Consider the following 57,671-nt stretch of genomic DNA (forward strand, 5'->3'; position numbering starts at 1 on the left):
GGTCTCCCTTAAAAGGAGGTGATCCAGCCACACCTTCCGGTACGGCTACCTTGTTACGACTTCACCCCAGTCATCAGCCCCACCTTCGGCGTCTCCTTCCACCAGGGTTAGGATAACGACTTCGGGCGTGGCCAACTCCCATGGTGTGACGGGCGGTGTGTACAAGGCCCGGGAACGTATTCACCGCAGTATGCTGACCTGCGATTACTAGCGATTCCTCCTTCACGCAGGCGAGTTGCAGCCTGCGATCTGAACTTTGCCTTAGTTTCTGGGATTCGCTTGCCGTCGCCGGCTTGCTGCCCTTTGTCTAAAGCATTGTAGTACGTGTGTCGCCCATGGCGTAAGGGGCATGCTGACTTGACGTCATCCCCACCTTCCTCCGGTTTGTCACCGGCAGTCTCTTTAGAGTGCCTAACTTAATATTGGCAACTAAAAACGAGGGTTGCGCTCGTTGCGGGACTTAACCCAACATCTCACGACACGAGCTGACGACAGCCATGCACCACCTGTGTTCCGGTTCCCTTAGGCACCCTCTAGTTTCCCAGAGGTTCCGGACATGTCAAGCCCTGGTAAGGTTCTTCGCGTTGCATCGAATTAAACCACATACTCCACCGCTTGTGCGGGCCCCCGTCAATTCCTTTGAGTTTCACACTTGCGTGCGTACTCCCCAGGCGGGATACTTAACGCGTTAGCTGCGGCACGGCAAGGGTCGATACTTGCCACACCTAGTATCCATCGTTTACGGCTAGGACTACTGGGGTATCTAATCCCATTCGCTCCCCTAGCTTTCGTCCCTCAGTGTCAGTGCTGGTCCAGCAGAGCGCTTTCGCCACTGGTGTTCTTCCCGATCTCTACGCATTTCACCGCTACACCGGGAATTCCCTCTACCCCTACCGCACTCTAGTGACTCAGTTTCCACTGCCTGTCAGTAGTTAAGCTACTGCCTTTGACAATCGACTTGAACTACCACCTGCGGACGCTTTACGCCCAATGATTCCGGATAACGCTTGCATCCTCCGTATTACCGCGGCTGCTGGCACGGAGTTAGCCGATGCTGATTCCTCAGGTACCTTCATTGCTTATTCCCTGATAAAAGAGGTTTACAACCCTAGAGCCTTCCTCCCTCACGCGGTCTTGCTCCGTCAGGCTTTCGCCCATTGCGGAAAATTCCCCACTGCTGCCTCCCGTAGGAGTCTGGGCCGTGTCTCAGTCCCAGTGTGGCTGATCGTCCTCTCAGACCAGCTACCGATCGTCGCCTTGGTAGGCTTTTACCCCACCAACTAGCTAATCGGCCGCGAGCTCATCTTCTGGCAATTAATCTTTTACCCTAAGGCTTATCCGGTATTAGCAGCGGTTTCCCTCTGTTGTCCCGAACCTGAAGCTAGATTCTCACGTGTTACTCACCCGTCCGCCACTAGGGTATTTCTACCCCCGTTCGACTTGCATGTGTTAAGCAGACCGCCAGCGTTCATCCTGAGCCAGGATCAAACTCTCCATTAAAAATTAATTTTGAGTTTGTAGCTCCCAAAACTTTTAAGTTTTGGATTCTTATTATTCTTTGATTTTGTTTTGAGGTTACCCCCAAAAATCATCAATTTCTTCAATAAAATTGGATGGCTTTTTGGCTTTCAAACTATTGGCTTTTCTTGGTTCTTTGCGCCTTCTTTTGTTTTTTCCGACGCTCTTTTAATCTAACAGGTTTCCAGTGAATCGTCAAGGGGAAAACCAAATTTCTTTTTTTTGATTTTGCACCTTTTTACTATTGCTTATGGTTTACCTGTTAAAAAAGCCAATGGCTTAAAAGCTATTCACCTTTGCTTTCAAACTATTGGTCTAGTCTAGGTTCAGCGTGTCAAAACCTAATTTTTCCACGCTTCTAATCTAATAGGTTTAGAGCGGCGATCGCTTTCGGTAAACCCGTACTTTCCTTGACGGAGATCTTCCCTATTGGCGATCGCTAAAGCCCTGACCATAATATGCAACCAACAGTTTAACAGCTAGTGCTTGTCTGGCTTTCAAACTATTTTATTGTCATGGTTCGCTGCGCTCTTAGAACCCAGGAGCGACTCCCGTTTTTTGACGCTTTCCAAGCATAACAGATTTATTCGGTTTTTGTGTACGACTTGGAAAAATTTTTTTGACGCGAGCAGCCTAGTGTGTATGTTTTGCTCTGGGAGCCGGTTTCAGCCTCATTGCAGTACAAAAGTTCTGGCGTGAGGCCAGGTAATAACTCAAGTTGCTAGCGATCGCAAGCATAAGCAGAAGGGGGAAAATAACGTTGGGACTTGGGTTTTAACTTCTCTTGCCTGCTTCTGCTCTCGCTTAAATTGGGTTGGGCAGCCAAGACTGTCGCCAGGGGGTATATAAGTAGTTTGCGAAAAACTTTGTTCTTTTAAATACTTTAATTACTTAAGTTGTTGACGGGGCAGCTGGCCTGGGAGATCTGATTGACCAACATCTCGTAAATCCATCAATACGGTCACTTTCTCTAGTTTTTTACTGAAAGTTACCACGTTTATTTTGGCTTTTATGCTCAAAAAGGCATAGGTATAAAATTTTTCTTAATGACCGATCGTTTGCATCCTGAGAACTTTAGCTCCTGGATGATCTGTTTGGGTATGAGCTACCCGACAAGAGCGAGCAGAAGTCAGTCTGCTGCGCTGGCATTTGTCTTGTTTGCGCTTGTCAGCTCTTTTCGAGTAGCTACCACAGGACTTACGCAAGAAGAGAAAAGAAACCCGGTTTCAAAGTCGTTCGCGCTAGCTAGGGTATGCATATCTTTGGTTCCCTTTCCCAAGGATTTTTCGTAGAAACCGGATTTCTTTGGGTAAGTCCTGTAGCAACTTGAGTTAGTAGAAGGTTCCACAAGTGGCAATTTTGGCTTGATGCGGGTTCTCCCCTTTGGGAGAGTGGCGGGGTAGGGGGACTGTTTGGCGCGCCTTTATTTCTGCAAAATAGGGTAGAACGCCTCGGGACGGAAGAAGACGCTTTGATAGTAGATGAAGAACGATTGCGGCGAATTTTACGAGATTTATTGGGGCGTGCGGGAGAGAAAATTTACTTATGTCATAGCGAGATGGCGACTAATGGAAAAGAGCAAACTGGGCCATTATTGGTTTTAATAAATGCTGCTATTCGAGGGACAGCGAAAGAGGAAAATGCTCTATTGACTTAAGGTTTAATCCAGGAGCATAAATGTGATGATTGCTATATAGATCCAAGCCGTCGGGATGCCAATAAACAGTCCTGCGATCGCCCAACCTCTTTGATGGGCTTTAAACTGTTCAATACTGCGCCACTTTCTACTTTTCCAAGCCCATTCGTTGCCTTTTGCACCAAGTACAAATCCCATAATCCAACCTACATAGGGCATCAAACATAAAAGTCCAATCCACACTTTATTAGTAAAAGGCCACAACCAAGGCATTAAAAAGGCTCCCCAATTCCACCCTTTAATTTCATCGGGGATGGCTATCGATTCATCAAATAAATTACCGCCACCAGAATTATTTAGCGTTACCGATCGGTTTAACGGCTGGATAACGGTTAAATTGTTGATATTTTTGCCAGTATGAAGCGCTGACAAAGCTTGTTTAGCAGTGCTAAAACGTCGTTTTAGGGATGGTTCTGCGAGGGTCCCAATCCACTTTACCAAACCGGGGCTGGCGTTAGTGCGATCGCGAAATTCAATCTTTAAATCTTCCTGGGGTAAATCTGCTGGTGCAATCCCCGTTAATAAATGAATTAAAGTTGCTCCCAGTGCATATAAATCCGATGCTGGAACAGATCGACCGCCAAATTGTTCCATCGGTGCATAACCATAAGTTCCTACCACGGTAAACGTTACACCTTCTTTCACCGCGCGATCTTGCACCGCCCCAAAATCAACTAAATAAATTCGGTTATCTTCACCCCAAATTAAATTACCTGGCTTGATATCGCGATGCAACAGGGGTGGATTAAGCTCGTGCAAATAAATTAGGATAGTCAGAACCTCTTTAGCAATTTTGCGGACATCCTGTTCGCTGAAATGTTTACCTTCAGCCAGCAATTCTTTCAGCGAATGTCCAGGTATATATTCTTGCACTAACCCAAACCAAAGCGTGCTGTCATCAACCGAGAAGTAATCCCGATATTTAGGAATTCGCTCGTGATTAAGTTGTTTAAGAACCTGTGATTCTCGTTCAAATAGTTTGAGGTCATCCCATTGAACTTCTCCACCAAAGGCTAGCAGTTTTACGATTACTTTCTCCCGGGTTTCAGTTTGTAAATCTTCAGCTAGCCAGGTTTGCCGTCCGGCATTTTGGCCTAATTTTTGTTTGAGTTGATAGCGTCCCTGTAAGACTTTTTCTTGTTGTAGCATCTTTGGCTAATTCCTTTAGTATTTTGAAATTTCTTTTGTGCCATTACCGCATTTTAACTCACCATTTTGATATATGGGAGCGGCTGGGGGGATTGTACTGGAAAAATTAGTTTCACAAATAATTGTTTGCGTTATCATCTGATCTCGATCGTAAGCCACTAAAAAGACTCCTCCAACATAGCTTTTGATATCGCCCCGCTTGGCTATCCCATAGTTAAATACAGCTTTCTTATTGCCGCGAAATGAATATTTATAGTTTGTTGTCTCATTTTTAATCCCTATTCCCAATTTATCCCATCCCTTTTGATTGTCTAGAGTGACAAACTTTTCATATTCTACATAGTGAGCTTGCTGAGCTTTGTTCATACCTGAAACATATTGTTTCGCTTCAGTTTGCCTTGCTTTATTGCTACTATTGAACAATCCAGGTAAAGTTATCAAAGGTAAAATAACAACCAAACCGCTCAAAACAGTTCCGGACAAAGATAAAAATATCAGCCTTAGATAGTTAACAGACTCTCCAGCAGGTTGATAAATTTCCTCAGAAGAATGCGTTGGTGCTTGCAGTTCACGCAGTGCTTCTTTTGTCGATATAAAGCGCTTTTCTGTAGCAGGTTCTGTTAACTGTTCGATCCAGTTAGCGAAACCAGGATTGATATTTACCTTATTTCTAAATTCTAACCGCATCTGATGCTGAGGTAGGTCGGCGGGTGCAATACCTGTTAACAAATGAATCAAAGTTGCACCCAGTGCATACAAATCTGACACTGGTACGGTTTTTCCCCATAATTGTTCTGGCGGTGCATAACCGCTAGTTCCTACTACAGTAAAGGTAACTCCCTCTGCTTTTGCTCTGTCTTGAACTGCGCCAAAATCTACTAAATAAACTTGCCCATCTTCTCCCATAATTAAATTACTTGGTTTGATGTCGCGGTGCAGTACTGGCGGACTTAATTCGTGCAAATAAATCAGAATTTTTAGGACTTGGGTGGCAATTTGTTTAGCTTCATCTTCGGTAAAACGCTTACCCGCATCTAGCATCTGCCGCAAGGATGAACCGGGGATATAATCTTGCACTAAAGCAAACCAAGTTAATCCCGAAGCTTCTCTATCGTCAATAGAGAAATAATCGCGATATTGAGTAATTTTTGCATGTTTTAAATGTTTCAGCACTTGAGCTTCTCGCTCAAACAACTTTAATTCTTCCCACTGCATTTGAGGGCTAAAAGGCAGCAATTTTACAATAACCTTTTTTCTCGGTTCTGTTTCTAAATCTTCTGCAATCCAGGTTTGACGACCCGAATTTCTTCCTAGTTGTTCTTGGAGTTGATAGCGTCCTTGTAACAGTTGTTGTGCTTGCATAGGTTTGATTTTAGTTTATGATGACTTCAACCAATCTCGAAGTTGCTGACATAACCAATAGCATTCAAATTCATTTAAGGGGTGTCCTAATGAATAATGAGCTTTTTTAGTATAAATAGTCACTCCTCGCTCGGAAATTAGTTTAATATTTTTTATTTTTGAAGTTTCCCCCCGTTGGCGCATATAGCACCATCCTAACAATTTTTTCTCAATAATAAAACTATCTCTATCTATAAAGATATAAGATTTACCGGCAGCAAAGCGTGGCAGCTTTAAGCTAACAGTAAGTTTAATAAATTCCTGACTTAGAGCCTTTGATAATCTAACTCCAAGCACTAGGGGCAAGAGTAACATAAATAATAAAACTAATGCAATGATGCCTAATGGAGAAAAAAATCCATAAAACGCCAATATAGCGCCAAGAAATAGGAAAAGTATCAAAAAAACTAAAGATAATTGACTGACTATAGCTGCGCCGCCTAAAAGTAATTTACCTGCTAAGGCGATTAGATCGATAAAAAACTTTATTCCTCGTCCTGGTATTTCAATTTTTAACTGGGTTGGAGATTTCCAAACTTTGAGCTTGCTACCTGCTGGCGGACGAATTTTTTGCAGCGTGGCATTAAGGTAACGATTGGCTTTAAGATCTTCTAATGCTTGACTTGCGTTGCTGTATCTTTGCTCTAAATCGGGTGTTGTCAGTGCTTCAATCCAACGCACAAAATTAGGATTGATACTCACCTTTTCTTTAAATTGGATTCGTAAATTATTTTGCGGTAATTCAGACGGTGAAATGCCAGTTAATAAATGAATTAGTGTAGCACCCAGCGCATAAAGGTCGGATGCAGGAACTGCTTTTCCCCAAAATTGTTCTAATGGGGCATAACCAGTAGTTCCTACTACTGTAAAGGTAACTCCTTCGGCAGCAGCTTGGTTTTGAACTGCCCCAAAATCTACTAAATAAACTTGTCCATCTTCTTCTCCCAAAATTAGATTGCTGGGTTTGATATCGCGGTGTAAAACAGGCGGACTCAACTCGTGGAGGTAAATTAAAATATTCAAAATATCTGTAGCAATTTGACGCACTTGTGCTTCGCTAAACCGTTCGCCTTCGTCTATCAGTTGTTGCAAGGATGAACCGGGGATGTAATCTTGTACTAAAGCAAACCAACACAACCCGCTACCTGTCTGTTTATCGAGGGAAAAATAATCGCGATAGCGGGGAATTCTGGGATGGTTGAGGTTTTTGAGGACTTGCGCTTCGCGCTCGAATAATTTAAAATCTTCCCATTGCATTTGAGGGCTAAATGCTAGCAATTTGACGATTACAGACTCGGCGGGTGATGCCTTGATGTCCGCTGCTAACCATGTTTGACGTCCAGCGTTTCGCCCCAATTGTTGTTGGAGTTGATAGCGTTCTTGTAAAACTTGTAACCCTTGCAACATTTTTCGATTGGGTAATGGGTAATTGGTAATGGGTAATTGGTTAACCTATCATCTATTTATAAGTATTTCTGGGTTGGTGGCACTTATGCAGTTTGTATGTTGGGGTGAACAAGGTGCAACCCAACCTACGCCTGTTTCTAATTTAGCTACAAGTTTGGCAGAACCGCCATAGCTTATAGATCTACCCTGGAGGGGATTTCAAATTTTGCTGTTGGGGTCAGGGTAAATAAGGGGTCTTTAGAGGTAGGACTGTGGATGCTATTTTAGAGCGAGCGCGCCAATTGAAACAAAACTTAATCGAATTCGTACTTGACGCGGAGGACGAGTTAGCAGTAGCACTTGAAACTTATTTTGCCACGCGATCGCGCTCCAAAGATAGTCGCTATGACGCCGCTTTCGAGAAAAACTTGCTGTTGGATATGTTCTTGACTGAAGGAAAAGTTGGGGATAAGACACCGTTGGATTTATTTTTGGAGAGTCAGGCGGAGTTAGGAGAGATCGATCGCAATCTCATCCAAAACTGGCAACGCAGTTTTATCGGCTTATTTGCCGTTACCCAAATTTTACCAGATGGCTTTGAATTAAGGAACTGGCTTACGGACAAACATTATATCGTCAAGCCCAACGACCCCAAAACTTTACAGGAAATGGCTAATTTTAAGTTGGGGGAAATTTTACTCACCCGCATTGCCCCCGTTACAGATAATTATTGGATGTTTTCCGGGCCTTGCCAACCAATGGGTAATTTAGGCAAGCCAAAATTAGCCGTAGCTATTGGTAATTTTAAGGATAACTACAAGCGGTATCTCTACAGCGATGCTCCAGATTTACTAGAGGAAGCATGGCATTCTGTAGAGCGATATCACCAGGATTTTGTTGAATTTTTCGGCAGCGATCAAGTTACCATGCTTGGTTATCAGCTTAACAAGAAATTCGCCGAATTTCAAGAATTAACGACTAAAAACCGATTGGCAGCAGCAGGCATCGATGATTCTAAATCATTGGAAGAAATAGCAGAAGAAGCAGGAATTTCACAAGAGGAAATTAAAGCCGCAGCCAAAGAAGCAGGTGCAGATGCAAAAGAAATTTCCCAAATGTTTGATGGTCAGGGAAAAACTAAAATGGTGATGCCTAAAGTTGAATTACCTGAAAACCTGAAAAAAGCCGAACAGGTGACTGTACTAACTCATCCTCGCTGGGGACAAATGTTGCTGCCAACTTATACTAAATTCAAAGAAATGCTGGAAGCAGAAGATTGGCAGAGAGTTAATAATGCAGAAAAGCTGGTTCGCAAATATCTAGAAGATCCGGCAATTAATGCTTTTGTCTGGCATCGGTTAGTAGAACAGTATCCAACCGAGTTGGAAAAGGTATTGCAAGGGGTATTAAACCGACCGAACTTTAATATAGAAAGCGATTTAGATGCGCTGCTTCAGGAATATAATAAACCGCTAGAACCGGAGTTGCCCGAAATTGCCAGCGTGCCTATGCATTTGCACAACTTGTTTGAGGAAGCTGTGGCAGAGGTGAATAAATCTAAGTCTAAGGGTAAGGGGCAAAAAAAGGCAGGAAAGGGGTTTAAATAAATTGAACCGCAGAGGCGCAGAGGACGCAGAGAAGAGAAGAGAGAGATTAAGGAAGTAACCTTTGGATAATTAAGGCAAAATCGGCGATAATTTTAGGGGAATTGTCATGGGTAAGTAGGGGAACGTGGACGAAGATGCAAGGAACGGTCAGGGAGCGATCGCGCAAATGCTTTAAAACATAATAATAAAGTCCTTCGCAAACAAATTTACCAGCGTTGTGGCTAATTTTGGTTGCAGATAAACCAGAAACTAATTGTTCAAGATTGACGGATGTTTGAATCGAAGAACCTGCAAAGGTGGCATTTGATTCGATAGTTAGTTGCCTGCGTTTTTCTGCCATTCCACAGCAGATAATACCATCCGGTTGTAATTCGTGAATGTGGTGAAGGAGGCGATGACTGGCTAAACTAACGTCAACGGGTAGACGCCTTAAGAAAGTTAAAGAATGAGGTAGGGGATTGGATTTGGCAATTTCTATTAATAAATCATCGGAAGAATTAGATTTGTGATGGGGCAACCAGGTGTCGAATGAGGTGAGGAGGATTTTTGTTGTCATGGAATTTAGGATAAAATTGAATTGCACCAATTGGGGGTGGAAAGAAAAGAATGCCAGTTATCGCCGTCGTAGACTACGACATGGGAAATTTGCACTCGGCCTGCAAAGGGTTGGAGAATGCAGGTGCAACTCCTAAAATAACCGATTCTGCCGCTGAAATTGAACGGGCAGATGCGGTAGTATTGCCTGGGGTGGGATCGTTCGATCCGGCAGTGCAGCACTTGCGATCGCGCGATCTAGAACAACCGATTAAAGATGCGATCGCATCCGGGAAACCTTTCTTAGGCATCTGTCTGGGTTTACAAATTCTATTTGAAAGTAGCGAAGAAGGTAAAGAACCCGGATTGGGAATTATTCCCGGTAAAGTGCGGCGGTTTAAATCTGAACCCGGACTTACAATTCCCCACATGGGTTGGAACCAGTTAGAATTTACCCAACCAAATGTGCCTCTGTGGCAAAATTTAGAGGCTTCGCCTTGGGTTTATTTTGTTCATTCATATTATGTCGATCCAATTAATGCGGCGGTGCGGGCGGGGACTGTGACGCATGGAAGTCAGACGGTGACAGCTGCAATCGCACGCGATAATCTAATGGCAGTTCAATTTCACCCCGAAAAATCTTCCACCGCCGGATTGCAAATTTTGTCTAATTTTGTCGCATTGGTGAAAGCGCCAGCACTGACTTAAATTTGGTAATTGGTAATTGGTAATGGGTAATTGAAAGACTTTATTACCAACGCGACTTAAGCAGCAATGCTGGTGGTGCGTTACACTGCGTTAACGCACCCTACGTTTAGAATCTTGGCGTAAGTTTTGACCAATTACCCATTACCAATTACCCATTACCTATGAGCATTAGAATCTACGGAAACCGCGAGTTAAAAACATTACCAGGTCAAGCTACCCGACCTACTCTTGCACGGGTGCGGGAAGCGTTATTTAACATTTGGCAAGGCTCAATTGAAGGGTGTCGCTGGTTAGATTTGTGCGCCGGTAGCGGTTCAATGGGTGCAGAAGCTTTGTGTCGCGGTGCTATTTATGTTGTGGGGATAGAACAATCTAGTAAAGCTTGTGGGATTATTCAACAAAACTGGCAAAAAGTAGCTAAACCAGAACAAAGTTTTAAATTATTGCGCGGTGATGTTATTCAAAAGTTGAAAAGTTTAGCGGGTGAACAATTCGATCGGATTTATTTCGATCCGCCTTATGCTAGTGAATTATATCAGCCGGTGTTGGAAGCGATCGCACAATATCAACTCCTTTCTCCCACAGGTGAAATCGCCGTAGAACACGACCCCGATCGCAGTTTTCCTGAGACTATTTTATCATTAGAAATTTGTCGGCACAAAATTTACGGAAACACTGCTGTAACTTTCTACAGCAATAATCTTAATTGAACAAACCTTTTAAAATAAAAAGATTATTGTGGGGTAGCCTTCCCGCCTGCCTTTATACCAAATCCGGGTTCTAAACCCCTTTATTTTGTAGCCCGCGAAGGCGGGCTTTGTTTGTGTAGCCGCGAATGCGCGTCGTTCGGCATAAAAGGGGCGATCGCAGCGGATTTGCTATTAAACCTTTTCCTATAGGTCTATTATAATAGCATCACAATCGCCCTCACCGAAAGGACAGAAAAATGACAGCAGCAAGTCAACTTCAAATGAACCCTATTCCCGAACAAAAATTTGTCTTTCCCATCCGCTTAAGCTGGGAACAATTTAAGACTCTAGAAGAATTATTTGACTATACACGTAGTATTCGATTAGTTTATTTAGACGGACAAGTAGAAATTGTTACAGTTTCGACAAACCGCGAAACTTTCAAATCTTTAATTGCATGTCTTTTGATGATGTTTTTTATAGAAAAAGATATTAGCTTTACCCCTACTGGAAGTGCTACCCTACAAGCTGAAGAAAGAGGCAGCAGTAAAGAACCGGATCTATCTTACCGTTTTGGGGAAGAACGCAGACAACGCAACAGACCCGATCTAGTTATTGAAATCGTGTTTACCAGCGGTACTGTCAAAAAATTAGAGTATTATCGCCGATTTGATGTACCAGAAGTTTGGTTTTGGGAGGATGGAGTTTTTACAGTTTACCGCCTGCAAGAAGCAGGATACGAACAAGTCACAGCTTCTCAAATTTTGCCTGAATTAGACTTAGGTTTGCTGGCGCAATGCTTGCAAATGGCAGAAGAAAAAGAAGCCATGAAATACTTTCGCAATGCAATTCAGAATGCGTAAATAATCTGCGTTAAAGCACTTTAGTCAGTTTTAACTGACTTTAGCTTTAAGCCAGAAATTTATTTCTGTCCTTGGCTGCAAGATGTGAGGTTTCCCTCTTACCGTCGTGGCGAACAAGTGTTAGTTACACCCCAGGGAACGCCATCGTCAGGCACTGTCCAGGTGGTTGAATTAGAAGTACAGCGGATCACGGCTCTTGACCCTCTTTGGACTCGCAGTAGATCCCCCCGATAAAGCGGTTGACTTGTATTGACCCGGTTATATTTTTGCTCTCCTTCTTTCTTGAGTTCAACTCTACCTCTGACCTCAATTAGCTGGGCGACTAACATTCTTTCTGCTAACAAACTGCCGCAATTTAGAATTGCCAAACTCAGCGTTAAAACGATTGGCATATAAATGATACGTTTCATTTCTGCTCTCCTTTAGCTGCGATGCGTTGACGTGCCATACTAATCCAGTAACCTTCATCTGGATCTATTAGACTGCCATATTGCAGACACTGTTCCCACGCTGCGCTTGCGCGAAGAGGATTGTTCTGTTTCTCCAATACTTGCGCCAACAGGCAATAAGCAGGAGCTTTTTCAGTTGCCAACTTTTGCGCTTTTTCGAGTTGCATCTTCGCTTCGCTATAGTTCTTTTGATTCAGTAATGCCCAGCCTAAATATGTGAGTATATTGTATTGTCTTAGCTTATATTCCTCTGGCGTCAAACCGACCAGAGGCATTTTTGAATCCGCCCACCAATCAGCAACGCCTACACGCGCCCAACGAACCGCTTCGGCATAATTTTTTTCCTTAATGTAAGCGCGAACGAGTTTATCAAGGGCAGTGCAGAGTTTTTTCTGATTGCCTTTAGCTTGCTCCTGACATTTAGCCAGCCACTCACCGGCTTCGGTGTAATCTTTCTGCCCAATTGACACGCTAACTAAGTCGTTGTAGGCTGCGGTAATACCGCCTTTTGCGGCAATTTTGTAGTGAGTTTTGGCCTCGTTTAAATCTCGCAGTTCTTCATGAATTTTCCCTAACTGGTAGTGCGCTTTCGTACTATCTGGGTTGAGTTTAAGTGCGCGATTATAGTTTTCTTCAGCCATCGTGATTTGACCGGCATCATAAGCTTTATTGCCAATATTTACGTAGTAGCGATCGCTCAGAATCGGTAGTAAAGACCAAAATCCCATCAAAAACACCAAAAGTAACGCCGATCCTAAGCAAACAATTTCGTCCCACCAAGCTTTTTCTAATTTGAAGCTGGTGAGGATATATTCCAGACCTTCCTGCCCAGTTTTTGTCAAAGCACCACCGCCTGCTAGCAGGGTTAAAACGCTGGGGATAATGACAGCAAAAACTCCCGCTGTATCGGGTTCACCACTTAAAAATCGCGTGGAAATATCAATCAGAAGGCTGAGAGACGCTGTGAGGAATATCAGCGAAAAAAACCGCCACAACCAATCGAATTGATCGCGCCAAGGTTTCGGCGTAATTGGGTCAAGCAACCACCACCATTCTTTTTCTGGAGGATTAAAAATTGCTTGCCATTCTGCCAATCTGGTAACGCGGTTAATATACCTAGCTTGTTCTTTTAAACGGTTATCTAATTCTTTGACTGCTTTAACTAGGCGTCCTGAATGGTGCTGAGTTTTGTCGCTCATTGCCACTTGAACGGCGTCGCGCGCAATCAAAACGTCGAGAACGTGTTCGACAGATAAATCTTCAGCTGCTGCTTCTAGGGAGGCGATCGCTTTTTCGTACCGCTCGACAGCACGCTCTAATACAGAGTCAGGCAAGGTTTGAGCCATAATGCTATTGCGCTGTGAGTTGTAACATAACTCACTACTAAGCTATACAGCTGATACAACCCATTTTCCGTAATCTTGCGGATTGACATTTTCAGATCGGTTCTTACCGAAAGAAACCGAGTTTCTTAGATCGTTGGCAGCGGGGAGCGATCGCAATTACAGCGGATTGCAAGCCAGTGAGGTACACCTTCGACAGCAGTGTGTCGAAGGTGTACCTCATACGGCTGCAATCCGCGATAACTATTGCAGCACAACGTACTTCACTAAAATGCTCATCACCTCACCGACCTTTGAAGTTGGTAACAAAGGACTCCACGCTCCAACCTCTGCATAACCCAGAGCGTACAATCTTCAATTTCCTCAATCAAATTTTCCCAATCTACATTGGCATAATCCTGACTCCGAAGTTTTTCTATGGTGGTTTCTATCCATTGCATATAATCTGTTTCGTATAGCATTTGAAGCTCTGCTTTTAGGGGAGGCATGGCAGTTTCCATAGAGTATCACCGAAGATGTCTTTACGTTGATTTTAGTTTGTGCCAGCGCTTCCCGCCCACTTGCACTTAGATCCCGTTTGGTTGCATCCGTAGCGTCAGGCGAGGCGGTGACCATAGTAAATTACTAAGCTTTTTGACCGCTGACAAAAAAAGTCATATTCTCATACCAAACACCCCGTGCGGTTGCTCTTGCTTCAACTTCTTTAGGATACTCGGCTTTCAATTTCTCCATTTGTTCAGATGTCAACTCCCATAGGGGATTCTCCCGTGGATGAAACCACAGCCCATTCCATTGTCCCAATTCCTCAACGTCCCGATAGAAGCCAAGTTGTTTAGTTTGTACTTGAACATTCTGAAAACCCACTTCTTGCAGTAAATTACAGCATTTTTCAGGTGTTCCTGTAGGCTCGTTAATATTTAGTAATTGAATGCCATACTTGGCACACACTTTGACGAGCAGAGGTGCTTCACAAGATCGTTCTGAACAGCAAGAGAAAGCCACAATTCCTCCCGGTTTAAGCCAACGATACCAGTTGCGTAAACTAGCAGGTATATCTCTGAAGTAAACGATTGCGGTTGCACATAAAATCGCATCAAAGCTTTCCACGTCGAAGCTTAAATACTCTACATCCGCCTCAATTAGTTCGATATTTTGTAAACCTATTTCTTCAATCTTCTGTCGTGCTTGATTGAGCATCCCTGAAGAAAAATCGGCTGCAATAACTTTGCCTTCAGACCCAACAATTTGTGCAGCAGCAATAGCAATAATACCCGTACCAGTCGCCAGATCTAAAACTTTCTGCCCCTGTTTTAATCCAACTAAATCTAGCAGGGGCAGGGTACGCCGAATAGTGTAATCGTTGTCGTAGTTTGTTCGGCTATTGAAGAAATCTACGACTGTTTTTTTGTACTGATTTTCGTATTCGGCGTTTTGCATTGCATCCAATTTATAGCGTTAAAAACGGTAAAACAGCTTCTGCTACAGCATCGGCATGTTCTTCATGCAGTCCCAAAGATCCAGAAATGCGGTGCGTTTGAACCCCTGGTAATGCTGCTAATGCTTCCATTTCTCCTTTAGATTTTGGCGGCGCTTGTTCGGCAATAATTACCATTGTGGGCGCTGGTAAAGGTTGAAATTGAGCCAGAAAATCCGATTGATTTAGAAAAGGATCTAAACCACCTGTAACAAATGCGACGGGTGCAAATCTCGCCCCGGATTTCTGGGTAATTTCCCATTTTTGCCCGATAAAGTCGGGAGTCAGTTTAGTTTCATCGGTGTAGACGTGGCGGCGATACATCCAGCGCAAAAAAGAAGGGGCGGTGTTGAGTTTGTAGAGGAATTGTCCCAGAATCGGCGATCGCACAGCCTCCCTCACCATACTAAACGTCTCTGGTGGCTTACCCATCATCGTCGGTAATGGCCCGCGCCAAGTGGGAGCGACTAAAACTATCTTGGAAAAAACGCCTTTCTGCGCTAGCTGCATCGCGTATCCCGCCGCGTGACCTGCTGCTATGACTGCAACCGGCGTATTAAAAACATTTGTGACGAAATATTGCAAAAATTGGTGATATATGCTGGGTTGGTAATTTAGGGGAGGGCGATCGCTTTCACCAAATCCAGGCCAATCTAGTGCTACAGTTTGAAACTGATTAGCAAGTAATTCGGCGAGAGGCTGCATTTCGCCGCGCGTGGAAACGGTACTGAAAGCTGGAAGTAGCAAAACCGGCGTTTTATCTCCAAAAGTTTCGTAAACTACCCGTATTGGTTGTCCTTGCCGATTCCAGAAATATTCCCGAAGGCTGGAAGATGGGAGAGAAGTAGTAGTCATAGCAATAAATTTGATCAACACTTACTATTCTTATTTGACATGCTATCTCAGGGATGATTCCTGAGAAGATTTTCTCACGGAGGTTATAGATCAGTTCGCTTATGGATACATATTTAATTCATTTTGTCTATTACGCATCATTTAAACATGAAAGTTCCGGCGCACCGGCGAAAGATAAAGAGTGGTTTAAAGCTTACAGAATTATTCCCAGAGTCGGAGATTGCGTGTTAAAGGATGGAGAATGGTTTCAGGTGGAACGAGTTTTCTTGTACCAACCAACAGCTAAAGGCATAGACGCACAGGTGCAGTGTTCATTTTATGGCTTTGATACGGTGTGATGGTAATTGCTAATTGCTAATTGCTAATTGCTAATTGCTAATTGCTAATATAGGATTTGTCTTTCCATTAGCCATTAGCCATTAGCTATTAGCCATTAGTGGTAACTTGCCTCGCAACTTCTAAAAACCGCAGCACTGTTGGGGATGGATTGTGTCGCCAAATCATAGCGATCGCTACCATTGGTGTAGTTTCTTGCAATAGTTTGTAAACCACACCGCTGCGTTGGAGATTTTGCATCGATGCTGGCACAATGGCAATCCCCATCTGTGCCGCTACCAAGCTGACAATCGTTTGCATTTGAGTCGCTTCTTGCGCCAGGATAGGACTGAAACCAGCTTGCTGACAAAGGCTAATTATCGGATCGTACAATCCGGGTGCGAGGGAACGGGGGAATAAAATAAAGGGTTCGTGAGAAAGCGATCGCAACGACACCCGTTCTTGACTGCAAAGTGCATGAGTTTCTGGCAGTGCCAAAATCAGCGGTTCGGAAAAAATAACTTTAGAACTTAAACCATCCTTCTCTACTGGAGGACGCACAAACCCAATATCAATTCGTCCTTGCTGCAACCATTCTAATTGTTGGTCAGTCGTCAATTCTCGCAATTGTAGCTTCACGCTAGGAATCGCTGTACGAAATGCTTGCAGAATAGTTGGAAGAACGTTATGTACCGCAGAACTAGCAAAACCAATTGCCAATTGCCCTAGTTCACCGCGACTGGTTTGTCGTCCAATTTGAATTGCATTCTCAAGCTGCCGCATAATTTTTTGCGTCTCGGCGAAAAATACAATTCCTGCTTCAGTCAACCGTACTGTACGTTTAGTGCGATGAAACAGTTGAAATCCCAACTCAGCCTCCAACTGACGAATTTGTTGACTCAAAGGAGGTTGAGCAATATGCAGTCTTTCTGCTGCACGGCTAAAATTCAGTTCCTCTGCTACCGCCATAAAGTAATGCAGGTGTCGCAGTTCCATAACTCACCGACGCACTTATATTTTTAAAGTATAAATCAATAGCTAAAAATATATTGGACATTCCCGATTCTGTTTTATATAGTGATGAATAAGAGGAATTGAGACGCTAAAAATGGATAAACTGAATATAAAAATTAGAGTCGCTGACATCGATGATGTAGAGTTAATTCTTTCCTTAATTCAGCAAAAAGCCGAGTTTGATGGATATTTATTTCCCTTAGAAGCTACAGCCGATAAATTAAGGCATACTCTATTTTACGATATTCCACCACAGGCATACGTACTGTTAGCTGAAGTAGAAGGAATTGCGGTAGGATTTGCGATCTATTCTTATACATACTCAAGTTTTTTGGCAGAACGATGTATTTGGTTAGGCGATCTGTTTCTTCAACCTCACATGCGGGGTAAAGGAATTGGTCAAGCATTGATCGATGCTTTAGTACAAATTGCCGAGCAAAATAATTGCGGACGCATTGAATGGACGGTTAAGACGGACAATACACCAGCAATTGCTTTCTACCAAAAACAGGGCGCGCGCATAATGGAATCAATCAGAGTATGCCGTATAGATCGGGTTGAAATCTCTCGACTGGCGGGTAAAGAACTAGCAAGAACACGATAATTTATATCATGTCCTTAAGATTACCCATAATCATCAGCCGGGACACGGCATGAGTAACGTTATCTGTTTGTCCGAGATATCTATGATGCCGTGTCCCTACGCAACAACAGGGTGATGTTTTTTTATTATGGGCAATTCAACGGACATGATATTACGGGGATATTCCGGGTTTGTTTGAAAAATCGTCGGTTAGAAGTAGGGGCACGGCAGGCAAAATATTCTATACAAATGAACGTTTTATGCTTGCCGTGCCCCTACGCAGGAACTCAAGAATCAGGAGAATTTTCCATGACACAACCATCTTGGAATGCAACGCTTTATCAAGAAAAACATGCCTTTGTTTGGCAGTATGGCTCATCGCTTTTGGAATTACTTGCTGCTAAACCAGGAGAATGGATTCTAGATTTAGGTTGCGGCACGGGACAATTAACCGAGAAAATTGCTCAAACTGGGGCTAAAGTGCAAGGAATTGATTCATCGCCAACGATGATTGCAACGGCACTTCAGAACTATCCCCATTTAGATTTCCGAGTAGCAGATGCAACAAAGTTTCAGGTAGATCAACTTTTTGATGCAGTTTTCTCAAATGCAGTTTTGCATTGGATTAAACAACCAGATGCCGCGATTTATTGCATCAGAGAAGCGCTTAAACTTGGAGGTCGATTGGTGGCGGAATTTGGCGGTAAAGGCAACGTGCAAGCAATTTATCAAGCAATTTGTAGTGCTTTAGCTGAAATTGGACATCCTTCACCTGAAGCACTTTCTCCCTGCTATTATCCCAGTATTGGTGAATATGCGACGAGGCTAGAAAAACAAGGATTTGATGTGACCAACGCTGTATTATTCGATCGTCCAACACCGCTAGAAGATGGCGATGCCGGGATGGCGAATTGGATTGAAATGTTCGCGAATGGGTTTTTATCTGGGTTGTCAGATATAGAGCGAATCCAAGTCATCCAATCTGTTGAAAAACGCTTGCAACCAATGCTGTATCGGGATGGAACCTGGTTTGCCGATTACCGCAGAATTCGCATCGTTGCTATCAAAATATAGGGGAGAGATTTCTGTTTTTAAATCTCCGACTGACGCAAGGATCTGATACATCCAGAACAGTCGCAACCATATTTAGCGATCGCTTCATCGCTTTCTTCATCGGTAATATCTAACATAGGCGTCGGATCGCTATCAAACGCATCCGATGCACTTACTATTTCTTTAGTCACCCGCAGACAGCTTAACCCGTTGGAGTCGCGAGAAAGAATGCAGGAAAGGTCTTCGTTGGTGGCGGGGATGGGTGTGGTTGCACCGACGGGAGAAGCAGTCACTAAAAGAGACGCGAGAGAAGCTAACAGTGCAGGGCTAGAGAGCAAAACCAGTAAAAATCGATTCATTATTTTGTACCAGATGCGATCAATAGCTCAGATTATCCCATGTTTGCTTATACTTAAATTAAGTTTTGTTTATATCTGGTGAGAGAGTTAAATGCAATTCGTGCCAGCGGAAGGTAGGCATATCGCGCTTTACTCTGGTAAAAAATCAGTATCCAGGGATTGAACGGGTGTATAAAGACAATCTAATGGAAAAGTTTCTATTGGTAAGCCTGTTTCATCTGCGGCTTGAAGACGAGCATTCATGTAACACTCAGCAAATACTTCTTGTAGATATGGTTTTAAGCTGGGTGAATCTTTTAAGTCATCATTGATCCGTCGGCGATGTTCCCGAATACTGCCTTTCCAACTGCCACTACGACATTCTGGTTGATGTTGCCATTTAAGGAGATGAAGCAAAAGCACTACAAGGTTGCTTTTGAGGCTTTTTCGCTCCCGTTTTGACATATACTCAATTTCTTCAATTAAGTTTGTCCAGTCTACGCTGGCGTATTCTTGATTACGCAGTTGTTCAACTGTAGTTTCAACCCAGCGGACAAAATCGGTTTCGTAGAGACTTGTTTGAAAAACTTGTACTTCTGTTGCCACGAGAGAGTCTCCTGTAATTTTTACCCTGATTCTAGTGTAAGGAGATTTTTGCTCAACTGAAGCAGAGGTCAAACAGCCTCTAATGGCAGAACGATCGTAAAGGTTGAGCCTACACCGACTTGGCTGTAAAGAGTCACCTGTCCCTTGTGAGCTTCAGTAATTGCCTTAACAATAGATAACCCCAATCCAGCGCCTTCTGAACTGCGGCGACGGTTAGGGACTCTGGCAAAACGATCGAAGATTCGCTGCTGATTCTCTATATCAATCCCTTCTCCCCTATCTTGCACCCAAAAGTGAACTTTGCCTTTGCAAATCTTAGAGCCAATTAGGATTGCATCGGTTGTTTCTGTGTGCTGTGTGGCATTGCGTACTAAATGCATAATCGCCTGGATAATTCGCTGACGATCGACGATAATTTTTCCCTTCGCTGCCGCCTCTAACTGCCAGTTTCGGCTTGCCAACGTCTGCGCCCGATCAAATATCTCCTGGGTAATTGCCGCAGTATCAACAATTTCCAGCTGTAAAAAGTTTGGACTTTCTGCCTGTGCTAGCAAGATTAAATCGTCCACAAAACTGCTAATTCGACCTAGTTCATCCACAACGATTGCTAGATTTTCCTGCCAATCGTCCGGATTGCTAGCCATCAATTCCAGATATCCACGAATGATGGTGATCGGAGTTCGCAGTTCATGTCCAGCATCGTTGACAAAGTTACGCTGGCTAATAAACGAACTTTCCAATCGATCCATCATCTTGTTGAACGTTACTGCTAGGTTTGCCAGTTCTCCTTTACCCCGTACTGGAATGCGCTGTGTTAAATCGCTTCCACTAATCGATTGAGCAGTTATCGCCAATTCCCGTAACGGTTGCAGAATTCGTCCGGCAGCAAACCATACCAAAAGCAGCGCAATCAACAGCACTGCCAGAACAACCTGAGCGATCGCAACCACTGCTTCCAGGATTTCAGCATGTTCTTCGGCACTATGGGCAATCACTAACGTTCCGAGTATTTTTCCGTTCGTTTTAATGGGTTCAACAAAGTAGAAGATGCGATTAATGTCGCGGTTTTGGCTAACCTGTTTCCCCTCTCCTGGTTCAGCCTGAGTTGCCCATTGCCGCATTAGATCGGTGTCTGGTTTGAGATCTTTCGGTAATGCTTTGGGACTAGACTCATAGAATGTTCCATTAACAAATGTAATCAGAAAAATATTGTCTTCTGGAATTTCAACCTTTAAGTATGCTTCAAAGAACCGCTTCATTTCCTGTTCGGTTGTAGGCACTCTAAGGTCTCTCATGAGCGCCTGTTCAACAGAACTGATGGGCTGCACTTCTCTAATCGCGGCTGTGTCGTTGTCGTCTATGCGGTTATTCTCTAATCTTTCCAGGTTAACTCTGCCTGCCAACAATTCTCTGAAGTCTTCCACTTCTCCCAGCATGTCCTGACGAACACGAGCATCAACACGGGCAAACAAAAGCTGGCGAAAGGCTGGAATTGCCATGCCAAACGTCAGTGTCAAAATCACAACATACCAAACTAGAATTCGAGTGCGAGCTTCTCCCCAAAGATCGCGCCAGCGCTGATTTTGAGGTATAGGAGTGCCGCGATCCCTCAGGTCGCTTACAGAAACGTGTCGCTTACGAAACACCTTCATCCTTGGGTACACTCCTTAGCCGATCGTGGATGGCGCTGCATTCTGCATTGTAAGATATTAGATGGAAATTACCGACGTGAGCTTTATTTAAGCGCCAGGGAAGCCATTCAAGATGCGATCGCCCATTGGTAACAATCGTTCATTTAGCATCAAAAAATCTATCGAGTCAGGCAATTATTGAGTTGCTGGTTAATTTCCTGTGTTGGCGGATTAAACTTCGATCGCGCCCTTGGGTGTAAGAAACCCGGTTTTTGCAAAAAACCGGGTTTCTGGTTTCTCGGCGAGGTTCTACCTACTACCCATTACCCAAAGTTAGTGAAAATTCGCATTATGCCGAATCAAACTCATGAACTCTTGGCGAGTTCTGGCATCTTCAGCAAATAAGCCTTTCATTGCACTCGTAACCGTCCAAGAACCCGGTTTTTGTACCCCGCGCATCACCATACACATATGAGTTGCTTCCACTACAACTGCCACGCCTTTCGGTTTGAGTAACCCTTGCAAGGCATCGGCAATTTGTGCGGTTAAACGTTCCTGGACTTGCAAGCGCCTTGCGTACATTTCGCAAATTCGAGCAACTTTAGACAGACCAATTACCTTGCCGTCGGGAATATAAGCGACGTGGGCGCGACCGAGAATTGGCAATATATGGTGTTCGCAGGAACTGAAAAGATCGATATCGCGAACTAACACCATTTCATCGGCATCTTCTGTAAAAACGGCTCCGTTGAGCAGTTCATCCAAAGATTGCCGATAACCTTGAGTCAAAAACTGCAACGCTTTCACAACGCGCTTGGGAGTATCTCGCAATCCTTCTCGATCTGGATCTTCTCCCAATCCAATCAATAATGTCCGTACCGCCTGAATCATTTCTGCTTGGGTAACGGGGGGCAAGGATTTGCCTTGAAGAGATAGTTCCAAACTATCAGCATTATTGGCAATTTCAGGAGTAATGTAAAGAGTCATGAATTTGGTGTTAGTTGTGAGTGGTTAAGCAGCGTTAGTCATTGAGCAATGACTAATGATTCTCTGCTATCGAGTCAGGCAATTATTCAGTTGCTGGTTAATTTCCAGCGCATTTAACGAGCGCCCAATCATTACTAGCTGATTGCTCCGTTCGCCCTGCCATTCTTCATCTTTCAAGTCGTAGCGTTTGCCACTCAATTGAAAGATGTGACGCCTCGTACTTTCTTTAAACCAAAGAATCCCTTTAGCTCGAAAAACATTGGCAGGCATTTTATCTTGTAAAAATGTCTGAAATTTTTTCACTGCAAAAGGTCGATTGCTCTTGAAAGAAACGGATACAAAACCGTCGTTGGCGAGGTGGTTTGACTTTTGCTCTTTACTCAAGCTGGCATCAGTTAGATAGGTTTCTGGATGCGCGAGTTCTACACCTAAAATCAGCGGCAGGGGTACTTGACCGTGTTGCGATCGCAAAACCCTAGCCCCAGCTTTTATATCGTTGATGTAGTCCTCTAGTTCCTCAACCTTTTCTTCTGGCACCAAATCGGTTTTATTGAGTAAGATTATATCCCCATAAGTCAGTTGCCGGAACGCTATTTCGCTTTCCAGATGCTCTGGGGTAAACGTTTCGGAATCTACCACCGTCAGAATTGAATCCAGGTTAGTAAACTCTCGTAATTCCGTCCCTACAAATGTTAAAATAATTGGTAGCGGATCGGCAACCCCTGTCGTTTCCACTACCATGTAATCAATGCGATCTTGCCGTTCTAAAATTTTGTAAACGGCCTCAACTAAGTTATCGTTAATCGTACAGCAAATACAACCGTTGCTCAGTTCCAACATGTCCTCTTCTAGGGAAAGCAACAGTTGGCTGTCGATATTAATATCCCCAAATTCGTTAACCAAAACGGCGACTTTTAAATCTTGTCTATTTTTGAGGATTTGATTGAGTAAGGTTGTTTTGCCGCTGCCCAAAAATCCGGTAATAATCGTAACCGGCATTCCCCGTTTGGTCAGACCTTCGATTGTACCTGCCGTTGGTTGTGTTATAGACATTAGATTTTTCCAAAAACTCTTGTGGGGTGGGCATCCTGCCTGCCCTTGAGCTTGTTTTTTGCAGAGGTCTTATTAATTGAACGACTCTCCCGACTCGGATAGTTGATATGATAGGGCTTGGTTTTTCATTTTTTGGAAAATGTTATAAAACCCATTGGCGCGGGAAGGGGTCAAGCTTACATTCAGCCCCGTCTGTTGAATAAAATCAGGATTGACTTTCAAAATTTCTTCTGGTGTGAGTCCGTTCAATCCTTGGATTAAAAATGCGACTAATCCTTTAACTAACTGGGAATCTGAATCGCCTTGATAAACAACCTTGCCGTCGTTCAACCCAGAAGTAATATAAACCTGGGAAACGCACCCCGAAACTTTATTTTCAGGTACTTTTTCCGATTCAGGAAATTCCGGCAGCTTTTTAGCTAACCAAATCAGTTGTTCGTAGCGCTGTTTCGGATCCGACTGACGCGCGAAGCGTTCGACCATGCGTGCGAGGTTAGGTGGTAAGGTGGCGGCGTTGGAAGACATGGGGCAAGTATTTAGCGATTGCGATCCCATCCATTATAAATTAATTTGACCACAAAGGTGGTAGGCCAACCAAAATTCCTTGATTTCGCCCCAGGGTTGTGTTGCCGTTGACACAGAGTTGCAAAAGCTAGCTGGAGTAATTGGCTAATTTTTTGGCGATTAAGGTTGAAATCCCTTGTTAAAGTGATAGCGAATGCTTCTAAATTCTACCCTATTGGTAGTGGGGTTGTACAGGGTGTAAGTTGCTTCTCCGGGGGTGCGTCCAACGTTACCAACTCCAACAACTCTGCGGGGTGTTGTTTTGATAGTTTGGGGAGAGTTTTGAGCATCTAAAGTTGTGACGGATGTCGAGAGCGATCCTGTTTCGATGCAATACTCAAATGTTTGACCATAACGACCGCAGAATAAGTTATTTGCTCCGTCTCGCAACAGCCGGTCTAACATTATAATTGGGGGTGTTTCTGGGGTAAGAGCGTCGTCAACGCTAACGGTACTGCCGTGAATTAAAAGGCAGTCGAGTTCAAAGAAACCAAAGTCGAAATATCTCAGCCATTCTACCGTTTTTTTGGTAACAGAATTCCACAGTTTCACGACTGTATCTCCTCCATAGCGGGATTTTAATTCTGTTGGTTCTCCCTGGGTGCCGATGCCGTGTAATATGAAACATTGTTCTTCCCACCATCCAGTACAAATTTGCGGTTCTATTTCGTTATTTTTAGGCGATCGCACGCGCTTTACTAATTCTTCGCACTCTGGTCTTGGCCCAACTAAATCTCCCAAAATATATACAGCTTCTAATTCTCGTACTTGGCGTTTTATATCATTCATTACTGCATCATAAGCAGCTAAATTGCCTTCTATCCCGCTTAAAATTGCCCATTGGCTCATAGTTATCTATCCATTACTAAAAATTAGATTGGGTTGAACCTTGTGAAATCGCAATGTTGGGTTTCGTTACCTCAACCCAACCTACAGATCTGTATCAGCGCACGCAAACATGGGTGGGATCGTCTGCTCTTTCTGCATATTCTAATCCCCGCGCTAAACGCCATGCAAAAATAGCAGGCAATCCTTTTTCTATTATCGCCGCGCAAGTTTTTTGATAGTCGTATTCCACTTCTCGTAGCGTCACTTGTTGCGTATCCGTATCGTAAATAACGTAGGTGGCATTTGGTCTTCCGTGACGGGGTTCTCCCACCGAACCAACGTTGACAATTCGCTTCAAAGGTGCTGTAAAACTTAATCGTTCCTGTTGCTTGCCATTTTTAACTTTAATTTGTAACTGACCAGCATCTAAAGTGCGGACGTAAGGCAAGTGAGTGTGACCGCAAAATAGTACATCTGCGCCGCTAGAAAGTACCCGTTCTAATGCTAAAAATCCATCTAGTTCGGGGAGTAAATATTCGTGATTGCTGTGGGGACTGCCATGCAGGAAACAAAGGTTATCTTCCCGCAATGTATGAGGCAATAATTCTAAAAATTCTCGGTCTTCGGGATAAATGTTTTTCTGCGTCCATTCGTGAGCAAATCTACTGCGACGTTCGGCTAACAATGAAGGATAACTGCATTCGCAGGCGTTCAATCCTTCCACAATATCTTCATCCCAGCATCCCTGGCAAGTGGGAATATCGAGGGAACGAATTTGCTCGATTACTGCGTGGGGAAAAGGGCCGTATCCGACTAAATCTCCCAGGCAGTATATTTTATCGACATTGCGATCGTCGATGTCGATTAAAACAGCATCTAAAGCTTCATAGTTGCCGTGAATGCATGACATAACTGCTATTTTCATGCTTGGATATCCTCAAATTGTTCTGCTTGTTTTAGGCGTTGTTGGTAAGATCGAAGTTCGGTGTCTGTCAGACAACTATCTTTAATTGTTTGTGCTAAAGCTGGTTGGTCTAAGTTTTGACCAAAAACTTCTAATCCGCTGAAACGTGCGGGGCGTCCTTCTAACCAACGGGGTAGGTTTAATTCAATAAAAGAATCTCCTTCAATATTGGGAATAAATTCACCGTAAACTGCACGTCCATCGGCTAAGTCAAAGATGGCTTTAGCGCGATATATTGTGCCGTAAGCTTTTTGAGTCAGTTCGTACCAAAAAGCGTTGAGGCTATCGGTATCTAGCATTTGTCCGGTCATCGGTACGCGCCAGAGTTCGATATTTTCTGGTAGCTGTTGTAACGGTGCGCTAGGGATAATTTTATTTGCCCATTCGTGCCATGGGGATTGTTTTAATTCTGGCGGTATTAGGGCAATGCGCTGATGGGGCAGATTTCCGATTATTTTATCAATTTCTGATAATTCTAGGTGAAATCCAATCTCAATATAGGCAGAATATCCCATTGCTAATAATTTGAGCAATTCCAATTCTTGCCCGTCGGTTAATGTTTTACAGTGGGGGAATTCGGCGGCAATAATGGTCTGGTCGATGGGGACGTTGCTATTACCGGGACTCAAGTAGACGATGGGGTTAGATGTATCGTCTAAATGTTGGCGAATCCAGGTAGTTTTTCCTGATCCGGGTGGGCCTGATATTAAAGCGATCGCAGATTGATTCATAAACTACATTCCTTGATTTCTCTAGACTTTCAGCCCCGGCGATCGCGCCACTAAAAACCCATGTCCTAAAGCCAAAGTAATTGTCCAAATTACTTCTTTGATCCACCGCAGACCTAGTATCGCTAAGGTGAAACTATGTTCGCCTCCCATCAACAACCCAACGAGCCAAATTAATCCCTCAAATATGATAAATCCCCCAACTAAAGCCACCCCAATCCAGAGGAAATGACCCCAGATTAGAGCTTGACTAAAATGGGGTCTACTTGTTGCAAGGATTGTTACTATTGTTGCTCCCAATCCCAGGATCAACCCCCAAGTAAAAGATTCGGTTGTCTGAGGATAATTGCGAAAGGTATACCCGAAAATCTGATTAACTAACCAAGCGATCGCTACTGTTTTGACTGCTTTTGTCGGGGTCAGGGTTACCCCTGCAATTGTGGCAAAACTGACCAGGGGCGGATGGGGATAAATCAAACTGCTGGCTGTTGCGATCGCAGTCAGCAAAACTACCCATAAACTACCCCTCTCAACCGCTTTCCAACCAGATGACCACTGCTTGAGTTTTGTCGCTCGCTTAGGTACAAGGGTAAATTTGGTATCATTCATGGCTAGCCGTTGTGATATTTTGTTGGATCTACCCTGAACAATAACTCGGTTTCAGACCCCGATTGGATGTTGGGCATTATCGATTCCTGGTTAATTTTACCTTATTTTTACGTCATTTTGATAACGATTATCATTATTATACATTATAGATGCCTTGATAAAACTTGTAGGACAAGTCCCGCCTGCCGATGACTGAATGACCAGGACGACGCCTGTCCGGCGTTATGCAGGACTACTTTTGTCAACCGTTGGTCAAATGGTTACACTGGCATGGCTACCCATCGTCAGATGAAAATTAGGCGATCGCCTGAAAAAATATAATGCTAATGGCTAATATTATCAGATTTTTATCATAAAATTAGCCATTAGCAATTTTCAAATTTTTATCAGCTTAAGAAGACCTTCAAGATGCCTTCTTGTGGATGGAACCTCGGTTGGCGATCGCCATTAAAGCTAACGCACCGATCCCTAACAAAGCAGAGGGTTCTGGAACCGATTTATTTTGTGCGCTTAATGTGGCGGCATAAGAAACTTTATCCGCTGCCGCATCGTTGTCTAACAAAAGCGAATAACTGGCTTCAATCGTCTGCAATCCATCTTGACCGATCGGCACAAAAGCAATTCCATCCTCATTAATCGTTAGCGTTTCTCCCAAATATTCCACTGTCGCATTTTTGGTCAAATTTCCCTGATACAAAACCTGAATGGGTAAAAATTCTCCCATTTTGACCTCAAAAGGATTTTTCAGCGCCATAATCTCCAGTGGCAGTTCAAAGGGTTTACTAAGTGCTTCAGACCAGTTATAAAGCGCCTTAGCGTACTTCACGTAATGACCCACTTCATAATTGGTGTTGTATTGTACGGCTTCGCTTTCCGAAACATTTTCATAGTCATTCTCCGACTTCTTGACCCAAAAACCATTGTCATAAAAGCCAGTAATTGCAGCAACATTTCCATTGGAAACGAGTGACATACCATCGGGTTTCTGTTTGAGCGAGTAAGGAACTAACTGTTTATTTGGGTCGTAAGCTGTCACGGTTTTGAGCTTGGTTGGTAACAGTGGCTCTAGTTCGTTTAACTCTGGATGACCAAATAGAAGGTTGTATTCTCCACCTTTATAGTCAAACCAGAGAACATGAGCTAATACAGGTTGAACCCACATCGGCAAAATTGCAGAAGCTGCCAACAAGCTTTTGAATAATGTTGTAGCAATCTGGCTTTTATTCGGTGATAAATTCATTGGTGAAATTCCTTGTTCTTGGCAAAAATGAACGGTTTACATCATGATGAAGGAACAAAAATATTCCGCCCCCTTGCTATTTCCAGCTTTTTCATGCCCAATATGCATGGGTTTAACTGGTGCGTAGCTTAGAAAAATAGCCTGGTTAAATCTATCCTGTTACCTCTTTGGTATACGAGGATATCCTGTTAGTAGTTGTGTGGTTATCGAGCAACACACATACACAGAAACCAGGTTTGTTGGGCTATTGAGTGAGTAGGTCTCAAATCTAGCTCCTTTCCCGTGCGACGCAGGAAGTAAGGGGTTAAAAAAGCGGGTAGGCATTCTGGCTCACGGAAATTAATGATTCGTATCATGTCTTTCCGCTGACAGTTGCGGCACAGCGCCGGACTTAGACCGGACTTTCCCTACACCGTTTTATCTGTAACTTATATTAGTTGACTTGACAAAATATGTAAATTAAGAAACTATTAAAGCCTGTTATACGTATTAGTTGATAATTATTATGATATGATTTAAGCTGCTCTAAAACAAGGGGTAGAAATTAGGCGTCGGTTCAGTTTTTTCGATGCAAAATGCCCCCTACCCCCTTGTTCTGGAAATAACGTCACATTAACGTTTTCTGCTGAATGGCCTCCTGTAAACTTTGTTCTAGCTCAGAAAGTGTCAGCGTTCCCAACTCTCCCGCTTTTCTGGTTCGCACGCTCAAGCTTTGATTTTCTACTTCCCGCTTACCGACAATTGCACTTACAGGAATCTTCTCTAATTCTGCGTTGCGAATTTGCCTCGATAAACGTTCTCCACTCGTATCAATTTCAACGCGATACCCCGCTTTTTTAAGTGTAGCAGCCACAGATTCGGCATACTCCCTTTGACCATCGCTGACGGGTAAAAGGCGTATCTGCACGGGTGCTAACCACAGGGGAAAATCCCCCGCGTAGTTTTCAATCAAAATGCCAAAAAACCGCTCCAAAGATCCAAAAATTGCCCGGTGAATCATAATCGGTTGTTGGCGACTGCCGTCGGCAGCAACATATTCGATTTTGAATCTTTCTGGTAGGTTAAAATCTACCTGGATTGTCGAACACTGCCACAAGCGCCCGATGGCATCTTGAATTTTCAGATCGATTTTGGGGCCGTAAAATGCACCGCCACCATCATCGATTACATAAGGCCAACCTTTTCTATTCAAGGCTTGAATTAAAGCCTGGGTTGCCAATTCCCATCCGGCATCCGTACCGACAGATTTAGCCGGACGAGTGGAAAGATTCACCTGATAATTCTTAAACCCAAAATCGGTTAAGAATTTTTCGGTCAAATCCAGCACTCCCAGAATTTCATCGGCGATTTGTTCGGGTAAGCAGAAGATGTGCGCGTCATCTTGGGTGAATCCCCGCACGCGCATTAATCCGTGCAAAACTCCAGAACGTTCGTAACGATAAACCGTGCCTAATTCTGCCCACCGCAAGGGTAATTCTCGGTAAGAATGCAGGTCATTTTTGTAGGTGAGGACGTGAAAAGGACAGTTCATCGGCTTGAGTTGATAAGCCTGTTCTTCGATATTCATCGAGTCAAACATATTTTCGCGATAAAAATCGCAGTGACCCGATGTTTTCCATAATTCCAGATTGGCGATGTGGGGCGTGTACAGTAGTTCGTAACCTGCTTCTAAGTGCGCTTTCCGCCAGTAATCTTCGATTAAATAGCGGATTTTTGCGCCGCGAGGATGCCAGAAAACTAAACCGCCACCAGCATCTTCTTGAATGCTAAACAGTTTGAGTTCTTGCCCTAATTTACGATGGTCGCGGCGTTTGGCTTCTTCTTTTTGTTGCAGGTAAACTTGCAGTTGTTCTGGGGTTTCCCACGCGGTGCCGTAGATGCGTTGTAGTTGCGCTTTGGTTTCATCGCCGCGCCAATATGCACCCGCGACGCTTTCTAAGGCAAAGGCATCGGGATTGATTTCGCCGGTGAAGTTTAAATGCGGCCCCGCGCACAAATCCCACCAAAATTCATCTGGTTCAATTGTGGCAGTTTCAATTAATGAAGGTTCGGGTTTTTCTGCTTTTTTCCACCTGCCGCTATCCGGATTTCCCATAAAATAACGAGTAATTATCTCGCCTTCTGGAATGCTGTCTAGTATCTCTAGTTTGTAAGGTTCTCCTAACTGTTCTATTTCGGCTTTGATTTGTTCTCGCTCTACTTCTTCTCGAATTATCGGCAAATTGGCTTGAATAATTCGCCGCATTTCGGTTTCGATTTTACCCAAATCTTCCATGGTAAATGATTCTTTGCGGTCAAAGTCGTAATAAAAGCCATTGTCCACCACTGGCCCAATTGTCACTTTGGTTTCTGGAAATAGCTTTTGCACTGCCATTGCGAGTATGTGGGCGCAAGTGTGGCGAATTCGCAGCAGTTTTTCCTCATCGCTTTGGTTGGGGTTGTGACTCGATTGGGGTTTGGGTGGGGAACTGACCATATAACAAAAAGTGATAATGATTCTTATTGTATCAAAGAAGCGATCGCTCCAGCCTTGGGAAACAATATCGCTTTCCCGCCAGCTTATGTATTATATTGTAGTATTAAAAGACAAAGCGTGCAATGTGCATTAGACCTCAAAGGCGGGCAGAATGCCCACCCCACAAGAGTTACTGGTTCTCGATCGCGATCGCACCCGTTCCTACTAGGCGGGATTAGTTGATAATTAATTGCATTTATTAAACCTAAAATTAATAATTGTTGCGGCTAGTTGACAAGCGTTCGCTCGACAGATATGCAGCAAAAATCAAGAAACGATGATAAATAGCTCTAGTCAGATGGCGATCAAACCGCAAAAACTTATTGACAATCTTACGCAACTAGATTAAATTGATGAGAATATTTAGCAAGAAGGCTGTTAAGGGACTGAGCGAGCGATATGCCTCCGGCACGCTGCGCGAACGCAAGGCAGGAAAAACAGCCAAGAAAATCGCAAGGAGACGGACTCAATGCAAACTTACGACAAGACAGAAGTTAAATATGCCTGGTGGGCTGGAAACGCCCGCTTTGCGAATTTATCCGGCTTATTCATCTCAGCACACGTAGGGCAGGCAGCGCTGATTACGCTTTGGGCAGGCGCATTTACGCTGTTTGAAATCTCTCGGTATTCACCCGATTTACCGATGGGAGAACAGGGGCTAATTTTACTGCCCCACTTGGCAACATTGGGATTTGGTGTGGGAAAAAACGGTCAAGTATTGGATACTTATCCCTTTTTTGTTGTGGGAGTTTTGCACCTAATCTCATCCGCTGTTTTGGGTGCTGGCGCTCTTTTCCATACCTTTAAAGCGCCGGAAAACTTGAAAGACGCAAAGGGGCAGGCCAAGAAATTCCACTTTGAATGGAATGATTACAAACAGTTGGGAATAATCTTGGGACATCACCTACTTTTCTTAGGAGCAGGTGCGCTGTTACTGGCTGCTAAAGCGATGTATTTTGGCGGACTCTATGACTCGACAATTGGGGATGTGCGCTTAGTAACAAATCCCACGCTTGACCCATTAGTAATCTATGGCTATCAGACCCATTTTGCCAGCGTTAACAGCTTAGAAGATTTAGTTGGCGGTCACATTTACGTAGGCGCAATTCTGATTGCAGGCGGTATTTGGCACATCGTCAAAGAGCCTTTACCTTGGGCGAAAAAGCTCTTAATCTTCTCTGGGGAAGCAATTCTTTCCTATTCTTTAGGCGGTATTGCTTTGGCAGGATTTGTTGCCGCTTATTTTTGTGCAGTCAACACGTTAGCTTATCCTGTAGAATTTTACGGGCCAGCTTTAGAAGTGAAGCTGGGCGTAACTCCTTATTTTGCCGACACCGTACAGTTACCGAATGGTGATCATACGGCTCGTTGTTGGTTGGCAAATACCCATTTCTTCTTAGCTTTCTTCTTCCTGCAAGGTCATCTCTGGCACGCTTTACGCGCGATTGGCTTTGACTTTAAGCGCGTTGAAAATGCCTTGAATACCGTCGGCAGCGATTTGTAAAACAGTTTTTCATCGGTGGCGATGCAGTTGTAGGGGCACGGCAGTAAAAAACCTTCCAGTTAGCGGCAAAGCTGATTGATGCCTTTGTAGGGGCACGGCAGTAAAAAACCTTCCAGTTAGCGGCAAAGCTGATTGATGCCGTGCCCCTACACCAAAACAAAATTTTTTGACTTCATGACTCAAAAGGAAAGAACCGAACTGTGGAAATTTCTACTCGAAGAACGCTAGCCGACAATACAAATTTGACATGGTTGATTGGGAATGCCCGCTTGATTGATTTGTCGGGTCAATTATTGGGCGCTCATATTGCTCACGCGGGTTTAATTATGTTTTGGGCTGGCGCTACTGCGATATCAGAAGTGGCTCGCTTCGTGCCTGACAAACCGATGTACGATCAAGGACTAACTCTGCTACCTCACTTGGCGTCTTTAGGTTGGGGTGTGGGTGCAGGCGGTCAAGTTGTAGATACCTATCCCTATTTTGCGATTGGAATCTTGCATTTAGCCGCATCTGCTGTTTTAGGTGCTGGCGGGCTTTATCATGTTTTTCGCGGCCCTGCGATCTTAAAAAATGGGGTGGGACGAGTTACTAAGTTTCACTACGAATGGACTAACCCAAAACAGCTAAGTTTGATCTTGGGTCATCATTTGATTGTTTTGGGAATTGCTGCATTTTTATTCGTCCTCAAAGCAATGGTTTTTGGCGGAATTTACGACCCCGCTGTTGCCAATGTCCGCTTAATTACGAATCCCACTCTCAATCCCGTGACGATTTTTGGCTACCTATTTGGCATTGCAAATGGGGGTTGGACTCCCCTGGGAATGGCGAGTGTGAATAATTTAGAGGATGTTATCGGCGGTCACATTTGGATTGGAGCTTTGCTAATTGCTGGCGGGGCGTGGCACATTGTGAGTCAACCTTTTCCTTGGGTTAAGAAAGCGCTGATTATTAATGGAGATGCGCTGCTTTCTTACAGTTTGGGAGGTTTGGCTTTTATGGCTTTTGTTTCTGCCATCTTCGTGGGATATAACACGACTGTTTATCCGACAGAATTTTACGGTTTTGATCGGGATAATTTGGCAGTTAGTCAATTTTTCTTGGGTTTGTTGGCGCTTGGGGGACATCTGTGGCACGCTTACCGCGCCCGTTTAAAGTCAGCATAAATTGGTAATTGATAATTGGTAATTGGTAATTGCCCTAACTACGCCATCGTAATTCTGATGCAACCGGAAATGATCTAAAATCCGCCCGTATGCCGGTAATACCAAATCCGTTTCCATTACCCTATTTATCCCGCACCCTTGGTGGGTGCGGCTAAACAAACAAAGACCGCCTGCGCGTTCTCTAAAAATAAAATTAACTCAGGATCTGGAAATGATAGCTGTAATTTACGTTGTCTGTGCTTGGACTATCACGGTTTTATTTGTTTGGAATTTTCTGATATCGCTGCAAAAAGGTATGTCTTATGTTAAGCGTCTCCATGAAATTCCTTGTGATGATTGCGAGTATTTTACTAACGATTATCGCCTCAAGTGTACGGTGCGTCCGATGACGGCTTGTTCAGAGGAAGCGATCGCTTGTCCTGACTTTGAACCTAAAACCGTTTATTGCAAGGCTTGCACCAAATCTTGCCATCAACTTAATTGAGAAATTAAGAGTTGTTGAAGAAATCAGGCTGCTTCGGTTTTGAGATTTACACTCGCTAAATGAAGTTATTGCTTAATATTTTCAACAACTCTATGCGGGGTTCATCATGAAACCTAACTCCGAAGGCTCAGTAGTTGGCATTTCTGTCAAAGCGATCGCAATAGGTACGATCGCAAGTTTAAGTTTTATTGCATGTAAATCGCAAAAAGTCGAGTTGCTGTCAGCGGTGCAACCTGGGGCAAACGCGCAAGCTGTAGCACCGGCGCAACAAGCAAAAGATGCGGTGATGGAATGGAATGCGATCGCTCTGTCAACAATCCGCACAGACAAGACATCGCCGCCGATGGCAGCGCATAACCTGGCGATGGTGCATGGGGCGGTGTATGATGCGGTGAATGGGATAGCACCAACCCACAAACCCTATCGCGTACAAGTGCAAGCGCCTGCTGGTGCATCAGAAGAAGCAGCAGCTATTGCCGCTGCACATCGAATGTTAGTTAATTTATACCCGCAACAAGCAGCTGGGTTAGATGCTGCCAAAAGCGAATCTTTAGCAAAAATAGCTGAAGGAAAATCTAAAACAGACGGCATCAAATTAGGGGAAACTGTTGCCGACCAAATATTTGCATGGCGACAAAATGATGGTAGCAATGCCGAAGTTGCTTATACGCCGGTAAATCAACCCGGTCATTGGCAACCCGTACCGCCGGAATTTAAGTCAGCTTCGATGCCGCATTGGAAGAATGTTAAACCCTTTGCGATGACGAAGGGAGATCAATTCCGCATTGCGAAGATGCCGAATTTAACGAGTGCTGAATATACGGCAGAATTTAATCAAACCAAAGAAATTGGCGCGAAAGATAGCACGACGCGGACGGCAGATCAGAGTGCGATCGCTAAATTCTGGTTAAATGGTTCCGGAACCCTAACACCCCCCGGACATTGGAACCAAATTGCTGCTGATGTTGCGATAAAACGGGGGCAGACTTTACAGCAAAATGCCCGTTTATTTGCCTTGCTAAATATCGCCCTCGCCGATGCCAGTATTATTGATGGCGATCAAAAATACACGTTTAATCGTTGGCGACCGATTACGGCAATTCAGCAAGCCGATAAAGACAATAATCCCCAAACAACCGCCGATGCAAACTGGACGCCTTTATTAAGTACTCCTTCTTCTCCTGCCTATGTATCGGGACACAGTACGTTTGGGGGTGCAGCCGATGCAGTTTTAACGGCATACTTTGGCGATCGAGTTAGTTTTACTGCGATCGCTGACCCTTCTGTAAATTTACCTCCTCGCTCTTTCAACAACTTTACTCAAGCAGCAGAAGAAGCGGGGATGAGTCGCATTTACGGCGGCGCTCATTGGATGTCTGATAATAAAGATGGGTTGACCGCTGGCAGGAATTTGGGTAAGTACGTTGTCCAAAACTTTTTGACTCCAAATTAGCTGCTAATTGCTCATCGCTAATTGTTAATTGTTCGATGCCATTAGCGATTAGCTATTAACAGCAATAAACATTGTATGGGCGAGTTTAACCTGGTTATATTTGAGGCAATGAAATATCTCGTTATATCATGTCCGGTAATAAAGGTTGTGTATGGTAGGGGCGGGTTTTACCAGCCATTGTTTGGAACCACGAGATATGTCGTTAAACCCGCCCCGGCTGCCGCTACCGATGCAACCGGACATGATATTAAGCCCGCCCCTACCACACAATCATTCTTGAAAACCATCCATCTTTTGCTGCATTAGCAATAAATTTCATGCATAAGCTTTCTTCATTACTAATTAAAAGACGCCGATTGATCCAACTAGGATTGGGAGGCGGAATCGCAGTTGCTGGCATCACTCTTGGTGACCCGATTTGGCGTAGGGTAAAGGCGAAAATTTTGCCACCTCCAAAACTGGTTTGGAACCCCTCGTCATCGCTGCGAGAATTTGAGTATGGCACGCTAAAACAAGAGAATGGGCGCCAGATTCGAGAATTTAAAATAACGTCTAAACCCACAGAAATTTTACTTGATGGGGCCTCGTTCACTACTTGGAGTTACAACGGGAGAGTTCCCGGCCCAACTTTGCGCGCCAATCAAGGCGATCGCATCAGGGTAATTTATACAAATCAGCATCAAGGTGAAGACCATTCGATCCATTTTCATGGGATTCATAAAGCACAAATGGATGGTATGGAACCCATTAGTTATGGAAAAACCACAGTTTATGAATTTGATGCTAAACCTTTTGGCGTTCATCTATATCACTGCCACGTAGGAGATATCGCTTATCATATCGGTCAGGGACTTTATGGCATGTTTATTATCGATCCGCCAGGAGGGCGCCCCCAGGCAGATGAAATCGCCATCACGATGTCAGGTTACGACACGAATGGGGATGGAAAAAATGAATTCGTCGTCTTCAATGGGTTTCCACAATATTACATGAAACATCCGATACCCGTTAAACAAAATCAACTGGTTCGGCTTTACCTTTTGAATATGATTGAATACGAATCACCCGTTACTTTTCACGTTCATGCCAATTTATTCCAGGTTTATCGAACGGGTAGTACGCTTCAGCCTACAGAAGCAACGGATGTAATTACGATGGGAACGGCAGAGCGACACATTCTTGAATTTTCCTACAGTGACCCAGGTATGTATATGTTCCATCCCCATCAAGATTGGGTGGCGCAAAAAGGTTGCGAGGGAATGTTCCACGTGCATCCTGCTTGATTGGTAATTGGTAATTGGTAATTGGTAATTGCTAATTGCTAATTGCTAATTGCTAATTGGGTAAATGCTCACCCCGTAAATACAACACTCGCAAAGGCAGATCTAGCAGTTTGTAGGGATATAAGACTGGCTGTGTCAACCAGAATGAATATTTATGATATGATGTCCGGTGGCAAAGGTTTTGTATAGTTTTTGATACTGTAGGGGCGGGTTTTACGAATCAATCTGTGGAACCAACAAATATTTCGTTAAACCCGCCCCGCCTGACGCTACCGATACAACCGGACATCATATGAGTTATTTTGATGAAAAAATGCCAGGACAAAAGCAAGCAACCGCCCTAAATTATCGAGTGTTACAGGCAGGTTTAATCCTGATAATAGCGTTGCTCGTAACCATTATTCTTTCGCTTTCTTTAGGTGCTGTACCGATGAGTGCGGCACAAATATGGCAAGCATTTCTGCATCAGGGAGATTCAATCAATCAAACTATTATTTGGGAACTGCGTTTACCTCGAATTGTAGCAGCATTAACTGTAGGGGCAGCATTGGGAATGTCGGGTGCCCTGTTGCAAGGATTGCTGCGAAATAGTTTGGCAGATCCGTTTATATTGGGAATATCGGCGGGGGCAGGTTTAGTTGCGATCGCTCTCTTCACGTTAGGAGTATTTCAAGCTTGGGTTCCCCTTTTTTCCTGGGTGGGCGCAATTCTAACATCGGCGATCGTTTATTTTTTAGGAAAAACGGCAACGGGAATATCTGTAGAACGCTTAATTTTAGGTGGGGTGGCGGTTAGTTCTTTATTTGGGGCGGTACAAACAACGTTGATATTATTAGCAGAAGATAGTCGCATCCAAGCCGCACTCAACTGGTTAATTGGCAGTTTAAACGGCAGAGGTTGGTCAGATATCCAAATTGCTGCGCCTTATATTAGCGTATCTTTGCTATTGGGATGCTTTTTAGCTCGTAGCGTCAATTTACTAGCTTTGGGGGATGATTTGGCAGTGGGATTGGGGGTATCTTTGATGCGATCGCGCTTATTAATTGGTGCCGTCGCTACCTTACTCGCCGCCAGTGCTGTCAGTATCGGCGGATTGATTGGTTTTGTAGGATTAGTTGTCCCCCACGGCGTGCGTTTATTAGTAGGAAATGATTACCGTTGGGTATTACCTTTGAGTGCAATTGGCGGTGCTTTGGTACTAACGCTGTCGGATTTACTTGCCCGGTTAGGTGCGGTAGAATTACCAGTAGGAACGATTACCGCTCTGCTAGGTTCTCCCTTATTTGTTTGGTTGTTGTATCGTCGGTCAGCAAAATTTTAGATTTGGGATTGAAACATTATGGCTATCAATTTTACTATTAATATCCCTCCTCTTGAAAGTGGCGATCGCTTGACTCGCGATGAATTTGAACGCCGCTATAATGCTGCATCTGATATCAGAAAAGCTGAATTAATCGAAGGAGTTGTATACGTGGCTTCCGCAGTTCGTGCAAATCTACATGGTGGACCTCATGGTGCCGTTATGGCTTGGTTAGGTGCTTATTGGATGGCTACACCTGGCGTTGAGTTGTATGATAACGCCACCGTTCTTCTGGATGAAGATAACGAACCTCAACCCGATGCTTTGTTACGCATTGAACCAGAGGTAGGCGGTAATTCTTCAGTTAACGAAGATGATTATATTGTAGGTGCGCCAGAATTAATTGTAGAAGTTGCCGCTAGCAGTGCTAGCTACGATCTCAATGACAAATTTAATGCTTACCAGCGCAATGGGGTAAGAGAATATATCGTCTGGCAAATTTATGAAAATCGACTCGATTGGTTTATTTTACAAAACGGTCAATACGTTTCTCTTCTACCAGATGATGCAGGGATTATTCGCTCTCAAGTATTCCCAGGTTTGTGGTTATCAGTCAATGCTTTACTACGACGCGATCGCGCAGAAATTTTAGCCTCTCTACAGGCAGGATTGCAAACAGCAGAACATCAAACTTTTGTCAATCAATTACAACCCCAGGAATAATGTTGCTAGAAATTGAAAAGTTAACTGGCGGTTACGGAGACATAGCGATCGCGCAAAACATCACCCTATCCATCCAAAGGGGTGAATGGTTGAGTTTGATCGGCGCTAACGGTTCCGGTAAATCTACTTTGCTAAAATTAATTAGTCGCATTCTCGCACCCCAGCAGGGAGTTGTTTTGCTCGATGGCAAAGCAATCCACTCCCAACCTGCCGCTATTGTGGCGCGGAAATTAGCGATTTTGCCCCAACAACAAACGATTCCCGAAGGATTAACCGTCAAGCAGTTAGTCAGTTTAGGACGTTCGCCCCATCAACCTTGGTGGCAGTGGGAATTGAGTCGAGAAGATGCCCAAAAAGTTGAAATTGCCATGCATCAAACTGGGATAGAAAAGTTTAGCGATCGCCTGGTAGAACAACTTTCGGGAGGCGAACGCCAACGAGCTTTTTTAGCCCTAGCTTTGGCGCAAAATCCCCAAGTTTTGCTGTTAGACGAACCAACGACTTATTTAGATATTTGCTACCAGTTGCAATTGCTCGAATTGCTCAAACAACTCAATCAACAAAACTTGACTATTATTACAGTATTGCACGAAATTAATTTAGCAGCCAGGTATAGCGATCGCATCGCCCTCCTACATGAGGGAAAACTTACTTGCGTCGGCACTCCAAAGCAAGTTTTAACTGCCGATAATTTAGCTCAAACTTTTGGCGTAGACGTTACAATTATAGAAACGCCTGTAGGATTGCAGATTTGTCCTTTATCTCCTAGATTTTGATTTAATATGCCCAAAAATTGGATGTTTTTAAAAGCCTGCACAAGCTACATCACCCGCCAGGGAAAATCCCGCAGCTTAAGCTTAAGTCCTCTAAAGAGGACTGTTAGCTTGATTTCAGTCCACTTTAGTGGACTTTTGTTATTAGTCCGGAAATTTATTTCCGGGCGGTTTTTACGAGTAGCTGTTATCTTCCTTCTAAGTCTAACATTTGTTGCTTGCTCAGTTACAAGCCAAAATTTGTCAAACCCAATTTCTTCGCCCGCCGCAACGGAAACAACCAATCGCGAATCTGCCCAAAAAGTTGTAGCGCTGACTCCTTTAACCGCCGATATTATTTATCAATTGGAACAAACAAAAATTGTCGGTGTTTCGGGCAGTAAAATCATCATTAATGACCCTAGGTTTAAGGGAATTAGTACCGTCAGCGGCGAACAAACACCCCCGAATTTAGAAAAAATTGTGGCGCTGAAACCAGATTTCGTAGTCGGGGCGGCGGGGTTTCACGATAAAACAATGGAGAAGTTGCAGCAGTTAGGAATCAAGACGCTACTAACGCAAGTAAAAAGCTGGAAAGCATTGGAAGAATTGACAGTGAATTTAGCGCGATCGATCAATGCCGCTCCCGAACCTTTACTCAAGCGCTACCAAACCTTTTTAGCCGACATTCCCAAGCGAGATTATTCTGCTCTAATCCTAGTTAGTCGCCAACCGATTTTATCTCCCAATCAAACCAGTTGGGCAGGCGATTTACTTGAGCAATTTAAGCTCAAAAACCTCACCTCTCAATTGCAAGGAAGTAGCCCCCTGCGGGGATACGTCACCCTTTCTTCAGAAAAGATTCTCCAAGCAAATCCAGAAGTTATCCTTTTAGTAGATACGGGAGATCAAATTTTAGATAAGTTTAAATCCGACTCATTTTGGAATCAACTCCAAGCCGTAAAAAACAATCGAGTTTACGTCTTTGACTATTATGGATTGGTCAATCCGGGTAGTATAGACAGCATCGAAAAAGCTTGTTCCCAACTCAAACAAATTCTAGCGACAAAAAGCTAGCACTGAAGTGCTATTTATTACCAACGCCTGAAAAGCAGGATATCGATCCTACAAGAAAAAGCTCTTGTGGGGTGGGCGTCTCGCCCGCCTATTCGATTGGTAAGGACCCAGACAAATCACCTTTGTTTCTATGAAAAAACGTCGGTTTAGCAACCAAAGATCTACGCAGAAACCCGGTTTCTACGATCGTCGCGCGTAAGTCCTATTCGTGTAACAAGTGAATCTATCTAGTGTTTACAAAAGCAATGGTTGAAGAAACCCGGTTTTTTTACGTAATTTATATAAATAAAATATGCAAATTTTAGATTTATTTAACAATTTCAGCGCCTCAGTCGTTATAAAATAAAAACCAATCAAGGTTAACTAAGGGTAAAAAAAAATGAACCCTCAAACAGCGCCAAATCCAACCAGCGATATTCAGGTAGTGCAAGCTAGTTCTGGATGCGTGCAACTGCACAGCAATAATCCCAGGGACTTGAGTTTAGCAATTTTAGCTCAACAATTAGGGCAGGAAGTGGGCGTTGAGGCGGTTAACCTAGATGTAAAAATGGGCAGTTTAAGTATCAATTTTGACGCCAATATTCTGCCTTTAGCGCAGATGTTAGCAATTCTCCAGCAGTTAGGAGTGAGCGACACATCGGTTAAAATAACGACGGATAAGCAAATTGGCGAGATTTTAAAAGAAAGTTTCTTGCTGCAAGCGCTGATTTCAATTGGAGTGGCGATGTTAGTGACGCGCAGTCTCAACCTCCAAGGCGCAAGGGCAGTGCTGGCTAATCTAATTGTAGGGAGTTTTGTTCATAAAGTATTTGAGGAATTAGAAACTAAATCGGAAGCCGCAATACCGCAAGAGGAAGTAGTTAACGAAACGCAACCAGAAATATCAGATAATTATCAGATAATTCATGCAGTTCCTGGCAGAGTTAGGTTTCGGGTTCCTTGGTTGGCGCAAGATTCGGAATATGCAAAGCGGGTGTACAATTTAATTTCAAAACACAGTCAAGTCAACGATATCCGCATTAATCCCAAAGCTGCCTCGATGGCGATCGCTTACACCCCCAGTAATATGTCAGATGGGCAAATGCGCCAGCATCTCGTCAATCTAATTCTCAACGAATTACCAACAGAAACATCTAGGGTTGACGAGACAGTCGAAACGGTTGTAAAAGCGCCAGTTGCAGCAAACTTACCCGAAGTATCCCCTGAATCGGAGAGCTTACCAAATAACGATAATCATTTACATAGATTTAAACCTGCCTTCGCCCTGGCTCTTTTTAAATCCATAACCAACTAAATGAGAGCAAAAATAGAGGGGGAAATAGTTATGGTGCTGGAAGAGAAATCGGACAAAGCGATCGCGGATTTAGTTAGCTATTCTAAAATTGCGTATAGCGTGGTTCATGCAGTTACGGGAAGGGTAAGATTTCGAGTACCGCTGTTGGCTAAAGATGCAGAATATGCCAATAGATTGCACAGGTTAATTCAGTTAGATACTCGCGTCACTGAAGTTAGGATTCAACGTCAAAGCGCTTCAATTGCTATCAGTTATAGAGTAAACGATCTAAACGATAGTGCGATGCGATCGCATCTAGCACGGCTGATTCAAACATCTGTAGGGACGGGTTTTACCGAGAATATTGCCATCCCCCAAACAACAGAATTAAACTCGCCCTCCGGCATAAATAGGAAGGTAGGGGCGGGTTTATCAGACATATCTGTAGGAAGCCAAAGATCGCAGAAAAACCCGCCCCTACAAACTCAAAAATCAGAAAACAGCGATTGGAATGAACTAAAATTACCGGCTTTTGCCACAATTTTAGCTTTACTGGGATTGAGATTTCCTATTCCCAAACCTTTGATTGCAGGAACTTTAGCAGCGGCAGCGTTTCCAGTAGCAAAACGCGCTTATAACAGCCTTGCAGTCGAACGGCGATTAAATATAGATTGCCTGGATATGATGGCGCTTAGCCTCTCTTCATTGCAGGGGAATTTAGTCACGCCAGCGCTAGTCATGACCTTGCATGAAATTGGGGATATTATACGCGATCGCACGGCAAGAGTTTCCCACGACCATGCGGAAGACTTACTCAATTCTCTCGCCCATTATGCCTGGGTAGAACAAAGCGACGGACAGAAAAAACAAATTCCAGCCACTGAAGTCAAACCTGGAGATATTGTCATCGTATATCCAGGAGAACAAATCCCCGTAGACGGTTCAATTTTGCGCGGAAAAGCATTAATAGACCAGCAAAAACTCACAGGCGAATCCATGCCAGTCGTCCGAGAAATGGGACAACAAGTTTATGCCTCAACCTTAGTGCGAACGGGAGAAATTTACATCAAAACCGAACGAGTCGGCGCGGCGACTCGTGCCGGAGCGAGCATTCAATTAGTACAAAAAGCTCCCGTCCACGATACCCGCATGGAAAATTATGCATCACAAATTGCAGACCAAGCGGTTGTACCTGCTTTAATTTTAGCAGGAATTATGTTAGCAATTACCCGCAATCCAGCCAGAGCGGCAGCAATTTTAACCCTCGATTTTGTTACCGGAATTAGAGTTTCTTTGCCAACAACTTACTTAGCCGCATTGAACCACGCCACCCGCCACGGCGTCTTAATTCGCAGCGGACGCGCCTTGGAAAAATTAGCCCAAGTCAATACAATTGTGTTTGATAAAACCGGCACGTTAACCCAAGGAGATGTGGCAGTTGTAGCAGTCGAAACCGTGACAGATAAACTGCCCGCTGCCAGAGTTTTAGAATTAGCCGCCGCCGCAGAACAGCGCCTGACTCACCCCGTCGCCGAAGCAGTCATGCGCTATGCAGAAAAACAAGGCACGAACATATTACCCCGGGGAAAATGGGAATATGAAGTTGGTTTGGGAGTGCGGGCAGAAATAGACGAGCAAGAAGTATTGGTGGGAAGCGATCGCTTCTTACAACAATCGGGAATAAAATTGACTTGTCTTTACGAACCCCATCTGTGTACAAGCACAAATTGTCCTCAAAACTTCAGTTGTCAGATTTCCACCCGCTCGTCTTTATTGTATGTAGCAGTTAACGGAGAATTTCAAGGAATTATTCAATACACCGATCCGTTGCGCGCTGAAAGTAAAGCAGTAATCGAAAAATTGCAAACCGAATATGGCATGGAAATTCACCTGCTAACCGGGGATACAAAACCAAGAGCGATCGCAGTTGCTAAAGAACTCGGTATTCCCCTAGAACAAGTTCACGCCGAAGCATTTCCAGAACAAAAAGCAACCGTTGTACAACAATTGCACGCAGCGGGTAAAACCGTCGCTTTTACAGGCGATGGATTAAACGACTCGGTAGCACTTGCTTATGCAGATGCGGCAATTTCTTTCGGAGATGGTTCAGAAGTAGCGAGGGAAACAGCGGATGTAGTTTTGATGAGTAATAATTTAATTAGCTTGCTAGATGCCTTTGCGATCGCTCGTCAAACCAAACGAGTCATCCAGCAAAATATCGGTCTAGCAGTTACTCCCAATTTAGCCGCCTTGGGACTCGCATCGACTGTGGGACTGCATCCATTAGCAGCAACGGTTGTGCATAACGGTTCTGCAATCGCAGCAGGGTTAAATGGGTTAGGCCCCCTTATGCACCGCGATCCGCCAATCGAAAGCAGGTGAGCAGGTCAGCAGGTGATATTATCCAATTACCAATCGATAAAATTATGTCAGTAAAAAATAGCCAAGTCAAAGTAAATCAAACGCTACAAAACGTCCGCAACTTAGCGAGCGATCGCGCAATTTTAATCGGCATTGGTGCAGTCGCTTTAGCACCCATTATCCTACCCGCCGTCGCCAAAATTGGCAAACCAATTGTCAAAGCAGCGATTAAAACTAGCTTGAATTTATACGAAAAAAGTCAGGGAGTCGTAGCGGAAGCTGGAGAAATGTTTTGGGATGTTGTCGCCGAATCTAAAGCCGAACTCACCGCAGAAGCACAGCAGCAGTTAATGAACGGGAAAAAATAGTAGCCGCCCTGGGAGGGGATTACGAAATCTTAACTTTAATCGATGACAATGAATGCAGTAGTTGGTCGTCAAAATTAGATGCACTCCCCGCAAACCGCCCTACAGAGATCTCAAGCAAAATTCCTCAGCTTCCTAGCTAGCGCCAACCTTTCCAAACTGGGTGTAGGAAGCTTAGTTGTGGTAAGTCTGGGTTTTGTAACAGTCGTGGCGTTGCAAATAGGCGATCGCACAAAAGTACATCGACTCAAACTTGCTGCTGGTGCAATACAAGGCGAAAGCTACGTCATCAGCAAAGCCATCGAGCAAGTGGTAGAAAAATACCATCCCAACATTCAAATTGAAGTCATCAAAACTGGCGGAACCGCAGAAAATATCCAGCAATTGGAATCAAACCAAGTGCAACTTGCTACCGCTCAAGCTGATGTTCCAGTCGGTGCTTCAGCACGCCTAATCTCAATTTTATATTCTGATAAATTCCAGTTAATCGTTCCCAATAACTCTCCTATAAATCAATTCTCAGATCTAAAAGGCAAGCGAATTGCCCTGCCAAAAACTGGCGGACAATTCCAATCATTTCTAAATGTAGCAGCTCATTTTGGTTTAGCAGAATCGGATTTCACCTTCGTAGGAGAAACCGAACTAGCTGCTAACGAAGCTTTTCTTCGCAATCAAGCAGATGCTGCGTTTCGAGTGCGGGCGCTAGTAAATCCATCTATCTTGCAATTAGTGCAAAATGGCAGCGCCAGATTAGTGCCAATTCCACAAGCTGCCGCGATGAAAATTAAATATCCGGCATTTGAAGTGGGTATTATTCCTCAAGGAGCTTACCGAGGCAATCCACCCATTCCAGCCATCGATTTAGCAACAGTGCAAGTCCAGAGAACTCTTCTCGCTCATGAGAAAGTAGATCCAGAGGTAATTCGCAACATCACGACTGTCATAATGGAACGTCGCCAAGAATTGGCAGATGCAATTCCTCAAGAAGATATAAAACCACTGATAGCCAACATCAATCCTCCATCCAGAGATAGCGGACTCGGCGCACCCATTCACCCCGGATCGCAAGCTTACTACGATCGGGATAAACCTTCTTTCGTGCAAGAAAACGCCGATTTTTTGGCGCTGATATTAACCATTGTCCTGTTGTTATGGTCTTGGGGGCTACAATTGAAGCGGTTGCTAGTACGAGTCCAGAAAAATGCCGCAGATGAGTACAGTAAGAAGGTTATTCACCTATTAAATGAAGTGCCAAAAAGCAACGATCTAAGACAACTAGAAACAAAAAGGGAAGATCTGCTAAAACTGCTGACATCTGCCGTAAATGACCTAGACAAAGATGTCATTTCTGAGGAATCTTTCCAATCATTTCGCGTCATCTGGCAAATTGCCCTCGATACCGTCCGAGAACGGCGCATCACCTTGTACCAGCAACAGTCACCCAGTCTCCCCCCGCCGCAGGTAAGTCGCACTCCTTAAGCGAGGACAAGGGAAGCAAGCGGGACACTTAGCTTTGGAGATAAATTTTTAGCTTGCCAAATCGACTAAAGCATCCCGCCGGAACCTGATTACGCGCAATATTGAGCTGCGATAATGATCGGTCGTGAATACCGATAGCGTGATATTAATTTGATCGGGATCTAAGATGCGTCGCACCGTGCAGATTTGCCTCTTGTTGTTGCAGTAAGCGATGATGCGATCGCCTACCTGGATCTCCAACGCTTGAATTTTCATCACTACTCAACCTCATCAATAAATTGGCTTATCTAGCTCTATTCAGAGCTACTTGCTGGTCTACATAAGTGAATAAAAGCTGTTTTATCCCTAGTATTATCAGCCGCTGACTGAGCTTAATTTTCCTCTCCACGACGACAGGAAAAATCTCTTGCTAAGGTTCTTTCACCTAGCAATTAATATTGTTATGGATTATATCACAAAAAACAAGTTTATGTATTGAGAAATTTCAGATTTTATTGTCAAAATCGGTTAAAATTAAAATAGTATTAAATGCAGGTCTGTAAGATGGAAGCTTTATTAACGAGTCTGATGCGATCGCCGCCCCAACTAACCAATGGTCGCAGCCAACGGACTCTATACCCAACAATCGGGCAATCGATGATGAGTAGGCATATTTGCCTTTGCTGTTCGTACACTTTATTCCGTCACATGCGTTTGGCAGGACTTTACTGGCGTTGTAGCCACTGTCATCAGGAAATACCAGTTTAAAAAAATCTCTCCAAAGACTGAGGTACGCTTCCAGGGACTAAGGTAGGCTGACGGAAACTTTACCTAATTCCGCATCCGGTCATGCCAGAGTCAACCTAAAGTTGCAGCAAGGATATCTTATGAAAGCATTGTTGCTCTACCCTCAGTTTCCCCAGTCGTTTTGGTCTTACGATCGCTTCATGGAAATCGCTGGACTCAAGGCAGTGATTCCACCCCTGGGAATTATTACAGTGGCGGCACTTTTACCCAAAGACTGGGAAATAAGATTTTGCGATCGCAACGTCAACCTGGAAACAGCAGCGGATTGGGAATGGTGCGACCTGGTTATCCTCTCTGCCATGATTGTGCAAAAGGCAGATTTCCACGCTTTAATTCAAAAAGCAGTGCGATTAGGCAAAAAAGTAGCAGTTGGCGGCCCCTACCCCACATCGGTGCCCCAAGATGCCCTAGACTCTGGCGCAGATTACCTCATCCTCGATGAGGGAGAGATGACGGTTCCCCAATTCTTGGCAGCGCTAAATCAAGGCGAAGACCAAGGAATATTTCGCTCGATGGAAAAACCCGATGTCACCCAAAGCCCCATGCCCCGTTTTGACCTGCTTCAGCAGGATGCCTACTGCATGATGGCGATTCAGTTTTCTCGCGGTTGTCCCTTCAACTGCGAATTTTGCGACATTATCTCCCTCTACGGACGCAAACCGCGCACCAAAGAACCGAGTCAAGCCTTAGCAGAGTTGCAAACGCTTTACGATCTAGGCTGGCGAGGGTCGCTCTTCATCGTCGATGACAATTTTATTGGCAATCAGCGCAACGTCAAACGCTTCCTGCGAGAATTGATTCCCTGGATGCAGCAGCATAACTATCCCTTCACGTTCATCACCGAAGCATCTGTAAATTTGGCAGAGGATGATGAAATGCTGCATCTGATGCGGCAAGCAGGCTTCTATGCAGTCTTTCTCGGCATTGAAACCCCCGACCAAGACAGCCTGCAAGTAACGCGCAAAGTGCAAAATACTCGCAACCCCCTAGTGGAAGCCTGTCGCAAGATCAATCAGGCAGGTCTGCTGATCTATGCCGGGTTTATCCTGGGATTTGATGGAGAACGCACAGGTGCTGGCGAACGAATTCAAGCATTTGTCGAACAAACCAGCATTCCTCAACCCATGCTGGGCATCCTCCAAGCGCCGCCCAACACTGCCCTCTGGAACCGACTCAAGGGAGAGGAGCGTTTGCTTGAAGGTTCTAGCCATCCGACAGGCGACCAGAATACCCTGATGAATTTCATCCCCACCCGCCCCATTGCCGAAATTGCCAGAGAGTATGTCGAAGGATTCTGGAGGTTGTACGAACCCCCGAACTATCTCAGGCGGTGTTTTCAGCAATGCCTCAGTATTGTTCCTCCCCTAGGGCGAAAGCAGACCATGCAATTTCCCCTGGGGAAAGGGTTGCGGCTGGTTGCCCAGGTAATCTGGCATCAGGGTATACGACGACCTGAAATTCGTTGGCAGTTTTGGCGACAATTGTGGACGATTCTGCGGAGAAAGCCCCAAGTTATGAATATGTATTTGGGTTTATGCGCCGCAGGAGAGCATTTTTGGGAGTATCGCGTTTTAGCCAGGGAACGGATTACTCAACAGCTAGGCTACGACCCAATCAAAGTCTCTGTGCTACCCGATCCAGAACCCATGCTTGTCAGGTCTTGATTTGACTCTCTTGTGCCGATCTCTTGTGCCAGCCAACCCAAACAGCTTGCTAAAGTGCTACAATAATGGAAGAGAATAAGTATCGGTTGCAATGTTTGTTTCTAGTATTGACGAGTTTTTCCCGTTTTATATTGGCAGGCTTCTCTCCGAACTATCACTCTCTGCAAAGTTGTAATTTTGGAGACAAGCTATGTCGATTTATGTAGGTAACCTATCTTATGAAGTTACAGAAGCAGACTTGAATTCTGTGTTTGCAGAATACGGGTCTGTGAAACGGGTTCAGCTTCCCACCGATCGCGAAACAGGTCGCAAGCGCGGCTTTGGCTTTGTAGAAATGGGTACAGACGCTGAAGAAAACGCAGCGATTGAAGCCCTGGATGGCGCTGAATGGATGGGTCGCGATCTGAAGGTCAATAAAGCCAAGCCTCGCGAAGAAAGGAGTTCATTTGGTGGTGGTGGTGGACGTCGCCGCGACAACTTCTCTTCTCGTCGCTACTAAGCTTTTTTAGCCTTAAATTACACTTCAAGAGGCTCAAGCATTAGACTGCTTGAGCCTTTGCTTTTCCGTAATTTCAGTAGCCACTAATGGCAAAATGAGGGCGCGGTTCACTCGCTTGTTTCGCCGCTTCAATTTGCGCTGCTAAGGCAAGGATCGTGGCTTCGGCGGCGGGGCGTCCGACCAGCTGAACGCCGATGGGTAAGCCATTCGAGTCAAACGTAGCAGGGATGGCGATCGCGGGTTGTCCGCTGGCGTTAAACGGCGGACAAGGGGCAATCCAATTGATAATTCTTGCCAAAGTTTCTTCTGGACTTAAATTTTCCCACTCGCCGATCCGAATCGCGGGATGCATGTAAACTGGCAGTAACATCGCGTCAAAATTCTGAAAAAACGCGACAATTTTGCGTCCAATTATCTGCATCTGGGCAACTGCACGCAAGTACTGGCTAACATCTCCAGTTTGTTCTAACAACCATTGATTCATTTTTCCCAGCGCTGCTTTGGGAATGCCAGATGCCGCTACCCCTGACTGCCAAACTATCTTAAACGGATCGATTAATTCGCTCAAATCCAAACTCACAGGTTCGAGGGCGTGACCCATTCCTTCTAACCGTTTCGCCGTTTGCAACACGGCCTGCCCAATTGGGGGTGCGGCTTCCCCCAGGGGTAGTAATGTGGTGGTAAAACCAATTTTTAGGGAAGCGGGCGGTTTACTGGTAGCAGCTGTGAGGAAAGATGGATCGGGATCGGGTAACCAGTAAGGATCGCCGGTAATATAGCCAGACATGACATCTAAAAGCGCCGCTGCATCGGCAACGGTACGGGCAATAACGCCATCGGTGGCGACGCCGCTAAGGCGATCGCCTAGCGGTGCGTGGGAAACTCTTCCCCGCGATGGTTTAATCCCGACTAAACCGCAACAGCTAGCTGGTCCGCGCACCGATCCGCCGCCATCCGAACCTTGAGCGATCGGGCACAACCCCGCTGCCACGGCGGCGGCTGCACCCCCACTCGATCCACCGGGAGTATAATCTGTATTCCAAGGATTTCTTGCCGGTGCAAACCCTTCTGGTTCGGTATAAGGCAGCGATCCGACTTCCGAAGTTGCGGTTTTACCCAGAATAATAAACCCGGCGGCGCGGATGCGCGTGATGATGCCATCATCATAAGCAGCTATCTGATCCATCAGCGCCCGCGATCCATAAGTACAGCGGATACCGGCAACCGAGGTCAAGTCTTTAATCGCAATTGGCACGCCAAAAAAAGGCGGTAAATTTGCAGATTCTTCTTTTGCCAGTATTTCTGTTTTCGCCACTGCATCCGCCCGTGCCAGATCTGCCGCTACGGTAAAATAACTACCCAATTGGGGATTGAGGCGATCGATGCGTTCTAAGTAAAGTTCCACCAAATCTAATGGCGATACTTCTTTGGTGCGAACGAGTCTTGCTTGTTCTAGCGCTGGGGTAAATGCTAAATCGATTTTATTCATGAGGGTTTGGTAATTTGTAATTGGTAATTGGTAATAGTTTTTCAGCAATCGCAATTACCAATTAAGTTGGCTTGCCGTGAATCACGTCAGCACTATTCTCAGCCTAAATCGAAGCTTGCCCCAGTTGGAAACTTACTCTGGACAGGTTCTTTGCTGTCATCGAAAGCGATCGCCCAATTCAAATAAAAACGATAACCGATTTGCCATTCCTGTAGACACTTAGCCAACTGTCACAAACAAAGTCCCTGGCAACAAAAACCCACTCCGCTTCTAGGAAAGGGGATTTGGCGCTTCAAAATCCTCCTCGATCGGGACTTACGCAAAGAAACCGGGTTTCTGTGAAAAATCGTCGCTTTGAAACGAGAGATCGCAGCAAGAAACCCGGTTTCTAGGGCTTCAAAGTCGGTTTCTAGGGCTTCAAAGTCCCCCTTTATAAGGGGGATTTAGGGGGATCTCCCACACCCTCTGATTAAACTTTTGACCGATCCGTCAAAATTTCGTAACCTGTTTCGGTCACCAACACGGTATGTTCAAACTGGGCAGATAGGGAATTGTCTACCGTCACCGCCGTCCAACGATCCGATAAAATGCGCGTGTGCCTCGAACCGGCGTTTAAAATCGGTTCAATTGCCAGGGTCATTCCGGCGCGCAGCTTGACGTTAGGCATTTCGCGGGTGCGGAAGTTAAATACCGAAGGTTCTTCGTGCAGGTTGCGCCCAACTCCGTGCCCTGTAAAATCTTCTACAACGGTAAAGCCGTTAGCCTTGACATGATCTTCTATTGCACCAGCAAGATCGAGTAAATAGTTTCCCGCTTTAACTTGTTCAATGCCTTTATAAAGCGCTTCTTCCGCCACGCGAATTAATCTAGCTGCTTCCGGCGTTACCTCGCCTACGGGGATGGTGATGCAGGAGTCGCCGTGAAAGCCTTGGTAATATGCGCCCGTATCTACTTTTAAGACATCTCCAGCGCGAATCACTTTTTTGGCGCTGGGAATGCCGTGTACCACTTCGTTGTTGATGCTGGAGCAAATCGAGCCGGGGAACCCGTGGTAACCTTTGAAACTAGGGGTAGCGCCCATTTGGCGGATGCGTTTTTCTGCATGGGCATCCAAGTCGGCGGTTGTCATCCCCGGTTTTACTATCTGGGAAATTTCTTTCAGCACCGTCGCCACTATCTTCGCCGCCTCGCGCATCACTTCTATTTCTCGCTGGGACTTGATTTCAACGCCTCTGCGTTTTTGTTTGCTGCGCGCGGGTTGGACGGGTTGAGTGAGTAAATTGCTCAGAATGTTCATGCTATTGCCAGATGGTGAGGGTTAGCGGTTCAACTATTTTAGGAGGCTACCGGGCGCGATCGCGTCTCTGCTGGAGAATCCCTCGCTAGCCTCGTTTATCAGTAAATTTTCTCAGGTATTTCTATCCTAAATTAACTTTATATTAATTTGCGTTACACTCTTTAACAGAAAGCGTTGTTGATTTTTTGTGCTCTACCACCAGAATTTACCCGCTTCACCAATAATCAGGTATAATATGCTACGCTCTTCACAGCCAATGCACCTTACCGGACACCTGATATATTATGACAATTTAGTTACTTTTGTAGGAATAGGACATGAGCAGATTTGACCGACAGTTGTGGAATCGATTTTGGGCGATCGCCAAGCCTTATTGGTTTTCAGAAGAAAAACGCGGAGCTATCAGCTTATTGGCACTCGTACTTTTACTTTCCTTAGCGGTTAATGGCCTGAATGTAGCTATTAGTTTTGTTTGGCGGTATATCGATACAGCGCTGGTGGCTAAAGAAGCAGCAACATTTTGGCGCTGGATCTCTGTATATACTGGCATCATGGTGGTAGGGACTCCGATTGTAGTATTTTATCAATACCTGCAACAAAAGCTGGGTCTTTACTGGCGCGAATGGATGACGAAGCAATTTTTGCAAAAATACTTTCAAAACCGAGCTTATTATGAAATAAACGAGCGGGAAGATTTAGATAATCCTGACCAGCGTATTTCTGAAGATATCAGAGCTTTTACTCGCACCAGCCTGTCATTTTTGTTGGTGGTTTTAGGGTCAATTATTACCTTAGTGTCTTTTACGGGTGTCCTATTGTCGATTTCGGCATCTTTGTCGATTACGCTGCTGTTGTATGCAATATTTGGGACAGCTATTACTATTTTGATTGGCAAAAAATTGATTAAGATAAACTTCAATCAACTTAAAAAAGAAGCAGATTTCCGTTATGGGTTGGTTCATATTAGAGACAATGCTGAGTCAATCGCTTTTTATGGAGGCGAACAGAAAGAGTCAACCCAGGTATTGCAAAGATTTATGGCAGCGATACGCAACTTTGATTTGCTAATCGGCTGGCAGCGAAATTTGGATTTTTTTACAACAGGATACAACCTGTTTGTGCGAGCATTACCTTATCTAGTAGTAGCCCCCATTTACCTGAGCGGAAAAACTGATTTTGGCACAATTACCCAAGCAGCGATAGCTTTTAGTCAGATTTTCTCGGCACTGTCAATTGTAGTGAATCAAATCGAACAATTGACAGCTTTTGCTGCTAGCATTAATCGTTTGGCAGAATTCTCAGAAAGCCTAGCAGATCCGATGGCGCTGCCAGAAGGTGTTAGATATATTGACGTGGTGCAAGATGATGCTAATCTATCTCTTTCTCATGTAACTTTACAGACTCCCAAATATCAAAAAACTTTGGCTCAAGATCTTTCGGTAACCGTTCAACCGGGACAAGGTTTATTAATTGTAGGACAAAGTGGAACGGGGAAGAGTTCTTTACTCAGAGCGATCGCTGGACTTTGGAATACTGGAACTGGCTGTATTGTCCGCCCCGATTTAAAGCAAATGCTGTTCTTACCCCAGCGTCCTTATATGATTTTAGGTTCGTTACGCGACCAGTTGTTATACCCGAATACTAACACCGAGGTAGATGAAATAACCTTGCGAGAGGTATTGTCACAAGTGAATTTGGCAAATTTACCGGATCGCGTGGGTGGATTTGATGTCGTTTTAGATTGGGCGGATATTCTTTCATTGGGAGAACAACAGCGACTGGCGTTTGCGCGACTGTTGCTGACTCAACCCCGCTACGCCATTTTGGACGAAGCAACGAGTGCTTTAGATATCAAAAACGAAGAACGCCTCTATCAGCAACTGCAAGCAAGAGGAACAACTTTTATCAGCGTCGGACACCGTTCTAGCTTGTTAAAGTATCACCATCAGGTTTTAGAATTGGAAGGCGAAGCCAAATGGCGGCTATGTTCGGTGCAAGATTATCATCCCGGCGTGACTGCGCTAGCTTAAGCCCAGTATAGGACTGGCGAGGAATCGCATCCGCCCCAGTCCTATACCCAGAATAGGGAAATCGCCCTACCTCTGCGGATAGAGGTTTGGCTAGTCCGAAGAGAGTGTATGTTAAGATATCACCTGAGAAATAAATTCGGCCATCGCGTTTGTTAGTAAAACTTACAGACTCCTCGACCGATCGACCTCTCTACACCTTCTGATTCTGGAGAGACTTTGTGTCAATTTATGTAGGCAACTTGTCTTACGAAGTCACGCAAGACGATATTGTGAATGTGTTTACTGAATATGGCACCGTGAAGCGGGTTCAGATACCCACCGATCGGGAAACTGGTAGAAAGCGTGGCTTTGCTTTTGTGGAAATGGCTTCAGAAGCTGAAGAATCTGCTGCTATTGAGGCTCTCGATGGTGCAGAATGGATGGATCGCACCCTGAAAGTCAATAAAGCAAAACCCCGCGAACAAAGGGGCCCACGCGGTGGCGATAACCGAGGCGGCGGCGGCGGCGATCGCAACAGATTTTCCCGGCGTTATTAAGTTTGCAACTCAAGCAGTAAACTTGAGTCCAATTGGGGAAGAATCTTTGATTAAGAAATACAGGAGTTACGCAAAGAAACCGGGTCTCTATGAAAAATCTTTGATTTGTCAACTGGAGATTTACGAAGAAACCGGGTTTATGGCCTTGTGAGAAATAATATTTTGGTGGGAATTTCCGGTAAAAAAATTACCGGAAATTCAACCTTTTAGTAATTTGTTTTGTCTGACAATATTGCTTCTACTGAGGCGCTATCGCTATCGTCCCCGTCATCCCCGCCTCTGTATGTCCCGGTATCGGACAGCGCAGGGTATAATTTCCCCGTTTCATGGGTACAAATACCCATTCGGCAACGCCTTCCGGCAATAATTCCAACTCGTGGATGGCGCCTTTTACTTCTACTTTGCCAGCTTGGACTTTTTGCGTCCAGACTGCATCGGCGAAGTCTTTAGCGGTGAAGTAATGTTTTTGGGGACTGGGGTTATCTAGTACGAGTTTATAGATCTTCCCCGCCAGGAATTCGAGGTGATTTGGGAAAAACTTTAACTCGTTTGCTTCATTACCCAAACTAACCTTAACTTTTATGGGTGTAACTGGGGCAGTAGGTGGTGCTGCGACTGCTGTTGCGGGTGCAAAGATATTTAAACAAAGGATGAGTAAAAATATCATCCAACCGCGTTGCAACCATTTGTAGGTAAAGGAAACGAACTGAATCATAAGACTTGTAGCAAAAATATCAGGCAATGGGAAACCTTAGCTATATCAATCAGGATATAGCCTTAAATTTCAGTCTGAGCGCCCGTGGAAACTTTTGCAAGAGTCTATGCCAAAAAATCCAATTTCTGCCTAAATCCGATCATAAAAAATAGTTACAATCCGTTTTAAGGGGTTTTGTAGCGACACGGCACCCAATAAATTTTGCTGTCAACCAGAAGATGATCTCATGCCGTGTCCCCACTATTGGTGCGCATTGGTAGCGACACGGCGCCGAATAAATTTTGGTTTATATCAGAAGATGATCTCATGCCGTGTCCCTCTTTTGGTATAAGTCTAATGATGGTGATGGTGATGGTGATGCATATGTTGCGGGGTATCCGCATTTCCAGGCAAGCTGGAGGGATGGAGTCGCGCTAACAGCTTCCTTTGCGGCGGTGGAGGTAACCAACCTAAATTATACGCCCCCAACCAGAAGGTCAAACAGCCCAAAACGACCATTATCATTGCGGCGTAGCGTTCTAATTTGGGAACTTTTAGCCGTTGAATTAACATGCCAAACCCTACCATTGCAGGCATTGTACCCAAACCGAAGGCGAACATGCCTAAAGTTGCGATCGCTTGCGATTGCGTAATCGCCAACGATAGCGCCATTGCAGTTAACCCGCAAGGAATAAACCCCAGCATGACGCCTAGCGGATAGGTGCGATACCAACTATTGCTAGCATACAGTCGCCCTACGCTGTTTTGATACCAGCGATAATGTCCAATAGAAGGAAGTTTTCTAGGTAATATTTTCAGTTGCCCTAATGCCAGGTAAATCATTATCCCACCCGCCAACAGTAATAGCGTGGCGCGCAGTCCTAATAAACCCTGTAAAATTTGACCGAAGCTACTCGCTATTAATCCCAAAAATGCGTAAGTCGTAGAACGACCTAAACCATATAGTACGTGGGAATGCCAACTATTATTCTGAGATGAAGAATACCCCATAACAAAGGGACCGCACATACCAATACAATGTCCGCTGCCAATAAAACCCAACACTAAAAATAGGTACAAACTGAGCATTTTTTGCCTCCTCACAATTAACGCAGATGGGGAAGATGGGGAAGAGGACGCGGGGACGCGGGGACGCGGGGACGCGGGGAACGATCGAGATGCGGAAGTAATTACTTTTACTTCGTTATCTGCATCATCTCCATCACCTTCATCATCTAAGTAACATCTGGTCCTGCTGTGACCACTACTAAGTTATCGGGATGCAGCAATTCTTTCGCAACTTGGTTTACTTGTTCTAAAGTAACCGCTTGAATTTTTTGGGGGAAGTTGCGAATTTCTTCTCGACTTAATCCATAAACTTCGTTCATCAAAATTTGAGAAGTTAGCGAGTCGGGATCTGCCAAAGAAACGCTATAACTGCTAGTCAATGAACGCTTGGCAGTTTCGACTTCGGCGGCGGTGACTCCTGATGTGCAAATTTGTCTTAGCAAGGCGATGGTACTGGAAATTGCTTTATTCGCATCCTCCGCTGCGGTTTGCATGTCAATAATAAATAATCCCGGTTGTTTGCCTGCTTGAAAGTAGCTGTAGATACCGTATGTTAAACCAAGGCGATCGCGTATTTCCGTCCCCAAGCGACTCGATAAGGTATCTCCACCCAAAATTTGATTTAGTACCAAAGCAGCATAGTAACGCGAATCTTGCCGGTTAATGCCGCGATTTCCTATCACTGTCACTGCTTGGGTTTTCCCCGGTAAAACTGGGTTTAACCGCACTATTTTTGCCGGTGCAGCAACGGGTGGAAAATCGATCTGTGGAGGTTTTCCGCTTGCTGTCCAGTTGGCGAAATGTTTTTCGAGAAGACTTCGCACCTCTTGCGGATCAAAGTCTCCTACCAAAGCCAGTACGGTATTATCCGGTCGATAATAGGTTTGGTAAAATTCCACCACATCGGCGCGGGTAATCGCTTTGAGACTTTCCAAGGTGGGATAGCTATGGAAGGGATGGTTTTGGGGGAAAATCTGTTGTTGCAGCGTCCGGAAACCCAAGTAGTTGGGGTCATCTAACTGTGCTTTCAGGTCAGTTATCCCACGCTGGCGACTCAGTTCTAGCTGATCTGTGGGGAATGTAGCGTTTTGCACCACATCCGCCAGGGTTTCGATCAAAACGGGTAAGTCTGTCTTCAGGCTATAACCACTCACACTAACACCTTCCCGACTGGCAGAAAATCCCAGACTCGCACCCCGACTTTCTAACACTTTAGCCAAGGTGAGGGCATCTTTGGTTTTAGTCCCGTTGATCAAGTTATCTGCGGTTAGTTCGGCGACGCCTGCCTTTGTTGCGGGGTCAAATTGCCTGCCTGCGGAAATATTGCCGCTTAAACTTACTGTGGGAGTGCTGCGATCGCTTACTAACAACACCTGCATCCCATTTCCCAGCTTCAACGACTCTGGCAGCCCGCGTTCGCTAGTTGTATTCGCTACCTCTATCTCTGGCAGATACTTAGCCACCTCGGCGGGGTCTACAGGTGGTCCGAGGTTAAATTTTTCACTCGTTTGTCCGGCGTTCCGCGTCCCCGTATCCCCTTGGGTTATCTGGGTTGGTTCAAAATATCCTACCGTGCTATTCTCTGGTTTCAGGTATTCTTGCGCGACTCGCTGCACGTCGGCGGTGCTGACCTCCCCCACGGCTGCCAGCAATTTATCTATGTATCGATAGTCACCCGCAGTAGTTTCATT

The 57,671-nt window shown here is 44.6% G+C and carries 53 protein-coding genes, 1 rRNA gene, 1 pseudogene and 1 riboswitch (1 of these 56 running past the window's edge); of the genes and pseudogenes, 26 read left to right on the forward strand and 29 right to left on the reverse strand.

Going from position 1 to position 57,671, the window contains the following annotated elements:
* Window positions 1-11: 11 nt before the first annotated feature.
* Window positions 12-1,500, reverse strand: a 16S ribosomal RNA gene (locus ACE1CM_RS20490).
* A gap of 1,489 nt (window positions 1,501-2,989) precedes the next feature.
* On the opposite strand from ACE1CM_RS20490, the gene ACE1CM_RS20495 reads away from it, so the two are divergent.
* The gene (locus ACE1CM_RS20495) at window positions 2,990-3,175 is read left to right on the forward strand and encodes a hypothetical protein (RefSeq protein ID WP_374879843.1); all 186 of its coding nucleotides are present in this window, start codon (window positions 2,990-2,992) and stop codon (window positions 3,173-3,175) included.
* 3 nt (window positions 3,176-3,178) lie between these two features.
* On the opposite strand, the gene ACE1CM_RS20500 is transcribed toward ACE1CM_RS20495, so the two are convergent.
* Genes ACE1CM_RS20500 through ACE1CM_RS20510 form a run of 3 tightly spaced genes read right to left on the reverse strand, consistent with a single transcriptional unit; the run spans window position 3,179 to window position 7,171 of the window.
* Window positions 3,179-4,363, reverse strand: a complete 1,185-nt coding sequence (locus tag ACE1CM_RS20500; RefSeq protein ID WP_374879845.1) for a serine/threonine protein kinase — start codon at window positions 4,361-4,363, stop codon at window positions 3,179-3,181.
* Between the two features lie 15 nt (window positions 4,364-4,378).
* On the reverse strand, window positions 4,379-5,725 hold the full coding sequence (locus ACE1CM_RS20505; protein ID WP_374879847.1) for a type IV pilin-like G/H family protein: 1,347 nt from the start codon (window positions 5,723-5,725) through the stop codon (window positions 4,379-4,381).
* Window positions 5,726-5,740: 15 nt separating this feature from the next.
* Complete coding sequence (locus ACE1CM_RS20510; protein WP_374879849.1) at window positions 5,741-7,171, reverse strand: serine/threonine protein kinase; 1,431 nt, start codon at window positions 7,169-7,171, stop codon at window positions 5,741-5,743.
* A 251-nt stretch (window positions 7,172-7,422) separates the two neighbouring features.
* Between ACE1CM_RS20510 and ACE1CM_RS20515 the strand changes: the two genes are divergently transcribed.
* Window positions 7,423-8,757, forward strand: a complete 1,335-nt coding sequence (locus ACE1CM_RS20515; RefSeq protein ID WP_374879850.1) for a hypothetical protein — start codon at window positions 7,423-7,425, stop codon at window positions 8,755-8,757.
* 46 nt (window positions 8,758-8,803) lie between these two features.
* Here ACE1CM_RS20515 and ACE1CM_RS20520 read toward each other — a convergent pair whose 3' ends face one another.
* Window positions 8,804-9,313, reverse strand: coding sequence for a peptidase C15 (locus tag ACE1CM_RS20520; RefSeq protein WP_374879852.1), 510 nt, complete (start codon window positions 9,311-9,313; stop codon window positions 8,804-8,806).
* A 50-nt stretch (window positions 9,314-9,363) separates the two neighbouring features.
* Between ACE1CM_RS20520 and hisH the strand changes: the two genes are divergently transcribed.
* The 3 genes from hisH to ACE1CM_RS20535 all read left to right on the forward strand — a co-directional run bounded on the left by hisH (window position 9,364) and on the right by ACE1CM_RS20535 (window position 11,551).
* The gene (gene hisH / locus ACE1CM_RS20525) at window positions 9,364-9,999 is read left to right on the forward strand and encodes an imidazole glycerol phosphate synthase subunit HisH (protein WP_374879854.1); all 636 of its coding nucleotides are present in this window, start codon (window positions 9,364-9,366) and stop codon (window positions 9,997-9,999) included.
* A 161-nt stretch (window positions 10,000-10,160) separates the two neighbouring features.
* Window positions 10,161-10,709, forward strand: a complete 549-nt coding sequence (rsmD, locus tag ACE1CM_RS20530; RefSeq protein ID WP_374879856.1) for a 16S rRNA (guanine(966)-N(2))-methyltransferase RsmD — start codon at window positions 10,161-10,163, stop codon at window positions 10,707-10,709.
* A gap of 236 nt (window positions 10,710-10,945) precedes the next feature.
* Entirely contained in the window at window positions 10,946-11,551 is a 606-nt protein-coding gene (locus tag ACE1CM_RS20535; RefSeq protein ID WP_374879858.1) for a Uma2 family endonuclease, read from the forward strand.
* A gap of 98 nt (window positions 11,552-11,649) precedes the next feature.
* Here ACE1CM_RS20535 and ACE1CM_RS20540 read toward each other — a convergent pair whose 3' ends face one another.
* From ACE1CM_RS20540 to ACE1CM_RS20560, 5 genes and pseudogenes are all read right to left on the reverse strand, one after another.
* A complete protein-coding gene (locus tag ACE1CM_RS20540; protein WP_374879860.1) occupies window positions 11,650-11,961 on the reverse strand; it encodes a hypothetical protein in 312 nt (103 codons plus the stop codon).
* Complete coding sequence (locus ACE1CM_RS20545; RefSeq protein ID WP_374879862.1) at window positions 11,958-13,346, reverse strand: tetratricopeptide repeat protein; 1,389 nt, start codon at window positions 13,344-13,346, stop codon at window positions 11,958-11,960. Before ACE1CM_RS20545 ends, ACE1CM_RS20540 begins: the two co-directional genes overlap by 4 nt.
* 350 nt (window positions 13,347-13,696) lie before the next feature.
* Window positions 13,697-13,831: pseudogene (locus tag ACE1CM_RS20550) on the reverse strand (DUF29 family protein); the annotation flags it as partial.
* A gap of 136 nt (window positions 13,832-13,967) precedes the next feature.
* Complete coding sequence (locus ACE1CM_RS20555; RefSeq protein ID WP_374879864.1) at window positions 13,968-14,780, reverse strand: class I SAM-dependent methyltransferase; 813 nt, start codon at window positions 14,778-14,780, stop codon at window positions 13,968-13,970.
* A gap of 10 nt (window positions 14,781-14,790) precedes the next feature.
* Entirely contained in the window at window positions 14,791-15,672 is an 882-nt protein-coding gene (locus tag ACE1CM_RS20560) for an alpha/beta fold hydrolase (RefSeq protein WP_374879866.1), read from the reverse strand.
* Window positions 15,673-15,773: 101 nt separating this feature from the next.
* On the opposite strand from ACE1CM_RS20560, the gene ACE1CM_RS20565 reads away from it, so the two are divergent.
* Window positions 15,774-16,010 (forward strand): hypothetical protein, encoded by a 237-nt coding sequence (locus ACE1CM_RS20565; RefSeq protein WP_374879868.1) that lies wholly within the window; start codon window positions 15,774-15,776, stop codon window positions 16,008-16,010.
* A gap of 88 nt (window positions 16,011-16,098) precedes the next feature.
* On the opposite strand, the gene ACE1CM_RS20570 is transcribed toward ACE1CM_RS20565, so the two are convergent.
* Entirely contained in the window at window positions 16,099-16,983 is an 885-nt protein-coding gene (locus ACE1CM_RS20570) for a LysR family transcriptional regulator (protein ID WP_374879870.1), read from the reverse strand.
* 112 nt (window positions 16,984-17,095) lie between these two features.
* On the opposite strand from ACE1CM_RS20570, the gene ACE1CM_RS20575 reads away from it, so the two are divergent.
* Window positions 17,096-17,605: a GNAT family N-acetyltransferase gene (locus tag ACE1CM_RS20575; protein ID WP_374879872.1), complete on the forward strand. Its 510-nt coding sequence runs from the start codon at window positions 17,096-17,098 to the stop codon at window positions 17,603-17,605.
* A gap of 288 nt (window positions 17,606-17,893) precedes the next feature.
* Window positions 17,894-18,658, forward strand: coding sequence for a class I SAM-dependent methyltransferase (locus ACE1CM_RS20580; RefSeq protein ID WP_374879874.1), 765 nt, complete (start codon window positions 17,894-17,896; stop codon window positions 18,656-18,658).
* Window positions 18,659-18,675: 17 nt separating this feature from the next.
* On the opposite strand, the gene ACE1CM_RS20585 is transcribed toward ACE1CM_RS20580, so the two are convergent.
* The 12 genes from ACE1CM_RS20585 to thrS all read right to left on the reverse strand — a co-directional run bounded on the left by ACE1CM_RS20585 (window position 18,676) and on the right by thrS (window position 30,661).
* Window positions 18,676-18,996, reverse strand: a complete 321-nt coding sequence (locus ACE1CM_RS20585) for a hypothetical protein (RefSeq protein WP_374879876.1) — start codon at window positions 18,994-18,996, stop codon at window positions 18,676-18,678.
* Window positions 18,997-19,125: 129 nt separating this feature from the next.
* Window positions 19,126-19,581 carry a DUF29 domain-containing protein gene (locus ACE1CM_RS20590; RefSeq protein WP_374879878.1) on the reverse strand — a complete coding sequence of 152 codons (456 nt, stop codon included), beginning with the start codon at window positions 19,579-19,581 and terminating at the stop codon, window positions 19,126-19,128.
* Window positions 19,582-19,649: 68 nt separating this feature from the next.
* Window positions 19,650-21,233 (reverse strand): ATP-binding protein, encoded by a 1,584-nt coding sequence (locus ACE1CM_RS20595; RefSeq protein ID WP_374879880.1) that lies wholly within the window; start codon window positions 21,231-21,233, stop codon window positions 19,650-19,652.
* A 312-nt stretch (window positions 21,234-21,545) separates the two neighbouring features.
* Window positions 21,546-22,199, reverse strand: a complete 654-nt coding sequence (folE, locus tag ACE1CM_RS20600) for a GTP cyclohydrolase I FolE (protein WP_374879882.1) — start codon at window positions 22,197-22,199, stop codon at window positions 21,546-21,548.
* 66 nt (window positions 22,200-22,265) lie between these two features.
* Window positions 22,266-23,252, reverse strand: a complete 987-nt coding sequence (locus ACE1CM_RS20605) for a CobW family GTP-binding protein (protein WP_374879884.1) — start codon at window positions 23,250-23,252, stop codon at window positions 22,266-22,268.
* A 72-nt stretch (window positions 23,253-23,324) separates the two neighbouring features.
* Window positions 23,325-23,777 carry a SufE family protein gene (locus ACE1CM_RS20610; protein ID WP_374880013.1) on the reverse strand — a complete coding sequence of 151 codons (453 nt, stop codon included), beginning with the start codon at window positions 23,775-23,777 and terminating at the stop codon, window positions 23,325-23,327.
* Between the two features lie 159 nt (window positions 23,778-23,936).
* Window positions 23,937-24,665 (reverse strand): metallophosphatase, encoded by a 729-nt coding sequence (locus ACE1CM_RS20615; RefSeq protein WP_374879886.1) that lies wholly within the window; start codon window positions 24,663-24,665, stop codon window positions 23,937-23,939.
* 94 nt (window positions 24,666-24,759) lie between these two features.
* Window positions 24,760-25,569 carry a metallophosphoesterase family protein gene (locus ACE1CM_RS20620; protein WP_374879888.1) on the reverse strand — a complete coding sequence of 270 codons (810 nt, stop codon included), beginning with the start codon at window positions 25,567-25,569 and terminating at the stop codon, window positions 24,760-24,762.
* Entirely contained in the window at window positions 25,566-26,339 is a 774-nt protein-coding gene (locus tag ACE1CM_RS20625; RefSeq protein ID WP_374879890.1) for a GTP-binding protein, read from the reverse strand. The genes ACE1CM_RS20620 and ACE1CM_RS20625 overlap by 4 nt, the downstream gene beginning before the upstream one ends.
* A gap of 21 nt (window positions 26,340-26,360) precedes the next feature.
* Complete coding sequence (locus ACE1CM_RS20630; RefSeq protein WP_374879892.1) at window positions 26,361-26,945, reverse strand: hypothetical protein; 585 nt, start codon at window positions 26,943-26,945, stop codon at window positions 26,361-26,363.
* A 403-nt stretch (window positions 26,946-27,348) separates the two neighbouring features.
* Entirely contained in the window at window positions 27,349-28,185 is an 837-nt protein-coding gene (locus ACE1CM_RS20635; RefSeq protein ID WP_374879894.1) for a DUF4198 domain-containing protein, read from the reverse strand.
* Window positions 28,186-28,482: 297 nt separating this feature from the next.
* Window positions 28,483-28,632: riboswitch (cobalamin riboswitch) on the reverse strand.
* Between the two features lie 160 nt (window positions 28,633-28,792).
* Window positions 28,793-30,661: a threonine--tRNA ligase gene (gene thrS, locus ACE1CM_RS20640; protein WP_374879896.1), complete on the reverse strand. Its 1,869-nt coding sequence runs from the start codon at window positions 30,659-30,661 to the stop codon at window positions 28,793-28,795.
* 508 nt (window positions 30,662-31,169) lie between these two features.
* Between thrS and ACE1CM_RS20645 the strand changes: the two genes are divergently transcribed.
* From ACE1CM_RS20645 to ACE1CM_RS20705, 13 genes are all read left to right on the forward strand, one after another.
* Window positions 31,170-32,204, forward strand: coding sequence for a chlorophyll a/b binding light-harvesting protein (locus ACE1CM_RS20645; RefSeq protein ID WP_374879898.1), 1,035 nt, complete (start codon window positions 31,170-31,172; stop codon window positions 32,202-32,204).
* A gap of 200 nt (window positions 32,205-32,404) precedes the next feature.
* Window positions 32,405-33,367: a chlorophyll a/b binding light-harvesting protein gene (locus ACE1CM_RS20650; protein ID WP_374879900.1), complete on the forward strand. Its 963-nt coding sequence runs from the start codon at window positions 32,405-32,407 to the stop codon at window positions 33,365-33,367.
* Between the two features lie 211 nt (window positions 33,368-33,578).
* A complete protein-coding gene (locus tag ACE1CM_RS20655) occupies window positions 33,579-33,851 on the forward strand; it encodes a hypothetical protein (protein ID WP_374879902.1) in 273 nt (90 codons plus the stop codon).
* Window positions 33,852-33,957: 106 nt separating this feature from the next.
* Window positions 33,958-35,304: a vanadium-dependent haloperoxidase gene (locus ACE1CM_RS20660; protein WP_374879904.1), complete on the forward strand. Its 1,347-nt coding sequence runs from the start codon at window positions 33,958-33,960 to the stop codon at window positions 35,302-35,304.
* A gap of 317 nt (window positions 35,305-35,621) precedes the next feature.
* Complete coding sequence (locus tag ACE1CM_RS20665; RefSeq protein WP_374879906.1) at window positions 35,622-36,587, forward strand: multicopper oxidase domain-containing protein; 966 nt, start codon at window positions 35,622-35,624, stop codon at window positions 36,585-36,587.
* Between the two features lie 292 nt (window positions 36,588-36,879).
* Window positions 36,880-37,908 carry a FecCD family ABC transporter permease gene (locus ACE1CM_RS20670; RefSeq protein ID WP_374879908.1) on the forward strand — a complete coding sequence of 343 codons (1,029 nt, stop codon included), beginning with the start codon at window positions 36,880-36,882 and terminating at the stop codon, window positions 37,906-37,908.
* An 18-nt stretch (window positions 37,909-37,926) separates the two neighbouring features.
* On the forward strand, window positions 37,927-38,610 hold the full coding sequence (locus ACE1CM_RS20675; protein ID WP_374879910.1) for a Uma2 family endonuclease: 684 nt from the start codon (window positions 37,927-37,929) through the stop codon (window positions 38,608-38,610).
* The gene (locus tag ACE1CM_RS20680) at window positions 38,610-39,386 is read left to right on the forward strand and encodes an ABC transporter ATP-binding protein (RefSeq protein ID WP_374879912.1); all 777 of its coding nucleotides are present in this window, start codon (window positions 38,610-38,612) and stop codon (window positions 39,384-39,386) included. The genes ACE1CM_RS20675 and ACE1CM_RS20680 overlap by 1 nt, the downstream gene beginning before the upstream one ends.
* Window positions 39,387-39,623: 237 nt before the next feature.
* Window positions 39,624-40,439, forward strand: coding sequence for an ABC transporter substrate-binding protein (locus tag ACE1CM_RS20685; RefSeq protein WP_374879914.1), 816 nt, complete (start codon window positions 39,624-39,626; stop codon window positions 40,437-40,439).
* Between the two features lie 379 nt (window positions 40,440-40,818).
* Window positions 40,819-41,733, forward strand: coding sequence for an HMA2 domain-containing protein (locus ACE1CM_RS20690; RefSeq protein WP_374879916.1), 915 nt, complete (start codon window positions 40,819-40,821; stop codon window positions 41,731-41,733).
* The gene (locus ACE1CM_RS20695) at window positions 41,734-44,094 is read left to right on the forward strand and encodes a heavy metal translocating P-type ATPase (protein ID WP_374879918.1); all 2,361 of its coding nucleotides are present in this window, start codon (window positions 41,734-41,736) and stop codon (window positions 44,092-44,094) included.
* A gap of 44 nt (window positions 44,095-44,138) precedes the next feature.
* Window positions 44,139-44,441: a DUF5132 domain-containing protein gene (locus tag ACE1CM_RS20700; protein ID WP_374879920.1), complete on the forward strand. Its 303-nt coding sequence runs from the start codon at window positions 44,139-44,141 to the stop codon at window positions 44,439-44,441.
* Between the two features lie 78 nt (window positions 44,442-44,519).
* Window positions 44,520-45,917: a TAXI family TRAP transporter solute-binding subunit gene (locus ACE1CM_RS20705; protein WP_374879921.1), complete on the forward strand. Its 1,398-nt coding sequence runs from the start codon at window positions 44,520-44,522 to the stop codon at window positions 45,915-45,917.
* Between the two features lie 48 nt (window positions 45,918-45,965).
* On the opposite strand, the gene ACE1CM_RS20710 is transcribed toward ACE1CM_RS20705, so the two are convergent.
* Complete coding sequence (locus ACE1CM_RS20710; protein WP_374879923.1) at window positions 45,966-46,172, reverse strand: hypothetical protein; 207 nt, start codon at window positions 46,170-46,172, stop codon at window positions 45,966-45,968.
* 288 nt (window positions 46,173-46,460) lie between these two features.
* On the opposite strand from ACE1CM_RS20710, the gene ACE1CM_RS20715 reads away from it, so the two are divergent.
* The 3 genes from ACE1CM_RS20715 to ACE1CM_RS20725 all read left to right on the forward strand — a co-directional run bounded on the left by ACE1CM_RS20715 (window position 46,461) and on the right by ACE1CM_RS20725 (window position 48,866).
* Window positions 46,461-46,664 carry a hypothetical protein gene (locus tag ACE1CM_RS20715; protein ID WP_374879925.1) on the forward strand — a complete coding sequence of 68 codons (204 nt, stop codon included), beginning with the start codon at window positions 46,461-46,463 and terminating at the stop codon, window positions 46,662-46,664.
* Window positions 46,665-46,783: 119 nt separating this feature from the next.
* Window positions 46,784-48,367 (forward strand): B12-binding domain-containing radical SAM protein, encoded by a 1,584-nt coding sequence (locus ACE1CM_RS20720; RefSeq protein ID WP_374879926.1) that lies wholly within the window; start codon window positions 46,784-46,786, stop codon window positions 48,365-48,367.
* Window positions 48,368-48,557: 190 nt separating this feature from the next.
* Window positions 48,558-48,866, forward strand: a complete 309-nt coding sequence (locus ACE1CM_RS20725; RefSeq protein ID WP_374879928.1) for an RNA recognition motif domain-containing protein — start codon at window positions 48,558-48,560, stop codon at window positions 48,864-48,866.
* A gap of 73 nt (window positions 48,867-48,939) precedes the next feature.
* Here ACE1CM_RS20725 and ACE1CM_RS20730 read toward each other — a convergent pair whose 3' ends face one another.
* Window positions 48,940-50,355 (reverse strand): amidase, encoded by a 1,416-nt coding sequence (locus tag ACE1CM_RS20730; RefSeq protein WP_374879930.1) that lies wholly within the window; start codon window positions 50,353-50,355, stop codon window positions 48,940-48,942.
* A gap of 469 nt (window positions 50,356-50,824) precedes the next feature.
* Entirely contained in the window at window positions 50,825-51,652 is an 828-nt protein-coding gene (gene map / locus ACE1CM_RS20735; protein WP_374879932.1) for a type I methionyl aminopeptidase, read from the reverse strand.
* 317 nt (window positions 51,653-51,969) lie between these two features.
* Between map and ACE1CM_RS20740 the strand changes: the two genes are divergently transcribed.
* Together ACE1CM_RS20740 and ACE1CM_RS20745 are read left to right on the forward strand one after the other, a co-directional pair.
* Window positions 51,970-53,682, forward strand: a complete 1,713-nt coding sequence (locus ACE1CM_RS20740; protein WP_374879934.1) for an ABC transporter ATP-binding protein/permease — start codon at window positions 51,970-51,972, stop codon at window positions 53,680-53,682.
* Between the two features lie 218 nt (window positions 53,683-53,900).
* Window positions 53,901-54,218: an RNA recognition motif domain-containing protein gene (locus ACE1CM_RS20745; RefSeq protein ID WP_374879936.1), complete on the forward strand. Its 318-nt coding sequence runs from the start codon at window positions 53,901-53,903 to the stop codon at window positions 54,216-54,218.
* A gap of 238 nt (window positions 54,219-54,456) precedes the next feature.
* Here ACE1CM_RS20745 and ACE1CM_RS20750 read toward each other — a convergent pair whose 3' ends face one another.
* From ACE1CM_RS20750 to ACE1CM_RS20760, 3 genes are all read right to left on the reverse strand, one after another.
* Window positions 54,457-54,933, reverse strand: a complete 477-nt coding sequence (locus ACE1CM_RS20750) for a plastocyanin/azurin family copper-binding protein (protein ID WP_374879937.1) — start codon at window positions 54,931-54,933, stop codon at window positions 54,457-54,459.
* Window positions 54,934-55,266: 333 nt separating this feature from the next.
* Window positions 55,267-56,001, reverse strand: coding sequence for a sulfite exporter TauE/SafE family protein (locus ACE1CM_RS20755; RefSeq protein ID WP_374879939.1), 735 nt, complete (start codon window positions 55,999-56,001; stop codon window positions 55,267-55,269).
* A gap of 146 nt (window positions 56,002-56,147) precedes the next feature.
* Window positions 56,148-57,671 carry the 3' portion of a M16 family metallopeptidase gene (locus ACE1CM_RS20760; protein WP_374879941.1) on the reverse strand. The gene runs 1,323 nt beyond the window's last position, so the window shows 1,524 of its 2,847 coding nt (coding positions 1,324-2,847); its start codon lies beyond the right edge, outside the window; it ends in the stop codon at window positions 56,148-56,150.

Source organism: Microseira sp. BLCC-F43 (assembly GCF_041929235.1).
Classification (GTDB): Bacteria; Cyanobacteriota; Cyanobacteriia; order Cyanobacteriales; family Aerosakkonemataceae; genus Microseira.

Bases quoted from the DNA above. Each gene is read 5' to 3' on its own strand.
- ACE1CM_RS20500 (WP_374879845.1), bottom strand. From the start codon at position 4,363: ATGCTACAACAAGAAAAAGTCTTACAGGGACGCTATCAACTCAAACAA.
- ACE1CM_RS20505 (WP_374879847.1), bottom strand. From the start codon at position 5,725: ATGCAAGCACAACAACTGTTACAAGGACGCTATCAACTCCAAGAACAA.
- ACE1CM_RS20510 (WP_374879849.1), bottom strand. From the start codon at position 7,171: ATGTTGCAAGGGTTACAAGTTTTACAAGAACGCTATCAACTCCAACAA.
- ACE1CM_RS20520 (WP_374879852.1), bottom strand. From the start codon at position 9,313: ATGACAACAAAAATCCTCCTCACCTCATTCGACACCTGGTTGCCCCAT.
- hisH (WP_374879854.1), top strand. From the start codon at position 9,364: ATGCCAGTTATCGCCGTCGTAGACTACGACATGGGAAATTTGCACTCG.
- rsmD (WP_374879856.1), top strand. From the start codon at position 10,161: ATGAGCATTAGAATCTACGGAAACCGCGAGTTAAAAACATTACCAGGT.
- ACE1CM_RS20535 (WP_374879858.1), top strand. From the start codon at position 10,946: ATGACAGCAGCAAGTCAACTTCAAATGAACCCTATTCCCGAACAAAAA.
- ACE1CM_RS20540 (WP_374879860.1), bottom strand. From the start codon at position 11,961: ATGAAACGTATCATTTATATGCCAATCGTTTTAACGCTGAGTTTGGCA.
- ACE1CM_RS20545 (WP_374879862.1), bottom strand. From the start codon at position 13,346: ATGGCTCAAACCTTGCCTGACTCTGTATTAGAGCGTGCTGTCGAGCGG.
- ACE1CM_RS20555 (WP_374879864.1), bottom strand. From the start codon at position 14,780: ATGCAAAACGCCGAATACGAAAATCAGTACAAAAAAACAGTCGTAGAT.
- ACE1CM_RS20560 (WP_374879866.1), bottom strand. From the start codon at position 15,672: ATGACTACTACTTCTCTCCCATCTTCCAGCCTTCGGGAATATTTCTGG.
- ACE1CM_RS20565 (WP_374879868.1), top strand. From the start codon at position 15,774: ATGGATACATATTTAATTCATTTTGTCTATTACGCATCATTTAAACAT.
- ACE1CM_RS20570 (WP_374879870.1), bottom strand. From the start codon at position 16,983: ATGGAACTGCGACACCTGCATTACTTTATGGCGGTAGCAGAGGAACTG.
- ACE1CM_RS20575 (WP_374879872.1), top strand. From the start codon at position 17,096: ATGGATAAACTGAATATAAAAATTAGAGTCGCTGACATCGATGATGTA.
- ACE1CM_RS20580 (WP_374879874.1), top strand. From the start codon at position 17,894: ATGACACAACCATCTTGGAATGCAACGCTTTATCAAGAAAAACATGCC.
- ACE1CM_RS20585 (WP_374879876.1), bottom strand. From the start codon at position 18,996: ATGAATCGATTTTTACTGGTTTTGCTCTCTAGCCCTGCACTGTTAGCT.
- ACE1CM_RS20595 (WP_374879880.1), bottom strand. From the start codon at position 21,233: ATGAAGGTGTTTCGTAAGCGACACGTTTCTGTAAGCGACCTGAGGGAT.
- folE (WP_374879882.1), bottom strand. From the start codon at position 22,199: ATGACTCTTTACATTACTCCTGAAATTGCCAATAATGCTGATAGTTTG.
- ACE1CM_RS20605 (WP_374879884.1), bottom strand. From the start codon at position 23,252: ATGTCTATAACACAACCAACGGCAGGTACAATCGAAGGTCTGACCAAA.
- ACE1CM_RS20610 (WP_374880013.1), bottom strand. From the start codon at position 23,777: ATGTCTTCCAACGCCGCCACCTTACCACCTAACCTCGCACGCATGGTC.
- ACE1CM_RS20615 (WP_374879886.1), bottom strand. From the start codon at position 24,665: ATGAGCCAATGGGCAATTTTAAGCGGGATAGAAGGCAATTTAGCTGCT.
- ACE1CM_RS20620 (WP_374879888.1), bottom strand. From the start codon at position 25,569: ATGAAAATAGCAGTTATGTCATGCATTCACGGCAACTATGAAGCTTTA.
- ACE1CM_RS20625 (WP_374879890.1), bottom strand. From the start codon at position 26,339: ATGAATCAATCTGCGATCGCTTTAATATCAGGCCCACCCGGATCAGGA.
- ACE1CM_RS20630 (WP_374879892.1), bottom strand. From the start codon at position 26,945: ATGAATGATACCAAATTTACCCTTGTACCTAAGCGAGCGACAAAACTC.
- ACE1CM_RS20635 (WP_374879894.1), bottom strand. From the start codon at position 28,185: ATGAATTTATCACCGAATAAAAGCCAGATTGCTACAACATTATTCAAA.
- thrS (WP_374879896.1), bottom strand. From the start codon at position 30,661: ATGGTCAGTTCCCCACCCAAACCCCAATCGAGTCACAACCCCAACCAA.
- ACE1CM_RS20645 (WP_374879898.1), top strand. From the start codon at position 31,170: ATGCAAACTTACGACAAGACAGAAGTTAAATATGCCTGGTGGGCTGGA.
- ACE1CM_RS20655 (WP_374879902.1), top strand. From the start codon at position 33,579: ATGATAGCTGTAATTTACGTTGTCTGTGCTTGGACTATCACGGTTTTA.
- ACE1CM_RS20660 (WP_374879904.1), top strand. From the start codon at position 33,958: ATGAAACCTAACTCCGAAGGCTCAGTAGTTGGCATTTCTGTCAAAGCG.
- ACE1CM_RS20665 (WP_374879906.1), top strand. From the start codon at position 35,622: ATGCATAAGCTTTCTTCATTACTAATTAAAAGACGCCGATTGATCCAA.
- ACE1CM_RS20670 (WP_374879908.1), top strand. From the start codon at position 36,880: ATGAGTTATTTTGATGAAAAAATGCCAGGACAAAAGCAAGCAACCGCC.
- ACE1CM_RS20675 (WP_374879910.1), top strand. From the start codon at position 37,927: ATGGCTATCAATTTTACTATTAATATCCCTCCTCTTGAAAGTGGCGAT.
- ACE1CM_RS20680 (WP_374879912.1), top strand. From the start codon at position 38,610: ATGTTGCTAGAAATTGAAAAGTTAACTGGCGGTTACGGAGACATAGCG.
- ACE1CM_RS20690 (WP_374879916.1), top strand. From the start codon at position 40,819: ATGAACCCTCAAACAGCGCCAAATCCAACCAGCGATATTCAGGTAGTG.
- ACE1CM_RS20695 (WP_374879918.1), top strand. From the start codon at position 41,734: ATGAGAGCAAAAATAGAGGGGGAAATAGTTATGGTGCTGGAAGAGAAA.
- ACE1CM_RS20700 (WP_374879920.1), top strand. From the start codon at position 44,139: ATGTCAGTAAAAAATAGCCAAGTCAAAGTAAATCAAACGCTACAAAAC.
- ACE1CM_RS20705 (WP_374879921.1), top strand. From the start codon at position 44,520: ATGCACTCCCCGCAAACCGCCCTACAGAGATCTCAAGCAAAATTCCTC.
- ACE1CM_RS20710 (WP_374879923.1), bottom strand. From the start codon at position 46,172: ATGAAAATTCAAGCGTTGGAGATCCAGGTAGGCGATCGCATCATCGCT.
- ACE1CM_RS20715 (WP_374879925.1), top strand. From the start codon at position 46,461: ATGGAAGCTTTATTAACGAGTCTGATGCGATCGCCGCCCCAACTAACC.
- ACE1CM_RS20720 (WP_374879926.1), top strand. From the start codon at position 46,784: ATGAAAGCATTGTTGCTCTACCCTCAGTTTCCCCAGTCGTTTTGGTCT.
- ACE1CM_RS20725 (WP_374879928.1), top strand. From the start codon at position 48,558: ATGTCGATTTATGTAGGTAACCTATCTTATGAAGTTACAGAAGCAGAC.
- ACE1CM_RS20730 (WP_374879930.1), bottom strand. From the start codon at position 50,355: ATGAATAAAATCGATTTAGCATTTACCCCAGCGCTAGAACAAGCAAGA.
- map (WP_374879932.1), bottom strand. From the start codon at position 51,652: ATGAACATTCTGAGCAATTTACTCACTCAACCCGTCCAACCCGCGCGC.
- ACE1CM_RS20740 (WP_374879934.1), top strand. From the start codon at position 51,970: ATGAGCAGATTTGACCGACAGTTGTGGAATCGATTTTGGGCGATCGCC.
- ACE1CM_RS20750 (WP_374879937.1), bottom strand. From the start codon at position 54,933: ATGATTCAGTTCGTTTCCTTTACCTACAAATGGTTGCAACGCGGTTGG.
- ACE1CM_RS20755 (WP_374879939.1), bottom strand. From the start codon at position 56,001: ATGCTCAGTTTGTACCTATTTTTAGTGTTGGGTTTTATTGGCAGCGGA.